Annotated in this window: 44 protein-coding genes, 1 tRNA gene and 1 pseudogene (1 of these 46 cut by a window edge); 18 read left to right on the top strand and 28 right to left on the bottom strand. The window is 70.9% G+C overall.

The window, feature by feature from the left end:
• Positions 1–141, top strand: partial view of a hypothetical protein gene (locus AB0D49_RS05180; RefSeq protein WP_362750978.1) — the final stretch only. The gene continues 714 nt to the left of window position 1, outside the view; only the last 141 of its 855 coding nucleotides appear in the window; its start codon lies beyond the left edge, outside the window; it ends in the stop codon at positions 139–141.
• Between the two features lie 21 nt (positions 142–162).
• Here AB0D49_RS05180 and AB0D49_RS05175 read toward each other — a convergent pair whose 3' ends face one another.
• On the bottom strand, positions 163–996 hold the full coding sequence (locus tag AB0D49_RS05175; protein WP_362750975.1) for a recombinase family protein: 834 nt from the start codon (positions 994–996) through the stop codon (positions 163–165).
• A gap of 616 nt (positions 997–1,612) precedes the next feature.
• Here AB0D49_RS05175 and AB0D49_RS05170 point away from each other — a divergent pair.
• A complete protein-coding gene (locus AB0D49_RS05170; protein ID WP_362750972.1) occupies positions 1,613–2,527 on the top strand; it encodes an IS982 family transposase in 915 nt (304 codons plus the stop codon).
• 545 nt (positions 2,528–3,072) lie between these two features.
• On the opposite strand, the gene AB0D49_RS05165 is transcribed toward AB0D49_RS05170, so the two are convergent.
• Positions 3,073–3,384: a hypothetical protein gene (locus AB0D49_RS05165; RefSeq protein ID WP_362750969.1), complete on the bottom strand. Its 312-nt coding sequence runs from the start codon at positions 3,382–3,384 to the stop codon at positions 3,073–3,075.
• A 177-nt stretch (positions 3,385–3,561) separates the two neighbouring features.
• On the bottom strand, positions 3,562–3,744 hold the full coding sequence (locus tag AB0D49_RS05160) for a helix-turn-helix domain-containing protein (protein WP_362750966.1): 183 nt from the start codon (positions 3,742–3,744) through the stop codon (positions 3,562–3,564).
• A 136-nt stretch (positions 3,745–3,880) separates the two neighbouring features.
• Here AB0D49_RS05160 and AB0D49_RS05155 point away from each other — a divergent pair, with 136 nt between their 5' ends.
• Together AB0D49_RS05155 and AB0D49_RS05150 are read left to right on the top strand one after the other, a co-directional pair.
• Positions 3,881–4,489, top strand: a complete 609-nt coding sequence (locus AB0D49_RS05155) for a hypothetical protein (RefSeq protein WP_362750963.1) — start codon at positions 3,881–3,883, stop codon at positions 4,487–4,489.
• Positions 4,490–4,522: 33 nt separating this feature from the next.
• Positions 4,523–5,800 (top strand): hypothetical protein, encoded by a 1,278-nt coding sequence (locus AB0D49_RS05150; RefSeq protein ID WP_362750960.1) that lies wholly within the window; start codon positions 4,523–4,525, stop codon positions 5,798–5,800.
• Positions 5,801–5,888: 88 nt separating this feature from the next.
• Here the strand turns inward: AB0D49_RS05150 and AB0D49_RS05145 are convergent.
• From AB0D49_RS05145 to sucC, 4 genes are all read right to left on the bottom strand, one after another.
• Positions 5,889–5,976 (bottom strand) — tRNA-Leu (locus AB0D49_RS05145).
• A gap of 163 nt (positions 5,977–6,139) precedes the next feature.
• Positions 6,140–7,717 carry an aldehyde dehydrogenase family protein gene (locus AB0D49_RS05140; protein WP_362750957.1) on the bottom strand — a complete coding sequence of 526 codons (1,578 nt, stop codon included), beginning with the start codon at positions 7,715–7,717 and terminating at the stop codon, positions 6,140–6,142.
• Positions 7,718–8,017: 300 nt separating this feature from the next.
• On the bottom strand, positions 8,018–8,902 hold the full coding sequence (sucD, locus tag AB0D49_RS05135) for a succinate--CoA ligase subunit alpha (protein ID WP_362750954.1): 885 nt from the start codon (positions 8,900–8,902) through the stop codon (positions 8,018–8,020).
• An 11-nt stretch (positions 8,903–8,913) separates the two neighbouring features.
• A complete protein-coding gene (gene sucC / locus AB0D49_RS05130) occupies positions 8,914–10,044 on the bottom strand; it encodes an ADP-forming succinate--CoA ligase subunit beta (RefSeq protein ID WP_362750951.1) in 1,131 nt (376 codons plus the stop codon).
• Positions 10,045–10,186: 142 nt separating this feature from the next.
• On the opposite strand from sucC, the gene AB0D49_RS05125 reads away from it, so the two are divergent.
• The 5 genes from AB0D49_RS05125 to AB0D49_RS05105 all read left to right on the top strand — a co-directional run bounded on the left by AB0D49_RS05125 (position 10,187) and on the right by AB0D49_RS05105 (position 18,015).
• A complete protein-coding gene (locus tag AB0D49_RS05125; RefSeq protein ID WP_362750948.1) occupies positions 10,187–11,881 on the top strand; it encodes a thiamine pyrophosphate-binding protein in 1,695 nt (564 codons plus the stop codon).
• 9 nt (positions 11,882–11,890) lie between these two features.
• Entirely contained in the window at positions 11,891–13,123 is a 1,233-nt protein-coding gene (gene frc / locus AB0D49_RS05120) for a formyl-CoA transferase (RefSeq protein WP_362750945.1), read from the top strand.
• A 4-nt stretch (positions 13,124–13,127) separates the two neighbouring features.
• Positions 13,128–15,272, top strand: a complete 2,145-nt coding sequence (locus tag AB0D49_RS05115; protein WP_362750942.1) for an acetate--CoA ligase family protein — start codon at positions 13,128–13,130, stop codon at positions 15,270–15,272.
• 141 nt (positions 15,273–15,413) lie between these two features.
• The gene (locus AB0D49_RS05110) at positions 15,414–16,799 is read left to right on the top strand and encodes an OFA family MFS transporter (protein WP_362750939.1); all 1,386 of its coding nucleotides are present in this window, start codon (positions 15,414–15,416) and stop codon (positions 16,797–16,799) included.
• Position 16,800: 1 nt separating this feature from the next.
• Positions 16,801–18,015: an OFA family MFS transporter gene (locus AB0D49_RS05105; RefSeq protein ID WP_362750936.1), complete on the top strand. Its 1,215-nt coding sequence runs from the start codon at positions 16,801–16,803 to the stop codon at positions 18,013–18,015.
• Positions 18,016–18,115: 100 nt separating this feature from the next.
• Here the strand turns inward: AB0D49_RS05105 and AB0D49_RS05100 are convergent, their stop codons facing one another.
• The 19 genes and pseudogenes from AB0D49_RS05100 to AB0D49_RS05010 all read right to left on the bottom strand — a co-directional run bounded on the left by AB0D49_RS05100 (position 18,116) and on the right by AB0D49_RS05010 (position 44,545).
• Positions 18,116–19,159, bottom strand: a complete 1,044-nt coding sequence (locus tag AB0D49_RS05100; protein WP_362750933.1) for a sugar phosphate isomerase/epimerase — start codon at positions 19,157–19,159, stop codon at positions 18,116–18,118.
• Between the two features lie 123 nt (positions 19,160–19,282).
• Entirely contained in the window at positions 19,283–20,689 is a 1,407-nt protein-coding gene (locus AB0D49_RS05095; RefSeq protein ID WP_362752037.1) for a nucleotide pyrophosphatase/phosphodiesterase family protein, read from the bottom strand.
• A 59-nt stretch (positions 20,690–20,748) separates the two neighbouring features.
• On the bottom strand, positions 20,749–21,918 hold the full coding sequence (gene eboE, locus AB0D49_RS05090; RefSeq protein ID WP_362750930.1) for a metabolite traffic protein EboE: 1,170 nt from the start codon (positions 21,916–21,918) through the stop codon (positions 20,749–20,751).
• A gap of 3 nt (positions 21,919–21,921) precedes the next feature.
• Positions 21,922–22,770: a TatD family hydrolase gene (locus tag AB0D49_RS05085; protein ID WP_362750927.1), complete on the bottom strand. Its 849-nt coding sequence runs from the start codon at positions 22,768–22,770 to the stop codon at positions 21,922–21,924.
• Positions 22,770–23,444 carry an EboA domain-containing protein gene (locus AB0D49_RS05080; RefSeq protein WP_362750924.1) on the bottom strand — a complete coding sequence of 225 codons (675 nt, stop codon included), beginning with the start codon at positions 23,442–23,444 and terminating at the stop codon, positions 22,770–22,772. Before AB0D49_RS05080 ends, AB0D49_RS05085 begins: the two co-directional genes overlap by 1 nt.
• Positions 23,441–24,295: pseudogene (locus tag AB0D49_RS05075) on the bottom strand (sugar phosphate isomerase/epimerase family protein); the annotation flags it as partial. The pseudogene AB0D49_RS05075 and the gene AB0D49_RS05080, both read right to left, overlap by 4 nt.
• 815 nt (positions 24,296–25,110) lie before the next feature.
• The gene (locus AB0D49_RS05070) at positions 25,111–26,088 is read right to left on the bottom strand and encodes an SCO3242 family prenyltransferase (protein WP_362752035.1); all 978 of its coding nucleotides are present in this window, start codon (positions 26,086–26,088) and stop codon (positions 25,111–25,113) included.
• Positions 26,089–26,648: 560 nt separating this feature from the next.
• On the bottom strand, positions 26,649–27,953 hold the full coding sequence (locus AB0D49_RS05065) for an inositol-3-phosphate synthase (RefSeq protein WP_362750921.1): 1,305 nt from the start codon (positions 27,951–27,953) through the stop codon (positions 26,649–26,651).
• A 741-nt stretch (positions 27,954–28,694) separates the two neighbouring features.
• Entirely contained in the window at positions 28,695–32,417 is a 3,723-nt protein-coding gene (locus tag AB0D49_RS05060) for a ThuA domain-containing protein (protein WP_362750918.1), read from the bottom strand.
• A 298-nt stretch (positions 32,418–32,715) separates the two neighbouring features.
• A complete protein-coding gene (locus AB0D49_RS05055) occupies positions 32,716–33,714 on the bottom strand; it encodes a sugar phosphate isomerase/epimerase family protein (RefSeq protein WP_362750915.1) in 999 nt (332 codons plus the stop codon).
• Positions 33,715–33,727: 13 nt separating this feature from the next.
• Complete coding sequence (locus AB0D49_RS05050) at positions 33,728–35,038, bottom strand: Gfo/Idh/MocA family oxidoreductase (RefSeq protein ID WP_362750912.1); 1,311 nt, start codon at positions 35,036–35,038, stop codon at positions 33,728–33,730.
• Between the two features lie 514 nt (positions 35,039–35,552).
• Positions 35,553–36,596 (bottom strand): substrate-binding domain-containing protein, encoded by a 1,044-nt coding sequence (locus AB0D49_RS05045; protein ID WP_362750909.1) that lies wholly within the window; start codon positions 36,594–36,596, stop codon positions 35,553–35,555.
• Between the two features lie 17 nt (positions 36,597–36,613).
• Positions 36,614–37,633 (bottom strand): ABC transporter permease, encoded by a 1,020-nt coding sequence (locus AB0D49_RS05040; protein ID WP_362750906.1) that lies wholly within the window; start codon positions 37,631–37,633, stop codon positions 36,614–36,616.
• The gene (locus tag AB0D49_RS05035; protein WP_362750903.1) at positions 37,630–39,147 is read right to left on the bottom strand and encodes a sugar ABC transporter ATP-binding protein; all 1,518 of its coding nucleotides are present in this window, start codon (positions 39,145–39,147) and stop codon (positions 37,630–37,632) included. The genes AB0D49_RS05040 and AB0D49_RS05035 overlap by 4 nt, the downstream gene beginning before the upstream one ends.
• A gap of 295 nt (positions 39,148–39,442) precedes the next feature.
• Positions 39,443–40,624, bottom strand: a complete 1,182-nt coding sequence (locus tag AB0D49_RS05030) for an ROK family transcriptional regulator (protein WP_362750900.1) — start codon at positions 40,622–40,624, stop codon at positions 39,443–39,445.
• A 330-nt stretch (positions 40,625–40,954) separates the two neighbouring features.
• Positions 40,955–41,632: a GntR family transcriptional regulator gene (locus AB0D49_RS05025; RefSeq protein WP_362752032.1), complete on the bottom strand. Its 678-nt coding sequence runs from the start codon at positions 41,630–41,632 to the stop codon at positions 40,955–40,957.
• Positions 41,633–41,844: 212 nt separating this feature from the next.
• Positions 41,845–42,798, bottom strand: coding sequence for a beta-ketoacyl-ACP synthase III (locus tag AB0D49_RS05020; RefSeq protein ID WP_362750898.1), 954 nt, complete (start codon positions 42,796–42,798; stop codon positions 41,845–41,847).
• A 195-nt stretch (positions 42,799–42,993) separates the two neighbouring features.
• Positions 42,994–43,128: a hypothetical protein gene (locus AB0D49_RS05015; RefSeq protein WP_362750895.1), complete on the bottom strand. Its 135-nt coding sequence runs from the start codon at positions 43,126–43,128 to the stop codon at positions 42,994–42,996.
• Positions 43,097–44,545, bottom strand: a complete 1,449-nt coding sequence (locus AB0D49_RS05010; RefSeq protein WP_362750892.1) for an OFA family MFS transporter — start codon at positions 44,543–44,545, stop codon at positions 43,097–43,099. Before AB0D49_RS05010 ends, AB0D49_RS05015 begins: the two co-directional genes overlap by 32 nt.
• 310 nt (positions 44,546–44,855) lie before the next feature.
• Between AB0D49_RS05010 and AB0D49_RS05005 the strand changes: the two genes are divergently transcribed.
• Genes AB0D49_RS05005 through fdhD form a run of 6 tightly spaced genes read left to right on the top strand, consistent with a single transcriptional unit; the run spans position 44,856 to position 51,450 of the window.
• Positions 44,856–45,827 carry a 2-dehydropantoate 2-reductase gene (locus AB0D49_RS05005; protein ID WP_362750890.1) on the top strand — a complete coding sequence of 324 codons (972 nt, stop codon included), beginning with the start codon at positions 44,856–44,858 and terminating at the stop codon, positions 45,825–45,827.
• Positions 45,824–45,973 (top strand): hypothetical protein, encoded by a 150-nt coding sequence (locus AB0D49_RS05000; RefSeq protein ID WP_362750887.1) that lies wholly within the window; start codon positions 45,824–45,826, stop codon positions 45,971–45,973. The genes AB0D49_RS05005 and AB0D49_RS05000 overlap by 4 nt, the downstream gene beginning before the upstream one ends.
• Positions 45,970–47,913 (top strand): molybdopterin-dependent oxidoreductase, encoded by a 1,944-nt coding sequence (locus AB0D49_RS04995; RefSeq protein WP_362750884.1) that lies wholly within the window; start codon positions 45,970–45,972, stop codon positions 47,911–47,913. Before AB0D49_RS05000 ends, AB0D49_RS04995 begins: the two co-directional genes overlap by 4 nt.
• A gap of 6 nt (positions 47,914–47,919) precedes the next feature.
• On the top strand, positions 47,920–49,737 hold the full coding sequence (locus tag AB0D49_RS04990) for an NADH-ubiquinone oxidoreductase-F iron-sulfur binding region domain-containing protein (RefSeq protein WP_362750881.1): 1,818 nt from the start codon (positions 47,920–47,922) through the stop codon (positions 49,735–49,737).
• A complete protein-coding gene (locus AB0D49_RS04985) occupies positions 49,734–50,594 on the top strand; it encodes a 2Fe-2S iron-sulfur cluster-binding protein (RefSeq protein ID WP_362750878.1) in 861 nt (286 codons plus the stop codon). The genes AB0D49_RS04990 and AB0D49_RS04985 overlap by 4 nt, the downstream gene beginning before the upstream one ends.
• A 7-nt stretch (positions 50,595–50,601) precedes the next feature.
• The gene (gene fdhD / locus AB0D49_RS04980) at positions 50,602–51,450 is read left to right on the top strand and encodes a formate dehydrogenase accessory sulfurtransferase FdhD (RefSeq protein WP_362750875.1); all 849 of its coding nucleotides are present in this window, start codon (positions 50,602–50,604) and stop codon (positions 51,448–51,450) included.
• A 73-nt stretch (positions 51,451–51,523) separates the two neighbouring features.
• Here fdhD and AB0D49_RS04975 read toward each other — a convergent pair whose 3' ends face one another.
• Complete coding sequence (locus AB0D49_RS04975; RefSeq protein ID WP_362750872.1) at positions 51,524–51,991, bottom strand: MarR family winged helix-turn-helix transcriptional regulator; 468 nt, start codon at positions 51,989–51,991, stop codon at positions 51,524–51,526.
• 108 nt (positions 51,992–52,099) lie between these two features.
• Between AB0D49_RS04975 and AB0D49_RS04970 the strand changes: the two genes are divergently transcribed.
• A complete protein-coding gene (locus tag AB0D49_RS04970) occupies positions 52,100–54,037 on the top strand; it encodes a sialidase family protein (protein WP_362750870.1) in 1,938 nt (645 codons plus the stop codon).
• A gap of 11 nt (positions 54,038–54,048) precedes the next feature.
• Positions 54,049–55,296, top strand: coding sequence for a DUF4185 domain-containing protein (locus AB0D49_RS04965; protein ID WP_362750867.1), 1,248 nt, complete (start codon positions 54,049–54,051; stop codon positions 55,294–55,296).
• On the opposite strand, the gene AB0D49_RS04960 is transcribed toward AB0D49_RS04965, so the two are convergent.
• Entirely contained in the window at positions 55,232–56,245 is a 1,014-nt protein-coding gene (locus AB0D49_RS04960) for a bile acid:sodium symporter family protein (RefSeq protein WP_362752029.1), read from the bottom strand. The genes AB0D49_RS04965 and AB0D49_RS04960 overlap by 65 nt on opposite strands.
• Positions 56,246–56,452: 207 nt before the next feature.
• Here AB0D49_RS04960 and AB0D49_RS04955 point away from each other — a divergent pair, with 207 nt between their 5' ends.
• The gene (locus tag AB0D49_RS04955; RefSeq protein ID WP_362750864.1) at positions 56,453–57,316 is read left to right on the top strand and encodes a LysR substrate-binding domain-containing protein; all 864 of its coding nucleotides are present in this window, start codon (positions 56,453–56,455) and stop codon (positions 57,314–57,316) included.
• The last annotated feature ends 355 nt before the right edge of the window (positions 57,317–57,671 follow it).

Below are 57,671 nucleotides of genomic sequence, written 5' to 3'. Positions count from 1 at the left end.
GAACTGGCAGCCCTGGCCGAGATGCTGCAAGCCGTAGCCCGTGGCTGGTACCCCGACCTTGCACCCCACCTCGTGGCCCGTGCAGAGGCGCTCACCGGAGTGCGCCCGCCCGTCCCGGTGCACTCCGAGGTGAGCGCCTGACTGCGCCCCTGTACGCCCTTCTCAGGCACTCTCACCGATGTGCCGGTACAAGGTCGCCCGGTGGACTCCGAGGGTCTTGGCAATGGCCGTGACGCTCTCGCCCTTGGCGTACCGGGCACGGGCTACAGCTAGCTTGTCCTCGTCCATCACGGACGGGCGTCCGCCGTGGTTGCCATTGCGGGCGGCGGTGTCGAGCCCTTCCAACGTCTTCTCCCGGATACCCTCCCGTTCGACTTCGGCGGCCACGGCCAGGACGGCGAACACGATCGCCCCTGCCCCGTTCGGGTCGTACACCCCCGTGAGGGGGCCGGAGAGGAGTTCCAGTTGGACGCCGTCCTTCTGGAGAGTGGATGACAGGGTCATGAGTTCAGCGGCGTTGCGGGCGAGACGCTTCATCTCCACCACGGTGAGGATGACCGGCTGGTTGGGTGCCGCCGTCTTGATCTCCCGGGCGAGGGTGAGCGCCTTCTCGAACTCTGGGCGTTCCTTGATCCGGCTGCTGATCTTCTCCGAGAAGACCCGGGTGCAGTCGGCGCGGGCAAGGGCGTCCAACTGGGACTGGAGTTCCTGGCCGACCGTGGAGCAGCGGGCGTACCCGATGCGTATGGCTGCGCCCGGGGCTACTTCGAGGGCCCGCACTACGGGTGCGCCCTGCACCCATGGCTTGCCGGGGTTGCGGTCGGCGGGAGTCTTCACCGTGAGTTCCGCTTTGAGCGCGGGTACGAGGGCGAAGCGACCCGTGTGGTAGCTGCTCGCCACCTTGCCCGCGCCCGTGCGGCAGGGGCTACCGGCGGGGGCCTGGCACTTCGGGCAGTCGTGGCGTTCGACATGTTCGGCCGGGGTGTTCGTGGTCATGATCAGACCGTCGCACAAATATGTCGCGTAACGCAAGATCCGGAGTGAAGTTCTGCGACGAGTTACGCGACAGCGAAGAGGGGGTGAACCGGACATCGGCCGGGATCGGCCGGGTAGTCGCGCAACCGACCGTTTACGCGACACCCTTCCCCGCCCGCTGCGCCGACGTGTGCTGGTCCTGGTGCTCACCCTCGGCAGGGCGCGACCGGCACCCCACCTGGGCTTACTTGCAGGGCTGTGCGCCTGCCTGAGCGCCTGCCGCTCCCCATCCGCCCCCGGCTCGACCGTGCCGGACTGTCGGCCGTCCACGGGGCGCACGGCCGTTCACCTGCCGGGCAAGCCTGCAACGGCGGAGGAGTGGGCGACGGCGAAGCGGGCGGAGCCAAGGGCCAGCCCCGAGCGCGACGGCGAAGGGGGGTGGGGTATGACCCCCTGAGCCCGACTTCGAGGACCGCCTTGTCTTAGCAGCTCAGATCCTGCGACGGTTCCAGACCTCGCCAGGGCAGCGGCGACCGTAGGTAGCGGCGGAGAAGTAGCAGGTGGGAGCGCTGCGCCTAGATGAATGAGTCCAAGGGTTCGCCTGCGGACAAGGCGCGAGGGCGCCCATGGTCAGTGTGTGAAGACAAACCTGGACACCCTCGCGACAGCACTCTATGCCCGGATCGACGACGAGTTGAAGGCTTCGCCGTGGCTGGCTCCATGGCGTCCGAAAGTGGGGATCGAGCCCACGCTCAGTGATGCGGAACTGCTCACGCTCGTGGTGATGTCGGCACTGCTCGGCTACACCTCCGAGCGGCGCTGGCTGCGTCGCGTCGACCGCGACTTCCGCGGCATGTTCCCCTATGTGCCCCGGCAGTCCGGCTACGGCAAGCGGTTGCGGGCCGCGTCGTCACTGCTCACCAGCATGATCCGGGTCCTCGCCCAGGACACCTCGCTGTGGAGCGACGACGTATGGCTGGTCGACTCCACCCCGGTGGGCTGCGGGTGCTCCCGGGAGACGGCCAGGCGCTCGGACCTGGCCGGCTGGGCCCAGTACGGCTACTGCGCGTCGCACTCGCGGTACTTCTGGGGCTTGCGTCTGCACCTGGTCTGCACGCCCGGCGGCCTGCCGGTCCTGTTCGCCCTGACCGGCGCGAAGGCCGACGAACGCGAGACCCTGCGCGACATGCTCGACACCGCCCCCGACGTGACCGCCGCCCACCCCGGACAGACGATCATCGGAGACAGGAACTACTACGGCCGGGAGTTCGAGAACGACCTCACCGAACGTGACCTGATGCTGCTGCGTCCGGCCCGCAAAGGCGAGCCCGGGCGGGCCGGCACACACCTGTTCAAGCCGCTGCGGCAGGTCATCGAGTCGATCAACCAGACCTTCAAAGGGCAGCTCGACCTGGAACGACACGGCGGCAAGACCCCGGCCGGAGTCACCGTCCGGGTCCTGTCCCGCATCCTCGCGCTGACCGCAGCGATCTGGCACAACGATCAGACGGACCAGCCGGTCAAGCGCTCGCTGATCGCCTACGACCACTAACCGTGACCCCACCCCTTGGACTCATTCATCTAGCCTGGCCGGCACTCGGAGCCTGCACGAGAATGACACCTTCGGGGCTTGCCGTAAGTGGCTTCGCTCTGTGGCCGCGTAAGCGGCCCATGTCCCTTGTTGCAAGTCGAAGAGGGTTCGAGCCTTGGGGCGCGGAGCGCCCCACCTGGCTAGCTTTGGTCTTCCTGATGTCGGCCCCTCCGGGGCCGCTCTGTCGAAGCGGCTTCCGGCTGTGCGGCCGGAGGCCGCCCCTGTCGCCTACCTCTTCGCCGTCGCACTTGCCGTTGGTGGGGGCGCTGCGCGCCCTACTTCTCTTCGCCGCTGCACGTAAGTGCGTACATGGCTTCCCGCTGTCGGCCCCGGGAGGGGCCCAGTCGTAAGGCTTTGAACCTACTGAGATAGATAAAGAGGAGGCGAACGTTTCACTTGGTCAAGGCATGTGCCACGACACGTGGGGTGTGTCCCTCCGCCACGCCTGACGTGTACGTTTCGGGAGTTTGTACACGTGGCGTGTGTCGGCCTGCGTGGGCGAGCGTTCAGGCCGCGCGTGCCCAAGGGGTGGCGTCGCCGTGCACGCTGCACCTACGACCCCCTCGACTGCCCTTCTGGAAGTGGTGATGGGGCAGGGTGAGGCATCGGGCGGTTGAGTCGTGCCCGATGAGGGTGAGCGCCTTGGCTCGGCCGACCGCGTTCGTGACGCTCTGCCTGGACGGGATGACCCCGTCATCGCCAGCGAGGATTCCGGCCAGCTCGCCCATACGGAACTCGGCGTGACCTATCTGGTTCGCCCTCCACAGGGCGGCGAAGTAGACGCGGTAGGTCAGTGGGTGCCGGTCGTCTCTGGCCATGCATTCGCACTGCGCTTGAGAGAGGCCGCCCCATTCGACGCCGGGTCCGAAGTCGATGCGCACTGAGTCGTGGTCCTTCCCGTGTGGCGCGGTGAGCGCCGGTAGTCGGTGGTTCGCATGTGCTCCCTTCTGGTAGGCACGGCCAGCCGTCCGGCTGGCTTGGGATTGGAGCTGAGGTCAGGCGGCTTCCCGGCAGTCCCGTTCGATCCAGCGGTCCACGTCGGTGGGCCGGAAGCGGAGGTGTCCGCCGATCTTGCGGGCGGGGATGTTGAGTGCTCGGTGGTTGTTGTAGACCCACGCGGGCGTCACGCCCAGGTACTCGGCCAGGTCGGTGACGCTCATCAGGCGGGCGTTCTGCAAAGGACGGCTCCTCGGTTAGCGGAGGGGATGGTTCCCCTCGGGCTGCTCATCCTGAACCATCAGTCCGGTTCGGTCAAACCCGGATGCGCCACGCCTGGGCTTGCCTAGTTCGGTTGCGTTCCGTAGGTTGTCGGCCATGACTGAGAAACCAGAGCACTCCGAAGATCAGAAGCACCTTCCCGGAGAGCACTTCACGGAGACGGTGCAGGAGATCGGGCCGTGGCGGGTCGCGATGCTGTGGCCGCTCGACACTGTCGGGGGCGCGGGCGGTCCGCGATCCATCTACATCGAGCCCCGTGATGGGGCCGACTCCCAGGAAGTTGCACGGGGCATCACGACCACGATCCTCCGCAGGGTGGACATCGCCGCAGCGGCGAAGGAAGCGGAGAGCTTCGCCCCGTGGGCACGGATCGCACGCGGGGCCGTGGAGGATCTGCAACAGCGCAAGGTCGAAGAGTTCCGGCAGGGGCTCGCCGCGCTTCCCAAAGGCGTGTCAGACGAGTACCTCGCCGTGATCTCCGATCTCTATGTCCACGTCGTTGAGGCGGGACACCGCGCCCCGCTCCAGGAACTGGAGACGTGGACAGGGACGAAGCAGGCCACGTTGAAGGGCCACCTCCGGGCGGCGCGTCAGCGCGGCTTCCTGACCAAGGTCGAAGCCAAGGCTGGCGGACGGCTCACGGACAAGGCGATCGAAGTCCTGGAGGGGATCAAGGATGCCGAAGAAGCGAAGCGACAGCCGTAGCGGACAGGACAGAGCGAGGGGGGAGCTAGCCGGGTGGCGAAGCGCGGCAACGGGCTCGGTGGGACTCCGGTGGAGATCCGGCGTACGGGCCGACCGAACACCTGGGGCGTGCGTACGCCCCTGCACTTCAACCCGGCGACGGGCAGGAAGGAGCGCTACTGGATAGGGCGCGAGTACAAGAACAAGACCGAGGCGGAACGGGCGCTGCGCAAGTGGCACAGCGACCACGAGGCGGGCACCCTCACGCCGCGCTCCGACATGACCATGGCCCAGCTCATGGACGGGTGGCTTGCCAAGCATCGGGGCGAGGACACCACCCGGGAGGGGTATGAGCCGAAGATCCGGCTGCACATCAAGCCGCACATAGGCAGGGTCAAGGTGGTGGAGGTGACGGACGAGCGGCTTGACGAGCTGTACCGGCTCTTGGAGAGCACGCCCATCGAGGCGAACGGGAACAAGCCGCTCGGTCCCAAGAGCGTCCGCCACATCCACAACATCATCTCGGCTGCGCTGGACTCGGTGACCGGACCGAGGAAGCTCCTCACGGTCAACCCGGCCCACACTGCCAACCCGCCCACGGAACGGCAGATCAAGGCGGCACAGCCGGACTTCCCCACGCTCAACGATCACGAGACGGGGCGGTTCCTGGCGGACATCTGGAAGCCGTGCGGCAACCGGGCCTGTGACGGCGGGCTGACTCACCACTGCCTCCGGGATGCCCCGCTGTGGACCTCGTACGCGGCGACCTCGTGTCGGCGCAGCGAGGTGCTGGGGTGGAAGTGGTCGCTCATCCACTGGGACGAGTGCGCCATCGAACTGGCCTGGGTCGTGGTCGAAGAGGGCAACACCTACCGGCTGCGCAAGCTCACCAAGGACGGAGACGACAACGCGATCATCTACGTGGACCAGGCCCTGATGAACGTCCTCAAGTGGCAGAAGGAACGCCAGGACGCGGAGCGGGAACGGCTTGGGGATCTCTGGGTGGACCATGACCTCGTGTTCGCCCGGGACGGCTTCAAGCTCTATCGGGGCGAGGCGGGCGGACCGCAGGACCCGGAGAAGGTGTCGGCCCGCTGGCGGACGGCACGCAACCGTCTGCACCTGCCGGAGAACTTCCGGCTGCACGACTGGCGGGCGTCGAAGATCACGAACGATCTGGACGCCCATGAGAACCCGGTAGAGGTCTCGGCCAACGCCCGGCACCACTCGCCGGGCTACACCATGGCGCGCTACGGCAGGCGTCGCGCCGAGGGAGCGAAGAAGCTGGCCGCTTCGAGCGCCAGCCGGATCGGCCTCTCATCCCTGGTCTGACCAGGCGATTCGCTCGGCTGTTGGTCACGTGGTTGGTCACGCCACAGTCGGAGAAACAGAAAAACCCCACGTGAAGTGAGGTCTCTGCTGGTGTCCGAGGGGGGACTTGAACCCCCACGCCCGATAAAGGGCACTAGCACCTCAAGCTAGCGCGTCTGCCATTCCGCCACCCGGACAAGGTGTCTGCCGCTTGGCGCGGGGGTTTCCCCGCAGCGACGTGGACAACCATACCAAGGTTTCAGAGCGGCTCTCACCTGCGTTTTCCGTGGCTCGGGCACCCCTCTGGGACAGGGGTGCCCGAGCCACAGTTCCGTCACCTTGGGCGACGGATCGGTCACCTCATGTCGTCGGCATGAGGTGGTACTCGGGGAAGTTCCCCGGCAGCCGCTCCCCCGCCGGGCCCCGGGTCACCGCGCGGACCAGCAGCTCGCCGCCGACGAAGGCACCGCGCCAGGACGCGCCGAAGCCGCCGAACAACTCGTCGCGGTCGCCGCGGGAGCGGGGCTTGCCGTGGCCGACCTTGAAGGCGCGGATCTGCGGGGCGAGCCGGTCGTAGGTGGCACGGTCGTCGGTGGACAGGGTGGCGACGAGCGCGCCGTTGGAAGCGTTCATCGCGGCGAGCAGTTCCGCCTCGGTGTCGACCAGGACGATGGTGTCGACCGGGCCGAAGGGCTCGGCGTGGTGGAGGGGGGAGGAGGGGGGCGGGTTGAGGAGGGTGACGGGCTGGACGTAGGCGGAGGTGTCCTGGCCGGGGAGGAGGCGGGCGTCGGAGAGGTGGCCGCGGTGCAGGGGGACGGCGCCGCGGTCGACGGCCTCGGCGACCTGGTCGGTGAGGTCCTTGGCCTTGGCCGCGTTGATCAGCGGGCCGAAGTCAAGGTCGGGGTAGGGGTCGTCGGGGTGGGCGACGGCGAGCGGGTGGCCGACCTTCAGGGTGCGGACGGCCGGGAGGTAGGCCGCGAGGAAGTCGTCGAACAGGGCACGCTGGACGACGAAGCGCGGGTACGCGGTGCAGCGCTGTTTGCCGTAGTCGAAGAGCTTGGGGACGATCGCGGTGAGCGCGTCCCAGTCCGAGTGGTTCCAGATGCCCCAGGTGTTGAGTCCCTCCTGTTCGAGGATGTGCCGCTTGCCGAGGTCGGCGACCGCGGTGGCGACGGCGGCGCCGGTGTCCCGACCGCCGACGAAGGAGACGCAGCCGATCTCGGGCGCCCGCACCAGCGCCTCCGACAGCTCGCCTCCGCTGCCGCTGACGAGGGTGACGGGAATGCCCTCGCGGGCGGCGAGCGCGGCGGCCAGAGTGAGACAGGCGACGCCGCCGTCGGTCGGGGTTTTGGCGATGACCGCATTGCCTGCCAGTGATTGCACCAACATTGCGTGAACGAGCACGCTCATCGGATAGTTCCAGCTCGCGATGTTGGACACCGGTCCGTCCAGCGGGGCGCGGCCTTCCAGCATGGGTTCGATGCCGTCGACGTACCAGCGGACCCCGTCGATGGCCCGGTCGACGTCGGCGGTGGCCAGCCGCCAGGGCTTGCCGATCTCCCAGACCAGCAGCAGGGCGAGCAGTTCCCGGTGCCCGGTGAGGGCGTCGAGGGTGGCGGCGACCCGGGCCCGGCGTTCGGCCAGCGGCAGGTGGCGCCAGGCGCGGTGCTGGTCGAGTGAGGCGCGTACGGCCTGCTGGGCGGTGGCGCGGTCGAGTCGGGGCGGGCCCGCGATGGGGCCGCCGTCGACGGGGGTGGTGGCGGGCAGGGCGCGGCCGTCGGGCTGCCAGGCGGTGTTCCAGAGGTTGAGGACGCGGTCGTCCCGGAAGGCTTCCGGGGCCACGGTCAGACAGCGCTGCCAGGCGTCGGACCAGGAGGTGCCGGATTTCAGGGTGAGGGTGGGGGTGGGGATGGGGGTGGATGTGGGCGTGGGTGGCATTGGTGGACTCCGCTCTCGGTGCACAGTCGGGGCGGGAGGGTGGGTGTCCGGGCGTCGGAGCCGGGGCCAGGGCCGGGGCCGGGGAGTGGTGGCCGGGAAGTCGGCCGGTTCCGGCGGGAACGGGCCCGTGCACGGCGCGCACCGCCGCGCACGGGGAGGGCTGGGCGGGTCACCCTTTGTATGGGGCACCCTTCACATGGGGCACCGTCTACATGGGGCACCCTTTGTGGGGGTCACCCTTTGTTCGACGCTGATGACCTCATGTGACGGGAGAGGGTCGTCCCGTACCTCCAGGGTGGGTCATCCCGTGTGCTCCAGCGCGGCGACGACCAGCCGCGCGGTCTCGGTCGGGGTGTTCCCGACCCGGACACCGACCGCTTCCAGGGCGTCCTTCTTGGCGCTCGCGGTGCCGGAGGAACCGGAGACGATCGCTCCGGCGTGGCCCATGGTCTTGCCCTCGGGGGCGGTGAACCCGGCGATGTAGCCGACGACGGGCTTGGTGACATGCTCGCGGATGTAGGCGGCGGCGCGTTCCTCGGCGTCGCCGCCGATCTCGCCGATGAGGACGATCAGCTCGGTGTCGGGGTCGTCCTGGAAGGCGGCGAGGCAGTCGATGTGGGTGGTGCCGACGACGGGGTCGCCACCGATGCCGACGCAGGTGGAGAAGCCGATGTCACGCAGCTCGTACATCAGCTGGTAGGTGAGGGTGCCGGACTTGGAGACCAGGCCGATCCGGCCGGGCTTGGTGATGTCGGCGGGGATGATCCCGGCGTTGGCCTGGCCGGGGGTGATCAGACCGGGGCAGTTGGGTCCGACGATCCGGGTGCCGCGCCGGCGGGCGTACGCGGTGAAGGCGACGGAGTCATGGACGGGGATGCCCTCGGTGATGACGACGGCGAGGGCGATCCCGGCGTCGGCGGCCTCGGTGACGGCGGCCTTGGCGAAGGCGGGCGGCACGAAGACGACGGTGACGTCGGCGCCGGTGGCCTCCATGCCGTCGTGGACGGTGCCGAAGACCGGGACCGCGCGGTCGTCGAAGTCGACGCTGCGACCGGCCTTGCGCGGGTTGACCCCGCCGACGACATCGGTGCCCGCGGCGAGCATCCGGCGGGTGTGCTTCATGCCCTCGCCGCCGGTCATGCCCTGGACGAGGACCTTGCTCTCCTTGGTGAGGTAGATGGCCATGTCCCGGCTCCTCAGGCGGCGTGGGCGAGTTCGGCGGCGGTGCGGGCGGCGTCGTCCATGGTGGACGACTGGCGGACCAACGGGTGTGCGTAGGTGTCGAGGATGGTGCGGCCCCGGACGGCGTTGTTGCCGTCGAGGCGGACGACGAGTGGTTTGGTGAGGGTGACGGTGTCCAGGGCCTGGACGATGCCGTCGGCGACGGCGTCGCAGGCGGTGATGCCGCCGAAGACATTGACGAAGACGGACGTGACGTCCGGGTCGGAGAGGATGACGGACAGTCCGTCGGCCATGATCTGCGCGGAGGCGCCGCCGCCGATGTCGAGGAAGTTGGCGGGCCTGGCGCCGCAGCCGGCGACCACGTCGAGGGTGGACATGACCAGTCCGGCGCCGTTGCCGATGATGCCGACCTGGCCGTCGAGCTTGACGTAGTTGAGGCCGCGTTCGGCGGCGACGGCCTCCAGCGGGTCGTCGTGCTCGGTGGCCTCCTCGCCCCAGCGGGCCTGGCGGAAGCTCGCGTTGTCGTCCAGGGTGACCTTGCCGTCGAGGGCGAGGATCTGGCCCTGCGCGGTGCGCACCAGCGGGTTGACCTCGACGAGCAGCGCGTCCTCGCGGATCAGCACCTCCCACAGGCGCACCAGGACGTCCACCGTCTGCGGTGGCAGTCCGGCGGCCTGGGCGATCTCGCCCGCCTTGGCGGAAGTGACCCCGGTGGAAGGGTCGATCGGAATGCGGGCCACCGCTTCCGGCCGAGTTGCGGCGACCTCCTCGATGTCCATCCCGCCCTCGGCCGAGGCGATGGCCAGGAACTGACCTGCGGCGCGATCAAGGACATAGGAGACGTAGTACTCGGTCTCGATGTCGACGGGTTGGGCCAGCATCACCTTGGCGACCGTGTGGCCCTTGATGTCCATACCGAGGATCTGACGGGCCGTCAGCTCTGTCGCGGCCGGGTCGGCGGCGAGTTTGACTCCGCCCGCTTTGCCGCGTCCACCCGTCTTGACCTGGGCCTTCACCACGACCCTGCCGCCGAGTCGGCGGGCGATCTCACGGGCTTCCTTGGCCGAGTCGGTGACCTCGGCCCGCGGCACCAAGATGCCGTACTCCTCGAAGAGTTCCCTTGCCTGGTGTTCGTACAGGTCCATCTCGGCTCCTGACTGAAAGTGCCGCACGCCCCCTGGACACCACCCACCGGATGCGGGATAACAACTTCATACAGTATTCGTCGACTGTATGCAATGTACCGCGAGACCGCTCCAACCCCCTACGAAGGGACAGGACTTCGCCATGCCTGACGACAGCCGCGACCAGAACGAGCAGCTCATCTCGGGTGGGCACCTCGTCGCCAAGGCCCTCAAGGCGGAAGGTGTGGAGGTCATCTACACCCTGTGCGGCGGCCACATCATCGACATCTACGACGGCTGCGTCGACGAAGGCATCGAGGTCGTCGACGTCCGCCATGAGCAGGTCGCCGCGCACGCCGCCGACGGCTACGCACGGATCACCGGCAAGCCCGGCTGTGCGGTGGTCACCGCGGGCCCCGGCACCACGGACGCCGTCACCGGTGTCGCCAACGCCTTCCGCGCCGAGTCCCCGATGCTGCTCATCGGCGGCCAGGGCGCGCTCACCCAGCACAAGATGGGGTCCCTCCAGGACCTTCCGCACGTCGACATGATGAACCCGATCACCAAGTTCGCGGCGACCGTGCCGGACACCGCCCGTGCCGCCGACATGGTGTCGATGGCGTTTCGCGAGTGCTACCACGGCGCCCCAGGACCCTCCTTCCTGGAGATCCCGCGCGATGTCCTGGACGCCAAGGTCCCGGCCGCCAAGGCACGCGTTCCGCAGGCCGGCGCCTACCGGGCCTCGACCCGCTCGGCCGGTGACCCCGAGGCCATCGAGAAGCTCGCCGATCTGCTGGTGCACGCCGAGAAGCCGGCCATCCTGCTCGGCAGCCAGGTGTGGACCACCCGGGGCACCGAGTCCGCCATCGAACTGGTCCGCTCCCTGAACATCCCCGCCTACATGAACGGCGCCGGCCGAGGCACCCTGCCGCCCGGCGACCCGCACCACTTCCAGCTCTCCCGCCGCTACGCCTTCTCCCACGCCGATGTCATCGTCATCGTCGGCACCCCCTTCGACTTCCGGATGGGCTACGGCAAGCGGCTCTCCGCCGAGGCCACCGTCGTCCAGATCGACCTGGACTACCGGACCGTCGGCAAGAACCGCGACATCGACCTCGGCATCGTCGGGGACGCCGGACTGGTGCTGAAGTCCGTCACCGAGGCCGCCACCGGGCGGGTCGACGGCGGTGCCTCCCGGCGCAAGGAGTGGCTGGACGAGCTGCGCGCCGCCGAGCAGACCGCCCTGGAGAAGCGGCTGCCCAGCCTGCGCTCGGACGCCTCACCCATCCACCCCTACCGGCTGGTCAGCGAGATCAACGACTTCCTCACCGAGGACTCCATCTACATCGGCGACGGCGGCGACATCGTCACCTTCTCCGGTCAGGTCGTCCAGCCCAAGTCACCCGGCCACTGGATGGACCCGGGCCCGCTCGGCACGCTCGGGGTCGGCATCCCCTTCGTCCTCGCCGCCAAGCAGGCCCGGCCTGACAAGGAGGTCGTCGCGCTCTTCGGCGACGGCGCCTTCTCCCTGACCGGCTGGGACTTCGAGACGCTGGTCCGCTACGACCTCCCCTTCGTCGGCATCGTCGGCAACAACTCCTCCATGAACCAGATCCGCTACGGCCAGGCCGCCAAGTACGGCAAGGAGCGCGAGCGGGTCGGCAACACCCTCGGCGACGTCCACTACGACAAGTTCGCCCAGCTGCTCGGCGGGTACGGCGAGGAGGTCCGCGACCCGGCCGACATCGGCCCGGCGCTGCGCCGCGCCCGTGAGTCCGGCAAGCCGTCGCTGATCAACGTCTGGGTCGACCCGGACGCGTACGCCCCCGGAACCATGAACCAGACCATGTACAAGTGAGGTGATCCGGTGACCGCCAAGGCACTCGAAGGCATCCGCGTCCTGGACATGACCCATGTCCAGTCCGGGCCCTCCGCGACCCAGCTGCTCGCCTGGCTCGGCGCGGACGTGGTCAAGCTGGAGGCCCCGTCGGGCGACATCACGCGCAAGCAGTTGCGTGATCTGCCCGATGTGGACTCGCTCTACTTCACCATGCTCAACAGCAACAAGCGCAGCATCACCCTCAACACCAAGACCGAACGCGGCAAGGAGATCCTCACCGAGCTGATCCGGCGCTCCGATGTCATGGTCGAGAACTTCGGACCGGGCGCGGTCGACCGGATGGGCTTCACCTGGGACCGCATCCAGGAGATCAATCCACGGATCGTCTATGCCTCCATCAAGGGGTTCGGCGAGGGCCCGTACACCAACTTCAAGGCGTACGAGGTCGTCGCTCAGGCGATGGGCGGGTCGATGTCGACCACCGGGTTCGAGGACGGGCCGCCGCTGGCGACGGGGGCCCAGATCGGGGACTCCGGGACCGGTGTGCACGCCGTGGCGGGCATCCTCGCGGCGCTCTACCAGCGGGAGCACACCGGGCGCGGACAGCGGGTCAATGTGGCCATGCAGCACGCTGTGCTCAACCTCTGCCGGGTGAAGCTGCGCGACCAGCAGCGCCTGGCCCATGGACCGCTCCGTGAATATCCCAACGAGGACTTCGGCGACGAGGTTCCCCGCTCCGGGAACGCGTCCGGCGGGGGCCAGCCCGGCTGGGCGGTCCGGTGCGCGCCCGGCGGCCCCAACGACTATGTGTATGTGATCGTCCAGCCGGTCGGCTGGGCGCCCATCACCGAGCTGATCGGGCGGCCCGAGCTGGCCGACGACCCCGAGTGGGCGACGCCGGAGGCCCGGCTGCCCAAGCTCGGCAAGATGTTCCAGCTGATCGAGGAGTGGACCTCCACGCTCCCCAAGTGGGACGTGTTGGAGCAGCTCAACGCGCGCAACGTGCCGTGCGGGCCGATCCTGTCCACCCGGGAGATCATCGAGGACGCCTCACTGGCCACCAACGAGATGGTGGTCAGGGTCCCGCACCCGGAGCGCGGCGAGTACATCACCGTCGGCAGCCCGCTGAAGCTGTCCGACTCCCCCGTCGACGTGGTCGGCTCCCCGCTGCTCGGCGAGCACAACGAGGCGGTCTACATCGGTGAACTGGGCCTCGGTGACGAGGAACTGCGCCTGCTCAAGTCGAACGGAGTGATCTGACGTGATGGCGGAAGACCGGGTGCTGAGGGTGCGCACGCTCCTCGACGCGGTGCGGGCCGAAGGACGGACCGCGCTGACGGCACCCGAGGGCAAGGTGATCGCCGACGCGTACGCCATCGCCGTACCGGGCGAGGAGTTGGCGACGGACGTCGACGAGGCCGTGGCGTACGCCGCGCGGTTCGACGGACCGGTCGTCATGAAGATCGTCTCCCCGGACATCCTGCACAAGACCGACGCCGGCGGTGTCGTCGTCGGCGTGGCGGGCGCGGCGGACGTCAGGGCCGCGTTCCACCGGATCGTGGACAACGCGCGCGCGTACGACGCGGACGCCCGGATCGAGGGCGTGCAGGTGCAGGAGCTGCTGCCGAAGGGGCAGGAGGTGATCGTCGGCGCGGTCACCGACCCGACGTTCGGCAAGGTCGTGGCGTTCGGGCTGGGCGGGGTCCTCGTCGAGGTCCTCAAGGACGTGACGTTCCGGCTGGCCCCGGTCAGTGGCGACGAGGCACTCTCGATGCTGGACTCGATCCGGTCGGCCGAGATCCTGCACGGGGTGCGCGGCGCCCCGGCCGTGGACCGGTGGGCCATGGCCGAGCAGATCCGCCGGGTCTCCGAACTGGTCACGGACTTCCCGGAGATCGCCGAGGTGGACCTCAACCCGGTGATCGCCACTCCGGAGGGGGCCGTCGCCGCGGACATCCGGGTCATCCTCAGCGACACGCCGGTCACAGCGCGGAGGCGGTACACGCGCGAGGAGATCCTCACGTCGATGCGGCGCCTCATGCAGCCGTCCTCGGTGGCCGTCATCGGCGCGTCGAACGAGCGGGGCAAGATCGGCAACTCGGTCATGCGCAACCTGGTCGACGGCGGTTTCGCGGGCGAGATCCACCCGGTGAACCCCAAGTCCGATGACATCCTCGGCCGCAAGGCGTACAAGAGTGTGACGGACGTTCCCGGTGAGGTGGATGTGGCCGTGTTCGCCATTCCCGCCAAGTTCGTGGCGGCGGCGCTGGAGGAGGTCGGGCGCAAGAAGATCCCCAACGCCGTACTGATCCCCTCCGGGTTCGCCGAGACCGGGGAGCACGCGCTCCAGGACGAGATCGTGGCCATCGCCGAGCGGCACGGCGTCCGGCTGCTGGGGCCGAACATCTACGGCTACTACTCGACCTGGCAGGACCTGTGCGCCACCTTCTGCACGCCCTACGACGTCAAGGGCGGGGTCGCGCTGACCTCGCAGTCGGGCGGCATCGGCATGGCCATCCTGGGCTTCGCCCGCACCACCAAGACCGGCGTGTCGGCGATCGTGGGCCTGGGCAACAAGTCGGACCTGGACGAGGACGACCTGCTGACCTGGTTCGGTGAGGACCCCCACACCGAGTGCATCGCCATGCACCTGGAGGACCTCAAGGACGGCCGCGCCTTCGTGCAGGCCGCGCGGGAGACCGTCCCCAAGAAGCCGGTCGTGGTCCTCAAGGCGGGCCGTACGGCGGCCGGTGCCAAGGCGGCCGGTTCACACACCGGGGCCCTCGCGGGCGACGACGCCGTGTACGACGACATCCTGCGCCAGGCCGGGGTCATCAGGGCGCCCGGTCTGCACGACATGCTGGAGTACGCCCGTGCGCTGCCGGTGCTTCCGGCGCCCCGGGGCGACAACGTCGTGATCATCACCGGGGCGGGCGGCAGCGGTGTGCTGCTCTCCGACGCGGTGACTGACAACGGGCTGACCCTGATGGAGATCCCGGAGGACCTGGACGCGGCCTTCCGGACGTTCATCCCGCCCTTCGGGGCGGCGGGCAACCCGGTGGACATCACCGGGGGCGAGCCGCCGTCGACGTACGAGGCGACGATCCGGCTCGGTCTTGAGGACCCGCGGATCCACGCGCTGGTGCTCGGCTACTGGCACACCATCGTGACCCCGCCCATGGTCTTCGCGGAACTCACCGCCCGTGTGGTGGCCGACTTCCGGGAGCGGGGCATAGAGAAGCCCGTCGTGGCCTCCCTGGCGGGCGATGTCGAGGTCGAGGAGGCGTGCCAGTACCTCTTCGAGCGGGGTGTCGTGGCGTATCCGTACACGACCGAGCGGCCGGTTGCCGTGCTGGGCGCCAAGTACCGCTGGGCGCGGGCGGCGGGTCTGTTGGGGGGCGGTTCATGAGGTGAGGGAGCGGGGGCCGGCCGGGTCGTAGGCGCCGGCCGGCCCCAGGGCCCGTGAGCGCACGGGCAGGCACGCGAAAGGCCGAAAGGCATGGACAGGGGGCGCTGGCCAGAACTTTCGACGCTAGGGGTGCAAACCATTGTGACTACCACCGACGTGCCACAGGTGGCCTCGTACCGCGAGGTGACCGACCGGAACGGACGCGTCTACCGGGTCGGCGAGTCCGACATCGACATCATGGGACGCAAGCGCAAGTGGATGGTCATCCTGCCGTGGATCGGCATGATGGGCATCTCCTCGGCCGAGTACGCGTTCGCGTCGGCCGAGGACACGCTGCACATCGCGCACCACTGGAACAGCCTGCACATCTTCTGGATGATGACCGTCTGGATCTTCTTCCAGGCGGCGGTGGCCTTCCCCGCGGGCAAGCTGCGGGAGAGCGGCAGACTGCCGGCCCGCTGGGCGATGATGCTCGGCGCCACCGGCACGCTGCTCGGTTATCTCTCACTGGCCTTCGCGCCACATGTGATCGTCGCCTATATCGGATTCGGCATGTTCAGCGGCATGGGCGCGGGCATGGTGTACGCCACCTGCGTCAACATGGTGGGCAAGTGGTATCCGGAGCGGAAGGGCGGCAAGACGGGATTCGTCAACGGCGGTTTCGCCTATGGTTCGGTGCCCTTCGTGTTCCTCTTCACCGGCTATATGGATCTGACGAACTTCCGCTGGGTGCTGGTCAGTGTGGGGGTCTTCCTCGCCGGTGTGGTCGCCTTCTCGGGCTATTTCTTCCGGGACCCGCCGAAGAACTGGTGGCCCGCCGACATCGACCCGCTGAACCCGCCGAAGGACCCCCGCGCGGCCCGTTCCCTGCGGATGAACCCGCCCGCGGTGCACCAGTACTCCCCGAAGGAGGCGTGGAAGACCGGCCGGGTCGCCCTGATGTGGTTCTGTCTGGCCTGCACATCCGGGGTGAACATCTTCGGTATCGCCTTCCAGGTCGACATCGGTGAGGAAGCCGGATTCGCGGGCGGCATCGTGGCCACGGCCATGTCGCTGAAGGCGATCGTCAACGGCACCGGCCGCGGTGTCATCGGCTGGCTGTCCGACCTGTACGGCCGCAAGCGCTGCCTGCTGGTCGTCTGCGTCATCCTGGGCCTGTCCCAGTACGGAATCCTCTGGTCGGCCGAGATCAAGAACCTTCCGCTGTTCCTGGTCTTCTCCTCGATCTCCGGATTCGGCGGCGGCGCCATCTTCCCCATGTTCGCCGCGCTCACCGCGGACTACTTCGGTGAGAACAACAACGCGTCCAACTACGGCATGGTCTACAGCGCCAAGCTGGTCTCCGGTCTCGGCGCGGGCATGGGTGCCGTGGTCGTCGGCGCCTGGGGCCACTCCGGTGCCTTCATCCTGGCCGGTTCCATCTCACTGTTCGCCGGATGCATGGCCCTGTTCCTGAAACCACCGGGGCGCGACCACGAGAAGCGCATCACTCCCAACCCGCAACCGCTCGGCGAGGAAACCGCGTGACATGACGGCAGATCCGTACGCAGCAAGGAACAGCACGTCCGCACCGTCCGACGCCGCACACCGTCCCTATCGCGAGGTGACCGACTCGTGTGGCCGGCTCTACCGCATCGGTGAGACCGACCGTGACATCCTCGGCCATTCCCGCCAGGCCATGTATGTCGGTTCCGGTATGTGTCTGCTCGGATTTCTGGCCCTGTCCCACCTCAGTGATGTCCTGCTGGCGATCCTCGGTTTCGGGGTCGTCGGTGGAATCGGCGCCGGCCTGATCTACGCCACCTGCATCAACATGGTCGGCACATGGTTCCCCGAACGACGCGGCGCCCGCACCGGGTTCGTCAACGGAGGATTCGCGTACGGATCACTGCCGTTCATCTTCATCTTCAACTACGGGTTCGACACCGCGAACTATCACCGGGTCCTCGATCTGATCGGGCTCTACATCATGATCGTGGTCGCGGGCTGCGCATTCTTCTTCAAGGACCCGCCGAAGAACTGGTGGCCCGCGGAGGTCGCCGTCCCCGACCCGGCCGCCGCCCGGACGTCCGGCACGGCGTTCGCCAGGAATCCCCCGGCGGTCCGGCAGTACACGCCGATGGAGGCGATCCGCACCGGGATGCTGCCCCTGATGTGGATCTCCGTGGTGCTGACGGCCGGGGTGTCGATCTTCGGGATCTCCTTCCAGGTCGACTTCGCCAAGGAGGTCGGTTTCGGCCCCCTGGTGGCCGCCTCCTCCATGGGGGTCATGGCGGTCGTCAACGGCGTCGGCCGGGGCGTGGTGGGCTGGCTCTCCGACCGCTGGGGCCGCAAGTCCACCCTGGTGTTCGTGGTCGTCGTCCTGGGCCTGGCCCAGTTCGGTGTGATCTGGGCCGGTCATCTGCGCAGCGAGTGGCTGTTCCTGGCGTTCGCCTTCCTGTCCGGGTTCGGCGGCGGCGCGTTCTATCCGCTGTTCGCCGCGCTCACCCCGGATTACTTCGGTGAGAACTACAACGCCACGAACTACGGCCTGGTGTACAGCGGCAAGCTGATCAGCGGCCTGTTCGGCGGCGGCCTCGGCTCCATGGCCGTCGCCGCGTGGGGCTACTACGGCGCGTACGCGCTGGCCGGGGGGCTGTCGATGGTCGCCGCGGCCATCGCGCTGCTGCTGCGCCAGCCGGGGCACGGCACACCCGGTGGCCGGGGCGCGCCGGGCGGACCGCAGCCGCAGCCGACGGGCTGAAGCCGGCCGGTCCCGCCGCCTGATGGAAGGAGGCCCTCCCCTTGACCGGGGAGGGCCTCCTTCCTGTGCGGCTTGTGCCGTGCGGGCTAGGCCGTGGGGGTCAGCACTTCTCGCGCAGCGAGTGCAGGTGCTCGCTGGAGCGGCGGGCGAAGCGGAACGAGTCGCCCGGGTTGTCGTGCTCGGCCTGCCAGTGGTGGTAGGGGCGCTGGCCGCGCAGGCGGGTGACGGCGGAGATGAACTTCTGGTAGTCGATGTCGCCGTCGCCGACGTCGGTCATGCTGTAGCCGTAGGCGGTCGACGGGTCGTAGTCGCCGTCCTTGACGTGGAACAGCGGGTAGCGGTCGGGCTGCTTGAGGACGTACCGCACCGGGTCGAACGGGGCCGGGGTGCCGTCGGGGCGCTTGGAGAAGCGGTGCTGGCCGACGAACGCCCAGTAGATGTCCATCTCCAGGTAGACGAGGTCGGGGTCGGTCTCGGCGAGCAGCACGTCGTAGAGCCGGACCTTGGGGTTGTCGCTGGCGAAGGAGAACTCCTCGGAATGGTTGTGCTGGTAGAACTTCATGCCGCGCTTGCGGGCGGCGGCGCCGTAGGTGTTGAACTCGGCGGCGGCGCGCTTCCAGGCGTCGACGGTGTTGCCGTAGCGGAACGGGCCGGAGGCGGTGCCGATGTGCTTGAGGCCGAGGGCCTGGGCGTCGTCCAGGACCTTGGTGAGGTTCTGGGCGAAGGTGTAGGCGTTGGGGTCGTTGGAGTAGTAGCCGACGTGGCTGCCGATCGGGTTGAGGCCGTGGTCCTTCGCCAGCCGCTTGAGCTGGGCGAGGGTGATCGGGCCCGCCGCGCCCTGGGAGTAGCCGGCCAGCTCGATCTCGTCGTAGCCGTAGCGCTCCAGCTCGGCGAAGACGGGGGCGAAGCCGAGGGTGGAGATCTTGTCGCGGAGGCTGTAGAGCTGGATGCCGAGTCGGCCGGGGGGCAGCACGGGACGGCCTCGGCCGCCGCGCTGGTCGGGGGCGGCCAGCGCCGGGGTGGCGCTGGCGCCGACGAGAGCGGCGGCGGTGGCGCCCGCGGCCACACCGAGCATGCCTCTTCTGCTGAGACGGTGGGACAGTTCGGGGTCGTGCGCCTTGCTGGTGCGAGGCGTGCGGCTCATGGGAACTCCTTGTGATCGCAGGGCGTTGTCAGTGGTGAGTGCTTCACTGATGACCAGTGAGAAGCTGTGAGGATCAGTGAGAACCAGTGATGAGCGCTGATGCGCACTGATGACTCGTGGTCGTCAGGGAGAAGAACTCACTACTGAGGGAAGAGTCGGATCGCCGGGTCCGACGGGCCGGCCGAGGCCGGCGAGATGGAGCAGGAGTGACTTGACATCGGTGGCCGCTACGCGGTCTCCGACAGCGCGGGGGGTGGAGCAGATGATGAGCGGACCGTCGTCGTCGCTCAGGGGCAGGCGGCCATGGCTGCCGCGAATAGGTGAGGGATCCAGAGGCACGACCGCCATGCGGTAGCGCATGCCGAGCTTCTTGCGGGCCAGCGCGGTCGCGGCCTTGACCTTGACATAGGGGTCGAGGGGGTCCATGAACAGCTCGACCGGGTCGTAGCCGGGTTTGCGGTGGATCTCCACGAGCTGCGCGAAGTCGGGCGCGCGGGCGTCGTCGAGCCAGTAGTAGTACGTGAACCAGGCGTCGGGTTCCGCGACGGCCACGAGTTCTCCGGCGCGCGGATGGTCCAGCTGGTGGGTCTTCTTGCCCTCGTCGTCCAGGAGCTGCTCGATGCCGGGCAGCCCGGCGAGGGCGGCGCGGGTCGCGTCGAGGTCCTCGGGGCGGCGGACATAGACATGGGCGATCTGGTGGTCGGCGACCGCGAAGGCGCGGGAGGCCATCGTGTCCAGGTACTCCATGCCGTCCTGGGTGTGCACTTCCAGCAGTCCGGCGCGGCGCAGGGCGCGGTTGATGTCCACGGGCCGGCTGACGGGAGTGATGCCGTACTCGGACAGGACGACGACGGTTCGGCCTTCGGCGCGGGCGTCGTCCAGGAGGGGGGCCAGGGCCGTGTCGAGGTCGGCGGCGGCCTTGAGGGAGCGGGGGTCGTCGGGGCCGTAGCGCTGGAGGTCGTAGTCGAGGTGCGGGAGGTAGCACAGGGTGAGGTCGGGGTGGCGGGTGGCCATGATGTGGCGGGTGGCGTCGATGATCCAGCGGCTGGAGACCAGATCGGCGCCGGGGCCCCAGAAGTTGAACAGGGGGAAGGTGCCCAGTTTCGCGGTGAGTTCGTCGTGCAGGGCGGGGGGCCGGGTGTAGCAGTCGGGTTCCTTGCGGCCGTCGGCGTAGTAGACGGGACGGGGGGTCACGGTGAAGTCGGTGTCCGCGCCCATGGCGTACCACCAGCAGATGTTGGCGACGGTGTAGCCGGGGTGGGCGCGGCGGGCGGCGTCCCAGAGTTTGTCGCCGGAGACCAGACCGTTGTGCTGGCGCCAGAGCAGGACGTCGCCGAGTTCGCGGAAGTACCAGCCGTTGCCGACGATGCCGTGCTCGGACGGCATGGTGCCGGTGAGGAAGGTGGACTGGGCGGCGCAGGTGACGGCGGGCAGGACGGTGCCGAGCGGGGCGTGGGAGCCGGACCGGCCGAGGGCCTTGAGGTGGGGCATGTGGTCGAGCAGCCGGGGGGTGAGACCGACGACGTCCATGACGAGGAGCGGGGTGGGGCCGCTGTCCCCGGTGGTGGCCGGGGGTTCCGGGGGCGGGGTCACGGCAGCTCCTTGAGTCCGAGGTCGGTCAGCAGGTCGCGGGCGAGGGTGAGTTCGGCGGCGATGCCGTCGGCGAGCTGGTTGCGGGCGCGGGGCCGCAGCTCGGGCGGGAGGGCCTGCCAGGTGTAGGTCTCGACCTCCAGATGGCGGGTGAGCGGGACGGGCCCGCCGACCAGCCGGGCCAGCGTGGTGCGCAGGACGGGGAGAGTGGAGGTGAGGGGCGCCGCGGGGGCGGCGTGCAGGGGGACGTGGAAGTGGGAGCGCCAGGGGGCGGCGTCGGGAAGGTGGTCGCCGCTCAGGGCTTCGCCGAGGTCGTCGGTACCGCGCAGTCCGGCGGCGGTGGCGGTGCGGGTCTGGTGCAGGAAGCGGGGTTCGTCGAAGGCGGCGAGCGCCTCGCGGACCTCGGGGAGGTGGGGCTGTTCGGCGTGCAGGGCGGCGGACAGCTGGGATTTGACGACGGGGACGCCATGGGCGGTGAGGGCGTCCAGGGCGGTGTGCGGATCTTCGAAGGAGGTGGCGAGATGGCAGGTGTCGACACAGACGCCGACACGGGGGTGGCCGATGGCGGTGAGCGGGGCGAGGGCGTCGGCGGTGGTCTCGACGACACAGCCGGGTTCCGGTTCCAGGCCGATGCGCAGGGAGCGGCCGGTGAGTTCCTCAAGGGCGTCGAGGCGTTCGGCGAGGGTGAGCAGGGCGGTGCGGGCGGTGTCGAGGCGGTGCGGGTCGGCGGCGGTGCGCCAGGCCAGCGGCAGGGTGGAGATGCTGCCCTCGGTGACGTCGTCGGGCAGCAGTCCGGCGAGGAGCCGGGCGAGGGCGGTGGTGTACTCCAGCCGCTCGGGGTCGGCCCAGTCGGGCTGGTAGACGCGGTACTTGACCTCCTCGGCGCCGAAGCCCTCATAGGGGAAGCCGTTGAGGGTGACGACCTCCAGGCCGCGCTGGTCGAGTTCGGTGCGCAGGGTGCGCAGCGCGGAGGGGTCGGAGACGAGGGTTCCGGCGGCGTCCTTGGCGAGCCACAGTCCGATGCCGAGGCGGTCGCGGCCGAGGCGGCGGCGGACGGGTTCACAGTGGTCACGGAGCTGGGCGAGGACACCGTCGAAGGTCTCGGCGGGGTGGACATTGGTGCAGTAGGCGAGGTGCACGGTGGAGCCGTCGGGGTGGCGGAAGCGCATCGCTCACTCCCCGCCGCGCAGGATGGAGTTGCCCTCGTGGGTGGCGTCGGTGGCGGTGACGTCGAGGCTCAGCCGGCCGCTCAGTCCGTAGAAGGCGACCGGGTTGCGCCACAGCACCAGGTCGACATCGTCGTCGGAGAAGCCCTCGGCCAGCATCAGGTCGGCGACCTTGCGGGTCTTCAGGGGGTCGCTGCGGCCCCAGTCGGCGGCGGAGTTGACGAGCACCTGCTCGGGGCCGTACTCGCGCAGGACGGCGACCATCCGGGCCTCGTCCATCTTGGTGTCGGGATAGACGGAGAAACCGAGCCAGCAGCCGCTGTCCTTGGCCTCCTTGACGGTGGTCTCGTTGAGGTGGTCGATCAGGACCCGCTCCAGGGGCAGCGCGGACTCGCGGACCACGTCGATGGTGCGGCGCAGCCCGGTGAGCTTGTCGCGGTGCGGGGTGTGCACCAGGGCGGGCAGGCCGTGGTCGGCGGCGAGCTGGAGCTGGGTGGACAGGGCGGTGTCCTCGGCGGGGGTCATGGAGTCGTAGCCGATCTCACCGACGGCGACGACCTGGTCCTTGACGAGATAGCGGGGCAGCGCGTCCAGGACGGGCAGGCAGCGGGGGTCGTTGGCCTCCTTGGGATTGAGGGCGATGGTGCAGTGGTGGGCGATGCCGTACTGGGCGGCGCGGAAGGGTTCCCAGCCGAGGAGGGAGTCGAAGTAGTCGAGGAAGCTGGCGGGCGAGGTGCGGGGCTGGCCGAGCCAGAAGGCGGGTTCTACGACGGCGCGTACGCCCGCCGCGTACATGGCCTCGTAGTCGTCGGTGGTCCTGGAGGTCATGTGGATGTGGGGATCGAAGATGCGCATCAGGACTCCTTGCCGTGGGGGTCGGCCGTGCTCCGCCGGCTGGTCGTGGTCAGGGCCAGCACCCGGTGCAGGTCCTTGGGGACGTCCCGGCCGGCCGCGGTGCGTTCGGCGGCGAAATCGGCGAGCATCCGGGCCAGTTCGTCGTCCCCGGCGGCGCGCGGGGCGAGGTCCGTGATGTCGGCGACGGGCACACCGGTGAACAGGCACTTCAGTACCGCGTGGCGCCAGGCGTGGGCGGTGAGATGGGTCGCCCCGTAGGGGCCGAGAGCGGCGGCCACGAGGGTGGTGTCGTTGGTGCGCAGGGCGTCCTCGACCAAGGGGAGGGCTTCCGGGCCCGGGACGAGATGGGTGAGGGCGTGCAGCACGGCGCGGCGTTCGGCGCCGGTGCCCTGGGAGTAGACCCGGGTGAGGGCGGCGGCGTCGGCGCGGGCGGCGTGCAGGATCAGTACCCGGGCGGCGTCGGCGTGGTCGGGGCCGCAGCGGCGGCCGGCCTCGGCGAGGCGCAGTTCCCAGACGGAGATCGGGCCATGACTGCCGGGGTGGGCGGCGGCCTCCTCCAGGGCGTGGTCCAGCCAGGCGGCGGCGTCCTCGTCGAGCCGGGTGGTCAGACGGGTGCGCAGGTCGCCCAGGGGGATGCCGGTGGGTGCGGTGTCCAGGCTGCTGCGGTGGTTCATCGGGGGCTCCCTTGTGGGGAAGGCGCGGCATGGCGGAGGAACGGGAGGGAGAGTTCGGCGTAGTGGGGGCCCGCGTGGGAGTGGCGGGGCAGTTCCACGACGGTCAGTCCCTGGTAGCCGGTGGCGGCGAGGGCGGTGAGGACCTCGGGGAAGTCGATCTCGCCCTCGCCCAGCGGAAGGTGCTCATGGACGCCGCGGCACATGTCCTCGATCTGCACATGGCGCAGCCAGGGTCCGGCGGCACGGACGCAGTCGGCGGGCGGGAGCGGCTCCAGGCACTGGCAGTGGCCGATGTCCAGGGTGAGGCCGAGGTGCTCGGGGTCGCCGAGCGCGCGGCGCAGCCGGTGGAAGTCGGCGAGGGTGGCGAGGAGGTGACCTGGTTCGGGTTCGACGGCGAGGGGGATGCCGGCGGTGGTCGCGGCGTCCAGGACGGGGGTGAGGGTGTCGGCGAGCCGCGCCCAGGCGGTGTCGGGGTCGGTGCCGGACGGGAGGGTGCCGCTGAAGCAGTGCACGGCGTGGGCGCCGAGTTCGGCGGCGATGGACACCGCCCGCAGCAGCAGGTCCACCCGGCGGGCGCGGTCCTCGGAGTCCGGGTCGAGCAGGGACGGGCCGTGCTTGCGGCGCGGGTCGAGGACATAGCGGGCACCGGTCTCGACGGTGACCTCCAGGCCCAGTTTGTCCAGGAGTTCGGCGGTGCGGCGAGTGCGGGCGGCGATGTCCGGGGCGAACGGGTCGAGGTGCATGTGGTCGAGGGTGAGGCCGAGTCCGTCGTAGCCGAGGTCGGCGAGCAGGTGCAGGGCGTCGTCCAGGCGGAGGTCGGCGAGGCCGTTGGTGCCGTAGCCGAAGCGGAGGCCGCCTTCGGCGGGGGTGGGGGTGGGGGTGGGATGGGGTGCGGGGGCGGGCGAGGGGGGGCGGTGGGGCTCGGGGCGGTTCTTTGGCTGGGGGTTGTTGTGGGGCTCGGGGGTGCGCTGCGGCTCAGGGCGTGTCTGCGGCTCGGTGCTGGCCCGCCGCGCAGGGCGGTTCCCCGGCTCGGAGTGACCGTGGGGCTCAGGGCGAGGCTGCGGCTGGGGACGGCCCTGCGGCTGGGGGCGGACGTGTCGCTCAGGACGGCGCTGCGGCCCGGGGCGGCCCTGCGGCTCAGATCGGCCCTGCGGCCCGGGGCGACCCTGCGGCTCAAGGCCACCCCGCAGCACCGAGCGACTCCCCGGCTCCGAGTGACCGTGCGGCTCAAGGAGACCCTGCCGCTCAGAACGGCCCTCAGGCTGAGAGCGGACGCGCAGCTCAGAACGACCTCGCAGCTCAGAGCCTGCCCTCGACTCAGAGCGGCCCTGCGGCTCGGGGCGGCCCTGCGACTCAGATCGGCCCTGTGGCCCGGGGCGGCCCTGCGACTCAAGGCCACCCCGCAGCACCGAGCGACTCCCCGGCTCCGAGTGACCGTGCGGCTCAAGGAGACCCTGCCGCTCAGAACGGCCCTCAGGCTGAGGGCGGACGTGCAGCTCAGAACGACCTTGCAGCTCAGAGCCTGCCCTCGACTCAGAGCGGCCCTGCGGCTCAGAGCGGCGCTGCTGCTCGGGGCGGCCCTGCGGCTCAAGGTCACCCCGCAGCAGCGAGCGGTTCCCCGGCTCGGAGTGACCGTGGGGCTCAGCGCGATTCCGCGGCTCGGGGGTCATGTGACGCTCACCTTCTTCGCGAAGCGGGCCGCGAGGGGGCCCAGCGCGGCGATGGCCAGCGCGGTGACGGGGGCGCCGGAGCGGGCGCACAGGGCGGCCTGGAGCGGGACGGTGGCGCGGATGCCACCGCCGACGGCCCGTTGGGTGAGCGGGGGTGAGGGGTTGAGGGCGGCGTGGAAGTAGGGGCGGGCGGCCGTGGCGGCGTAGAGGAGGGCGAGGGCGGTGCGCAGGGTGGTGCCGGGCGGCAGGGCGCGGGGTGAGCCCGTCGGCCCGGTGGATGCCAGGGCACCGAGTGGGCCCGTAGGCCCGGTGCTGGCGCCGGAGGCCAGGGCGCCGAGTGGGACCGTACGCCCGGTGGTGGTGCCCGGCAGGCCCCGGGTGGCTGCTACGCCGGGACCTGCCGGGGGTCGGGTGGTGAGGTGGGTCAGCAGGGCGGTGGTCGCGAGGGCGGTGAGGGGGACGAGGGGGGCACCGCCCTGGGTCTCGTTGCGGGAGACGGTGGTGACGGCGAGGGTGTGGGTGCCGAGGAGCGCGGCGGAGGGGAGGGCCGCGCGGGGGCGGCCGGTGGTGGCCGCCGCGCCGAGCAGCAGGTCCAGGGCGCGGGCGGCGGCCATGGCTACGGGGCCGGCCGGGGTGCGTTTCAGACCGAGGTCGTAGGCCCAGACGGTGGCCGCGAGCGGGGCGGCGACGGTGAGGGCGGGGCGTCCGGCGCGGGCGGCGAGGGCGAGTCCGGCCGCGGTGAGGACACCGGCCGCGGTGAGCGCGGCGGCGGGGCGGATGCGTCCGGAGGGCAGGGGGCGGTGGGGGCGTTCGGCGGCGTCCTCGGCGTGGTCGGCCCAGTCGTTGAGGGCCATTCCGGCCTCGTAGAGACAGAGGGAGGAGCCGATGGCGAGGAGGGTGCGTGAGGTGGGCCGGGCCCCGGTGGCGGCGACACCGGCGAGGGCGTCGCCGGGGACGGTGAACAGGGCGGGCAGCCGGAGGAGTTCGGCCCAGGCGTGGAGGCGTTCCCCTAGCGGGAGGGCGGGTGCGGGGGCGTCGGGGACGTCCCCGGCGAACGGGGCGTCGAGTCCCGTGCCGGGCTCGTCGAGGTCGTCGTCCTGCCCCCAGCCGCCCTTGTCCGGGACGCGGCGCCGCAGTCCGGCGAGACCGTCGCCGCCGGGCGCCTTCCGGGACGGACGCGAGCGGGGCGCACGGGTCGGCGGCGCGGAGGGGGTTGTGGGTGGGGTTGTGGGTGGGGATGCGAGAGGGGACGCAGGCGGGGATGCGGGCGGGGACATGGACGGCGACGTCCGTGGTGCCGTGTCCGGCGCGTCGGCCGGACCTGCCGGACCAGCCTCACGGGACGTGTCCGACGTACCCGGCGCACCGGGCACACTCAACGCACCCGACGTACCCGGCTCACCCGGCGTACCCGCCGGACGCTCCGGCCCCGCAGCCCCCCCGTCCCCCTTCCCGGGCCCCAGCCGCGCGGCGGCCAGCACACCCAGCCCCACCGGCACCAGCACGGCGAGCCCGGCGGTCAGCGCCCGCAGCCTCATGAGGACTCCCCGGCGCCGACGACCCCACGGGACACACTCGACTCACCGGACGCCGTGGACGCCTCGGACGTGCCGGACGCCCTCGAGACACCGGCCTCGCCAGCCACCCCGGACGTGTCGGCCACCCCGGGCGTCTCGGGCGCTCCACCCCCTCCCGTCACCCCGGACGAACCGCCCGCCCCGGCGACGCCCCGCAACCGCGCCGCCAACCCCACCAGCGCCCCGTACTGGTCGCCGAGGGCCGCCGGGCCGTCGCCCACCGGGTCCTTGAAGTAGAAGCCCAGTTCGGACAGCGGACCGGTGAGGCCCGCCTCGTGGGCGCGGGCGGTCAGCCGGGCCAGGTCCAGCACCAGCGGAGCGGCCAGCGCCGAGTCGCAGCCCTGCCAGATGGTCTGCATGACCATCCGGGTGCCGAGGAAGCCGTCGAAGGCGATGTGGTCCCAGGCGGTCTTCCAGTCGCCGAGCGCGGGGACGTCGTCGATGTGGACCTCGCCCTCGGGGGCGGTGCCGAGCGTGTCGGCGAGGACGCGTTCCTTGCCGGCGTTCTTGGCCGCGGCGGCGGCCGGGTCGGCGAGGGCAGCGCCGTCCCCGCCGCCGAGCAGATTCGCCCCGGACCAGGCGCGCACATGCAGCGCGCGCTGGGCGAACATCGGGCCGAGGACGGAGCGGAGCAGGGTCTGGCCGGTCTTGCCGTCCCGCCCGGCGTACGGCAGCCCGCTCTCGATCGCCGCTCGCAGCGCGACCGGGTGGTGCAGTCCCTCGGAGGGGGTGAAGTTGATGTAGGGGCAGCCCGCGCGCAGGGCGGCGAGGGCGTACAGCGTGCTGGGGGCGAGGGAGCCGTCGGTGGACGCGGGTTCGGTGGAGGCCACGTTCACCACGACCGCCCGCGCCAGCTCATGGCGGCGTACGAAGTCGCGGATGTCCCCGGCGAAGGCGGCGATCAGCTCGGCCTCGGTGCGGGTGTCGCCGGGGGTGGGGCCGCCGGGGCGGATCTCGGCGTCGGCGGCGGCGAGTTCCGCGGCGACCGCGGTGGTCAGGCCGGGGGGCAGGACACCGCCCGCGGTGAGGGTCTCGGCGCGTTTGGGGAGGGGGCAGTCGATGGTGTCATGGCCGCCGAAGACCAGGTCGGACAGGGCGGGCAGGCCGCTCTCGGTGAAGGCGGGGGTCTCGGTCACCATGCCGGTCGGCGGGTGCAGTCCCGCGGTGATCGCGGCGCACCCCGTGACGACGGTGGTGGCGACGGAGCCCCGGGCTCCGATCAGCCAGACTCCGACACGCGGTCGGGAGAGGGACGCGGACATGGGCAGCCTCCTTGTCGTACGCGAACCCCGTGGGGCCCGATAGAGCCCGTGGGACCTGATGGAGCCATGGGACCTGACAGAGCCTTGGGGCTCAAGAGACCCTTTAGGACTCGGGAGACCCTTTGGGCCCCGATGGACCCTTTGGACCTCGATGAACTTTGGGGCTCGATGGACCCTCAGGGATCGAGGGACCCTCAGGGCTGAAGAGAACATCAGGGCTGAAAACACCCTCGGGACCCGGAGAACCCCTGGGGCCCGGAGAACCCCTGGGGCCGGTGAGCCCGTGAGGACCGGTGGGCCCGTGAGGACCGGTGAGCCCGTGAGGCCCGGTGGGCCCCCGTGGCCGGTGAGCCCTTGGGCCCGGTCAACCCCTGGGGACCTTATGGACCCTTGGGACCCGGTGAACCCCTAGGGCCTCATGGACCCTTGTGACCCGATGACCCCTGGGGCCCGATGGCCCGTGGGACCCGGTGAACCCCTGGGATCCGACGGACCCCTGGGATCCGACGGACCCCTGAGGCCCGATGGCCCCTGGGACCCCGTGAACCCCTAGGACCCGACGGACCCCTAGGACCCGATCGACCGAGGACCCGGTGAACCCCTGGGACCCGGTGAACCCCCGAGGCCCGATGGCCCCTAGGGACCACTGGACCCCCCGGGAGCCCCCCGGCGCCCCCCGGCGCGGAAGGAGAGGGGGACGGTGGGCGGGGGTCCGGCGTCCCCCGCCCACCGCCGTATCGGTTACCCGCCCGCGGGCAGTTCCTTCAGCTGGATGTTGCGGAAGGAGACCTGGTCGGCGGCGCCATGGTTCTGGAGGCCGATGTAGCCGTCGGTCAGGCTGCGCTGCGGGTCCTTGTTGGTGAAGTCATTGATCTTGACTCCGTTGAGGAACACCTGGAGGCGTTCGCCCTGGACCTTGATCTCGTAGGAGTTCCACTGCCCGGGGGGCCGCAGAACCTGGTCGCGGGCCTTGATGTTGGCCGACTTGAAGGAGTAGACCGAGCCGGTGGTGCGGTCGGGCGCGTCCGTCGCGTCGATCTGGATCTCGTAGCCCTTGGTCACGGCGGACCAGGGGTCGTCGGAGGCCGGGAAGCCCACGAAGATCCCGGAGTTGTCGTCGCCCCGCATCTTCCAGTCCAGCTTGAGGGAGTACGACTTCAGCTCCTTGGCCTGGTACCAGAGCAGACCCATGCCGCCCTCGGAGACCAGCGTGCCGTTGCTGACGGTGAACTTGCCGGGACCGGCCTGCTTCCACCCGTTCAGGGTCTGGCCGTTGAAGATCTTCCGGTAGTCCGTGCTGGGCTTGCAGTCGGCCTTGACCTGACCGGTGGCGTACTGCATCCCGCCCAGCAGATGTGCGCGGAAGGCTTCCTCGGCGTACGACTCCTTGGTGTGGCCGCCGCCCGTGTAGAAGGACCGGCCGCCGCCGTAGCTCTGGCACCAGGCGATCGGGTGGTCGCCCTTCATGTTGCCGCCCTGGTAGGTGGTCTCGTCCAGGGTGGCGAGGACCTTGGCCTGCTCGCGCGGGTTGGTCCGGTAGTTGTACCACTCGTCGGTGCGCTCCCAGGTCTCGCCCAGGTGCCCGGTGGCCGGGTGGTCGTGGTCCTCGACGCGGACGGTGGCCTTCTGGATGGCCGGGTGCGAGTCGAAGTAGGCGCCGACGAGGCCGCCGTAGAACTCCCAGCTGTACTCGGTGTCGGCGGCGGCGTGGATGCCCATGTAGCCGCCGCCGTTCTTGACGAAGTTCTCGAACGCCGCCTGCTGCTCGGCGTTGAGGACGTCACCGGTGGTGGACAGGAAGGCCACGGCGTCGTACTTGGCGAGGTTGGCCGTGGTGAACTGCCTGGCCTCCTCGGTGGCGGTGACCGTGATGCCGGCCGGGGCGCCCAGTTCCTTCAGGGCCGCGATGCCCGCCGGGATGGAGTCATGGCGGAAACCGGCGGTCTTGGAGAAGACCAGGACCTTCTTGCCGCCCTTGAACGGCTCCTTGGAGAACTCGAAGTCGTCCACGTCGTACAGCGCGCCCGCGCCGCCGCGGAAGACGAGGAAGATCTCCGAGGTGGCCTTGGGCAGCGCCCGCAGCGGTACGTCGACGTTCTGGAAGGTCTCCCAGCTGCCGGTCGGCGGGATGTACGCCGAGCCGTGCAGCGGACCCTCGGGCGAACCGGTGCGCAGCTCGATGAAGCCGCCGGCGCCGCCGGAGGAGGCCCGTACGGTCAGCTTCTTCTGGCCGTCGAACCGGTAGGGGGAGAAGGAGATCCAGTCGCCGTCGTCGATGTCGCCGACGGTCTTGCCGCCGTTGGCGGTCGGCTTGTCGTAGGTGCGGATGCCGGACTGGGCGGTGAAGTGCTCGGCCTGGCGGTGCAGCGGCTGGAGCACGGTCCGGGCGGTGCCGGTCAGCGCCTCCTGGCCGTTCGCGCCGCCGTCGGTGTAGCTGGCGCCGACCACGCCGTAGATGTTGGCGTTGGGGTCGTGGCCGCCGTCACCGGGGGGCGGCTTGAGGGTTCCGGTGCAGCCCATCTCGCTGGTCAGCTCGTGGGCGTGGGAGTCGTGGCCGAGGCTGTAGACGACCTTGACCTTGGAGCAGTCGACGGTCTCCTCGGGGTCGGTGACCGTCACCTTGAAGGGGACGGGCTTGCCGAACTCGGCGAGGGTGCCGTTGCCCGGGATGTCGATGCGGACCTTGGGTTCGGTGTTGCCGACCACGATCCGGACGCTGGCGTTGCCGGTGTTGCCCTCGGGGTCGGTGGCGGTGAAGGTCGCGGTGTAGGTGCCGACCTTCTTGTACTTGTGGGTGGGGTTGAGGCCCTCGCCCTTGGTGCCGTCGCCGAAGTCCCAGCCGTAGGTGAGGTCGGGCGAGTCGGCGTCGGTGGCGGAGCCGGTGAAGGAGACCTTGAGTCCGGCGGCGCCGGAGGTCTTGTCGGCGCGCGCCTCGGCGAGCGGCGAGAAGCCGTCCTGGGCGTACTCGATGCGGTAGAGGGCGGAGTGCTCGTCGCCCTGGAACCAGGAGACACCGTAGTCGAGGACGTAGAGGGCACCGTCGGGACCGAAGTCCATGTCCATGATCTGGGTGCCGGTCCACGGGAAGCTGTTGATCGAGGCGACGGAGCCGTCGGTGTTCTGCTCGATCCGCTTGATCCAGCGGCGGCCGAACTCACCGGCGAAGAAGTCGCCGTCGTACGCCTCGGGGAACTTCACGCTGGATTCGAGGTTCGGGTCGTAGCGGTAGACCGGTCCGGCCATCGGGGACTCGGAGCCGCTGCCGAACTCGGGCACGGACCCGCCGTCGTACGGGATCCAGGCGGCCTGCGCGGGCGGCAGGTCGACCAGGCCGGTGTTGTGCGGCGAGTCGTTCTTCGGGGCCGCGCAGTCGAACTTGGCGCCGGAGGTGCCGGTGCCGAAGTCGTAGTCGACGTAGGGCTCGTTGTTGCCGACGCAGAACGGCCAGCCGAAGTTGGCGGCCTTGGTGACCTTGGCGAACTCGACCATGCCGGCCGGGCCGCGGTTCGGGTTGGCGGAGCCCGCGTCGGGGCCGTAGTCACCGACGTAGACGATGCCGGTCTGCTCGTCGACGCTCATCCGGAACGGGTTGCGGAAGCCCATCGCGTAGATCTCGGGACGGGTCTTGTCCGTGCCGGGCGCGAAGAGGTTGCCCTCGGGGACGGTGTACGAGCCGTCCGCGGCGACCTTGATGCGCAGGATCTTGCCGCGCAGATCGTTGGTGTTGCCGGAGCTGCGGCGGGCGTCGAAGGCCGGGTTGCGGTTGGCCCGGTCGTCGATCGGGGTGTAGCCGTCGGAGGCGAAGGGGTTGGTGTCGTCGCCGGTCGACAGGTACAGGTTGCCGTCCGCGTCGAAGTCGATGTCGCCGCCGACGTGGCAGCAGATGCCGCGGGACGCCTTGACGTCGAGGACCTTCTTCTCGCTGGCGAGGTCCAGGGTGCCGTTGCCGTTCAGGACGAACCGGGAGAGCCGGTTGACGCCGTCGAACTTGGCGAAGTCGGCGGCGGTGCCGGTCTCCGGGGCGTCCCCGGCGGGGGTGTCCAGGGGCGGGGCGTAGTACAGGTAGATCGCCCGGTTGGTGGCGAAGTCGGGGTCGATGCCGACGCCCTGGAGGCCCTCCTCGTCATGGGTGTAGACGGGGATCTTGCCGGCCACCTTGGTGACGCCGGACTGGTCGGTCAGGCGCAGGGTGCCGTCCCGCGAGGTGTGCAGGACACTGCGGTCCGGGAGGACGGCGAGCGACATCGGCTCGCCCATCTCCGGCTCGCCCTTGGCGAGCGGGACCTGCTGGAACTGGTCCTGGGAGACGGCCGCGTCGTCCTCGTGCTCCGGGTGCCCGGGATGGGCGCCGGCCACGGTCGCCGGGGTGCCCACGGCCAGCAGCAGGCCGGTGAACAGGGCGACGGCGGTGCGGAGTCGGGGGCGTCTGGGGGTGTCGGTACTTCTGAGTCTGGTTCTGTGCACGAAGTCCCTCCGGGAACGGGGGTGGGCCGTACGGGGTGTGCGTAGGTGGTGCGGTGCGGGCGCCGGGGTGCGCCGTCACCCCGGAGGTCTGTGTGTCCTGAACACTTCAGGGACGGTAACCGCCTCTGTGCGGGCCGAACAGCCCTTGCGTCAGGATCGGTCCAACTTTTTCCCATCACAGGACAAAGCGGGATTCGGGCAGGTCGGAGAGGGGACCGGCGGATTCTCCGGTCCCCGTCCCCGTCATCGGGTCAGGAGGTGGGTACGGCCATGGGTGGGCCGTGGATCAGAGGGCGGGTCAGCTGTTGAACGCGGCGTCGAAGGACGCGGTCGGCGGTTCGAAGTCGAACGCCTTGAGCCGGGTGAGCGCCTCGGGCGCGCCCTGGAGCCGGTCCATCCCGGCGTCCTCCCACTCCACCGAGATCGGACCCTGGTAGTCGATCGAGCGGAGCATCCGGAAGACGTCCTCCCAGGGCACATCGCCGTGTCCGGCGGAGACGAAGTCCCAGCCGCGGCGCGGATCGCCCCAGGGCAGATGGGACCCGAGCCGTCCATTGCGCCCGTCGAGGCGTTTACGGGCCTCCTTGCAGTCGACGTGGTAGATCCGCTCGCGGAAGTCCCACAGGAACCCGACCGGGTCGAGGTCCTGCCAGACGAAGTGTGAGGGGTCGAAGTTGAGGCCGAAGGCGGGGCGGTGGTCCACCGCCTCCAGGGCCCGCTGGGTGGTCCAGTAGTCGTAGGCGATCTCGCTGGGGTGGACCTCGTGGGCGAAGCGCACGCCCTCGGCGTCGAAGACGTCCAGGATCGGGTTCCAGCGGTCGGCGAAGTCCTGGTAGCCCCGTTCGATCATGGTGTCGGGGGCGGGCGGGAACATCGCGACCAGGTGCCAGATCGCGGAGCCGGTGAAGCCGATGACGGTGTCCACGCCGAACGCCGCCGCGGCGCGCGCGGTGTCGGCGATCTCGGCGGCGGCCCGTCGCCGGACGCCCTCGGCGTCGCCGTCGCCCCAGATCCGGGCGGGCAGGATGCCCTGGTGGCGTTCGTCGATGATGGCGTCGCAGACCGCCTGGCCGACCAGATGGTTGGAGATGGCCCAGCACTTCAGGCCGTACTTCTCCAGCAGCTGGTGGCGGCCCTTGACATAGCCGGGGTCGGCGAGGGCCTTGTCGACCTCGAAATGGTCGCCCCAGCAGGCGAGTTCCAGTCCGTCGTAGCCGAAGTCACGGGCGAGCCGGCAGACCTCCTCAAGAGGGAGGTCGGCCCACTGGCCGGTGAAGAGGGTGAAGGTGCGCGGCATCTGGCGTGGCCTCCTAGACCGCGATCGGGGTGTAGACGGAGTTCTTCTCGGCGCTCTCCTCGACGGCGGCCAGGACCCGCTGGACCTGGAGCCCGTCGGCGAAGGAGGGCGAGGGGCCGCGGCCCTCGGCGATGGCGTGCACGAGGTCACGGGCCTGGTGGACGAAGGTGTGCTCGTAGCCGAGCCCGTGGCCCGGCGGCCACCATGCCTCCAGGTATGGATGGCCGGGCTCGGTGACGAGGATGCGGCGGAAGCCGTTGTGCTCGTCGGGCTGGGTGGCGTCGTGGAACCACAGCTCGTTGAGCCGCTCCAGGTCGAAGGAGAGCGAGCCGCGCTCGCCGTTCAGCTCCAGCCGCAGGGCGTTCTTGCGGCCGGTGGCGTACCGGGTCGCCTCGAAGGAGGCGAGGGCCCCGGACGGGAAGCGGGCGGTGAACAGGGCGGCGTCGTCGACGGTGACCTCTCCGGTGCCGTCGGCCGCCGTGGCGGACAGCCCGCTGGCCGCGCCGGGCAGCGGACGGTGCCGTACGAAGGTCTCGGTGAGCGCGGAGACCCCGGCCAGCTTCTCCCCCGCCAGATACTGGGCCAGGTCGATGATGTGGGCGCCCAGGTCGCCGAGCGAGCCGGAGCCCGCCTGGTCCTTGCGCAGCCGCCAGGTCAGCGGGGCCGCGGGATCGGCCAGCCAGTCCTGGAGGTAGGTGACCCGGACATGGCGCAGGGTGCCGATCCGGCCCTCGGCGACCATCTTGCGGGCCAGCGCGGTGGCGGGCACCCGGCGGTAGTTGAAGCCGACCATGGCCAGTTGGCCCCGGGCCGCCGCGGCTTCGGCGGCCTCGGTCATCGCCATGGCCTCCTCCACGGTGTTGGCCAGCGGCTTCTCGCACAGCACATGCTTGCCCGCGGCCAGCGCGGCGAGGGCGATCTCGGCGTGCGAGTCGCCGGGGGTGCAGATGTCGACGAGGTCGACGTCGTCGCGGGCGATCAGCGCGCGCCAGTCGGTCTCGGCGGCGGCCCAGCCGTGCCGGTCGGCGGCGGCGCGCACGGCCTGTGCGTCCCGGCCGCAGATCGCGGACATCACGGGGCGCAGGGGCAGGTCGAAGACGCGGCCCACGGTACGCCAGCCCTGGGAGTGGGCGGCGCCCATGAAGGCGTAGCCCACCATGCCGATCCGCAGCGCCGGCCTCCCGGCCGGGCTCGCGGTGCCGGTACCGGAGACGGCGGTCCGGTCCGACTCCGCCGCGGGGGCGTCGTCCGCTCCGTGCGCGCCGGCGTCACTCGTTCCCGGCGTCTCGGCCGCTGCCCCTGCGGGCTGCTGCGGCTGTCCCATGGATCAGTCCTCTCGTCGTGGTGGCGCGGTGGGGGGTTGGGTCCGGTGTTCCGTTCCGGCGGGCGACGGCCACGGAGTCACCGCCCGGGGATCTCCCGGTGGCGTCTCCCGTACGGCCGTGGCGGCGCCGTCGGAGCCGGGCTCCGTCGGCCGGGGTGACCGGCGGGGTGTCCGCCGGGCGGAATCCACTTTGGAAACAGCGTTTCCAAAAGCCCGTGGACACGTGTCCGACCTGCGGGGTCCGCCGACGGCCACCCGGCCCCGGAGATCCGGATTTCGCGGTTCCGAATCTCCGGGTCCCGGCCGGCCCGAAACGGACCGAACCAGACCGAACCGAACAGGACCGAACCGGACTGAGCCGGACCGGACCGAACCGGACCAGGAGAACTCCCAGACCCCTGCCCCGCCCCGCCCTGCCTGCCCGCCGCACCCTGCACCCCTCACCGCCCGCCCGGAACACCGGACCCTGGGCCCGCCCACCCCTCGTGTGCGGGCGGGCCCGGTCTCGGTGCCCCTACTTGAACCCGGTGGGCATGTACTGGTCGACATTGGTCTTGTCGACCACCGCCGAGTAGAGGGTCACGGACGCCGGGATCTCGAACTCCGCCATACCGCCGATCCCCTTGCCCTGGCCGAGCGCGCGGGCGAGGTCGATGGCGGAGGCGGCCATGGTCGGCGGGTACAGGACCGTCGCCTTGAGCACCCCGTTGTCCTGCTTGATGGCCTGGAACGCGGAGAGCGCCCCGGCGCCGCCGACCATCAGGAACTCGTCCCGGCCGGCCTGCTCGATGGCGCGCAGCGCGCCCACGCCCTGGTCGTCGTCGTGGTTCCACAGCGCGTCGAACTGCGACTGCGCCTGGAGCATCTGCGCCATCTTGGCCTGCCCCGACTCCACCGTGAAGTCGGCCGCCTGCCGGGCCACCTTCTCGATGTTCGGGTAGTTCTTCAGGGCGTCGTCGAAGCCCTGGGTGCGCTGCCGGGTCAGCTCCAGGCTGTCCACCCCGGCCAGCTCGATGACCTTGGCGTTCTGCTTGTCCTTGAGCCGCTCGCCGATGTAGTGCCCGGCGTTCAGGCCCATGCCGTAGTTGTCGCCGCCGATCCAGCAGCGGTACGCCTGCGGCGAGTTGAAGACCCGGTCCAGGTTGACCACCGGGATACCGGCCCGCATGGCCTTCAGCCCGACCTGGGTGAGCGCCTTGCCGTCGGCCGGCAGGATCACCAGGACGTCGACCTTCTTGTTGATCAGCGTCTCGATCTGGCCGATCTGGGCGGCGGTGTCGTTGGAGCCCTCGGTGATCTCCAGCGTCACATCCTCGTACTTCCCGGCGCGGCTCTTGGCGTTCTCGTTGATCGCGTTGAGCCAGCCGTGGTCGGCCTGCGGACCGGCGAAGCCGATGGTGACCGGCTTGCCGGGGGCGTCCGAGGCGGCCGGCTGCTCATTGGTGGCCGGCTCGTCGTCGGCGGACGACTCGTTGCTGGTGCATCCGGAGAGGAGGACGCCCGCCCCGACGGCGGCGGTCCCGAAGAGCATTCCTCTACGGCTGGTGAGCTGTGACATGGCGGGGAACCCTTTCCTCAAGTCGTGCTCGCGGTACGGCGCTGGACCAGCACGGCGGCGACGATGATCGCGCCCTTGGCGATCTGCTGGACGTCGCTCTGCAGGTTGTTCAGGGCGAAGATGTTGGTGATCGTGGTGAAGATCAGGACACCGAGCACCGAGCCGACGATCGTGCCCCGGCCGCCGCTGAGCAGCGTGCCGCCGATGATCGCCGCGGCGATGGCGTCGAGTTCATAGAGGTTGCCGTTGGTGTTCTGGCCCGAGCCGGACAGGATGATCAGCAGGAAGGCCGCGATACCGCAGCACAGCCCGGAGAGCAGATACAGGTACAGCCGCTGGCGGCGGACGTCGATCCCGGCGAGCCGGGCGGCCTCGGCGTTGCCGCCGACGGCGACCGAACGGCGGCCGAAGGTGGTGCGGTTGAGCAGCAGCCAGCCGAGGACGGTGACCGCCGCGAAGACCAGGACCAGCGGCGGGATGCCCAGGATGTAGGCGTCGCGCTCACCGAGGTCCAGGACGCTGGGCACGGTGACGATCTGGGTCTTGCCGTCGGTGATCTGGAGGGCGAGCCCACGGGCCGAGGCCAGCATGGCGAGGGTGGCGATGAACGGCACCATCGCGCCGTAGGCGATCAGCACCCCGTTGACCAGACCGCAGCCCACACCGACGATCACCGCGGTGAACAGGATGCCGAAGAACCCGTACTCCTGGGTCGCCACCGTCGTCGCCCACACCGAGGCCAGGGCCACGATCGCGCCGACGGAGAGATCGATGCCGCCGGAGATGATGACGAACGTCATCCCGACGACCACGACCCCGATGATCGACGCCTGGGTGAGGACGAGTTGCAGATTGCGGGTGTCCAGGAACTGGTCGGGCTTGGTGATGCCGCCGATCACGATCAGCGCGGCGAGCACACCGAGCAGCGACAGGGTGCGCACATCCACACGGAACAGCGAGGCGCGCCAGGCGGGCGGTCCGCTCACCGGCGGCGCCTTGTCGGTGCTGTCCCGCGGCGGGGAGACGGGCTGCGTCATGACGCCGGGCTTCCTTCCATCACAAGGTCGAGTACGCGGTGTTCGTCCAGCTCTTCGGCGGGCGCGGTGTGCACGACCCGGCCCTCGCGCAGGACCAGGACGCGGTCGGCGAGGCCGAGCACCTCGGGCACCTCGCTGGAGACCAGCAGAACGGCGAGGCCCTCGTCGGCGAGGCGCCGGACGACGGCGTACAGCTCGGCGCGGGCGCCGACGTCCACCCCGCGGGTGGGTTCGTCGAGCAGCAGCACCCGGCAGCCGCGCAGCAGCCAGCGCGCCAGTACGGCCTTCTGCTGGTTGCCGCCGGACAGGGTGCGGATCGGTACGGCGGGGTTGTCGGGCCGCAGCGACAGTTCACGGACGGCGGCGCGGGCCGCCTTCAGTTCGGCGCCCCGGTCGATCCAGCCGAGCCGGGCGAACCGGGACATGGAGGAGACCGACACATTGTTGGTGACGGACTCCAGCATCAGCAGGCCCTGCGCCTTGCGCTCCTCGGGGGCGAGCCCGAGCCCGGCGCGCACGGCGGCACGGACACTGCCCGGCCGCAACGGCACACCGTCCATCAGGACCTGACCGGCCGTCGGCTTGCGGGCGCCGTAGATGGTCTCCAGGATCTCGGAGCGGCCGGAGCCGACCAGTCCGGCGAACCCCACGATCTCCCCGGGCCGCAGGCTCAGGTCGAACGGCTCGAACTCGCCGTCCCGGGCCAGCCCGCGCACTTCGAGCACCGGATCGCGCTGCTGCGGGACGGCGGGCCGCTCGGGGAAGACGTACTCCACGTTGCGCCCGGTCATCAGCGCCACGACGTCCTTGGTGGGGGTGGACTCGGCGGGCAGTCCGCCGGCCACCGCGCGGCCGTCCTTGAGGACGGTGACCCGGTCGCCGATGCGGCGGATCTCCTCCAGACGGTGCGAGATATAGACGACGGCGACACCGTCGGCGGTCAGATCGGCCACGGTCCGAAAGAGGTTGTCGACCTCGTCCGGGTCGAGCGCGGCGGACGGCTCGTCCATCACGATCAGCCGTACGTCGTGGGAGAGCGCCCGTGCCATCGACACGATCTGCTGCTGGGCCGCCGACAACTCCCCCACCAGCCGGGCCGGATCGATCTCCGGATGCCCGAGCCGCTTGAGCAGCGCGGCGGTCGAGGCCCGCGCGGTGCCGCGCTTGACGACGAATCCGCCGGTGGTGGGTTCATGGCCGAGGTGGACGTTCTCGGCCACCGAAAGATGCTCCACCAGGTCGAGTTCCTGGTAGATGGTGGCGATACCGAGGCGCATGGCGGCGATCGGGGAGCGCAGGACGACATCCTCGCCACGCCAGCGGATGGTGCCGCCGTCGGGCTGGTGGGCACCGGCCAGCACCTTGATCAGGGTGGACTTCCCGGCTCCGTTCTGGCCGAGCAGACAGTGCACTTCACCGGCCTGCACATCGAGGTCGACGCCGTCGAGGGCCCGGACGCCGGGGAACGACTTGGTGATGCCGGACATGCTGAGCAGCGGTGGTTCTGGTGCCATGTGGGTTCCCCTCGGCGGGCATACGGGCCGGTTCAGGGCAGATCGGGGCAGGATGGGGCGAGGTGAATGGTGATAAAGAGTTCAAGGCATACCTGGGTAGGGCAAGGTGCGTAAAAGACATGGGACGGCGCGTGGTCCACCGCCGGACGCGATCGGCTTACACGAGTGACCGCAGGAACGACGCTGCGAGTGACGGCACGGATGAGGTGCGGACGAGGTGACGCACAGGGCGACTTGGACGCGTACGGGGGTGACGTACGGGCGGTGACGTACGGGGGTGACCTACGGGGCTGACTTACGCGGGTGAGTAAAGGTGATCGCTGATCAGCCGGGCCGCGCCGATGACCCCGGCGGTGGGGCCGAGTTCACCGAGCACGATGGGCAGATTGCCGGTCGCCAGAGGCAGCGACTGACGGTAGACCTGGGTGCGGATCGCGGCCAGCAGATTGTGACCGAGGCCGGTCACTCCCCCGCCGATCACCACGAGTCCCGGGTTGAAGAAGCTGACCAGACCGGCGATGACCTGGCCGACATGGTTGCCGCCCTCACGGATCAGATCGAGGGCGGTGGCGTCCCCCGCGGAGGCCGCGGCGGCGACATCGATCGCGCTGAGCATTCCGGCCGCCTCCAGCCGGGCCGCCAGCTCCGGGGAACGGCCCTGCTGGACCGCCTCCAGCGCGTCCCGCGCGAGCGCGGCACCGCTGAAGTGGGCCTCCAGGCATCCCCGGTTGCCACAGGCGCACGGCCGCCCGTCGGGCACGGCCTGGATGTGCCCGATGTCGCCCGCGCTGCCCGTCGTCCCGCGGTGGACCTCTCCGCCGACGACGATCCCGCAGCCGATACCGGTACCGATCTTGACGCAGAGGAAGTCGCCCACGGAGCGGGCGACGCCCGCGTGCTGCTCCCCCATCGCCATCAGGTTCACATCGTTGTCGACCATCACCGGACAGCCGAGTTCCTGGCTGAGCGCCTCCCGTACGGGGAAGCCGTCCCAGCCCGGCATGATCGGCGGCGCCACGGGGACGCCCTCCGGGAAGCGGACCGGTCCGGGTACACCGATGCCCGCTCCGTCGAACCCCTCGACCAGTCCGGACGCCTTGAGTTTGGCGGCCATGGCGAGGGCCTGCTCGAAGACCGCGACGGGTCCTTCGCGGACCTCCATGGGCTGGTTGATGTGCCCGAGGATCTCCAGTTCGGCGTTGGTGACGGCGACGTCTATCGAGGTGGCGCCGATGTCGACGCCGAGAAAGCGCAGCCCCGGATTGAGCCGGATGTTGTGCGAACGGCGACCGCCGCGCGAGGCGGCGAGTCCGTCGGCCACCACCAGACCCGTCTCCAGCAACCGGTCCACCTCGACCGCCAGCTTCGACCGGGAGAGGTCGATCTGATCGCCGAGCTGGGCACGGGAGTTGGGGCCGCCGTCGCGCAAGAGCTTCAGCAGCCGGGCCTGATGGGCGTTCGCGGGTCGCGCGGTCATACGTCTCACGAGCCCCTCCCCGCCTCTGATCGGCTGTCTCCGTGTGGCTTTCGAGGGGAACGTAGCAGTGGCTGCCGGGGTTGGGAATAACTTGCGCAGAGATTGCCGTCGACTTTTTCCACTGACAGGACAAAGACGGACCGAGAGTAGGGCTGAACGCCCGGAATGATCCAGCTATGCCCCGATCATTCGCCCCTTACCCCGGAGGCATACGACACGGGCGGGACAGAAAAGAAGAAGGCGGGACAGAAGAGAAAAGAGGGGCGGCGCTCACGCCACCCCTCTCCATCCCTCCCCACCCCACCGCACCCCCGCCCCGCCCCGCCGCCCCTACCCGCGCGGACGCGCGTGGTACGACTCGCGGGTGTGCTCCGTGTGGGCCCGCATGATCTGGGTCGCGCGAGGCTCGTCACGGGCGGTGATCGCGGCGATGAGTTCACGGTGCTCGATCCAGGACTGACTGCCGCGCTGCCGGGCGACCGGCGCGTAGTACCAGCGCACCCGGCGGTCCACCTGGCGGGCGAGTTCGGCCAGCACGGTGTTGCCCGCCAGCTCCATCACCTTGGCGTGGAAACGGGCGTTGAGCAGCACCGCAGCGTCCACGTCGTCGGCGGTGACGGCCCGCTCGCCCTCGGCGCACAGCTCCTCCAGCGCGGCGACCCCGGCGCTGGTGGCGTTGGCGGCGGCGAGCCGGGCGGCCTCGGCCTCCAGCAGCGTACGGACCGTGAGCAGCTGGTCGGCCTCCTCCTCGGTGGGCTCATGGACGAACGCGCCCTGGGCCGGGCGCAGATCGACCCACCCCTCGGTGTTCAGCCGCTGGAGCGCCTCGCGCACCGGCTGGCGGGAGACCCCGAGGTGCCCGGCGAGTTCGCTCTCCACCAGGTGCTGGCCGGGCTGGAGCGCGCGGGTGGTGATCAGTTCGAGCAGCGCCTCATAGACGCGGTCCCGCAGGGGCCCGGGGCGCTCCAGCTTGGGCACGGCCCCCTGCGGCAGTCCGGTCGACAGCATCACGGTCCCCCTCCTCGGCAGGCACTGCTCCATGACCACCGTAATGACCTTGCACGATCGGTATCGGTCAGTATCGATTGTCTTTCGTCTACAGTCTACGGCGCACCGGTACCAGGACATCGGTGAGTTGGGCACGTCACACCGGGCTCCGCCGCCTGTCGCGCGGGACGTCGCCCTGACGTCCCCCGCGTCACCTCACCCGCCTCCGCCGCTCAGGGGCAGCGGACGACCTGGCCCGCGTAGGAGAGGTTGCCGCCGAAGCCGAACAGCAGCACCGGGTCCCCGGAGCTGATCTCGCCCCGCTCGACCAGCTTGGACAGGGCCATGGGGATGCTCGCGGCGGAGGTGTTGCCGGAGACGGTGACATCGCGGGCGACGACCGCGTTGACCGCGCCGATCTTCTCGGCGAGCGGCTCGATGATCCGCAGATTCGCCTGGTGCAGGACGACGGCGGCCAGGTCGGCGGGGGTGAGCCCGGCGCGTTCGCAGGCGGCGCGGGCGAGCGGCGGGAGCTGGGTGGTGGCCCAGCGGTAGACGGCCTGTCCCTCCTGGGCGAACCGGGAGGGCGTGCCCTCGATCCGTACGGCGTGGCCCATCTCCGGGAGGGAGCCCCACAGCACCGGCGAGATACCGGGCACCGCCCCGTCCGGTACGTCCATGGCCTCGACCACCGCCGCGCCGGCGCCGTCGCCGACCAGGACGCAGGTGGTGCGGTCGGTCCAGTCCGTGATGTCGGACATCTTGTCGGCGCCGATCACCAGGGCGCGGGTGGCGGCCCCGGCGCGCACGGTGTGGTCGGCGGTGGCGAGGGCGTGCGTGAAGCCCGCGCAGACCACGTTGACGTCCATCGCGGCGGGCGACGGGATGCCGAGCCGGGCGGCGACCCGGGCGGCCATGTTGGGCGAGCGGTCGACGGCGGTGGAGGTCGCGACCAGCACCAGATCGATGGCGTCGGGGCCGAGCCCGGCCGCGGCGAGCGCCTTGGCGGCGGCGTGCGCGGCGAGTTCGTCCACCGGCTCGTCGGGTCCCGCGATGTGCCGGGTGCGGATGCCGACCCGGGAGCGAATCCATTCGTCACTGGTGTCGACCAGGCCCGCGAGATCCTCGTTGGTGAGCACGCGGGCGGGCTGGTAGTGGCCGACGGCGGCGATACGCGAACCGTTCATGCTGGTGGGCCCCCTAGGGTTCCGGGTCCGGGACCCACCAGTCTGATCAGTGACTCACGGGTACGGCGGCACGGGATGCCACAGGAAACCCGCGCCCGAGTTGTCGGTTTCCCTCAGCACCGGAGGGGCCCGGAACGCGTCCTTCCATAGTGGCCCCGGCAGGTCCCCGCCGTGGGGCCGCCGGGGGCCGCGCGCTCAGCCGGAGAACAGCTGGCTGGCCTTGCGTACCAGCTCATAGAGACCGTAGGCGAGCGGGACGCCGACCCACAGCCAGGCGAACACAGTCAGCGCGCGGCGGTCAGGCGGACTCTGGCTGCTGTCGCTGGGCATGGGCGGCCTCCTTCGCGGGGGGAGCGGCGGACACGGCGGGGTCGTGGTGGTGCCGTGGGTGCACGGGGCGGACCAGCTCATTGGCGGCGAAGCCGACCACCAGCAGGCCGATCATGATGAGGAACGACAGTCCGTACAGGTCGGCGCCGGTCTTCCCGGCGGCCTCCTGCCGGTCGGCGATCCAGTTGACGATCAGCGGTCCGAGCACCCCGGCGGTGGACCAGGCGGTGAGCAGCCGCCCGTGGATGGCGCCGACCTGGTGGGTGCCGAACAGGTCCTTCAGATAGGCGGGGACGGTGGCGAAGCCGCCACCGTAGAAGGAGAGGATCACCAGCGCGCAGAGCACGAAGAGCGGCTTGGAGGAGTCGCCGTACAGCGCGATGAGGCCGTACATCACCGCCCCGGCGCCCAGGTAGAGCCGGTAGACGTTCTTCCGGCCGATCAGGTCGGAGGTGGAGGACCAGCCGATGCGTCCGGCCATGTTCGCGGCGGACAGCAGGGCGACGAAGCCCGCGGCTGCCGCCGTCGAGACCGGGGTGGAGGTGTCGGCGAAGAAGCCGGTGATCATGGGGGCGGCCTTCTCCAGGATGCCGATGCCCGCGGTCACGTTCATGCACAGGACGACCCACAGACACCAGAACTGGGGGGTGCGCAGGGCCTGGCGGGCGGTGACCTGGGGGCCGGTGGGGGCGGGCGGGGCGGCCCCTTCCACCGCCGGGGTCCCATCGGTCGCCGGGGTCCCCCCAGGCGCGGCGGTCCCTTCGGGCGCCGGGGCCCCTTCCCTCGCCGCGCCCCCTTCCACCGCCCCGCTCCGACTGGCCGGCACCCGTACCAGCGCGACACCCAGTGTCATGAAGACCGCGTAGGCCAGTCCATGGACGAGGAAGGCCAGGGCGATGCCGTGACTGTCCGTGCCGAAGGACTCCAGCATCTGGGCGGACCACGGGGAGGCGATCAGCGCGCCGCCGCCGAAGCCCATGATGGCGATGCCGGTGGCCATGCCGGGGCGGTCCGGGAACCACTTGATCAGGGTGGAGACCGGCGAGATGTAGCCGATGCCGAGACCGACGCCGCCGACGAAGCCATAGCCGAACACGATCAGCCAGTACTGCTCGGTGGCCGCGCCGAGGGCGGAGAGCAGGAAGCCGGAGGAGAAGCAGACCAGGGCGACGGTCATCGCCCAGCGCGGACCCCTGCGTTCGACGAGGGTGCCGCCGAACGCGGCGGACAGGCCCAGCATGACGATGCCCAGTTGGAAGGGGAGCGCGCTCTGGGTGCCGGTGAGCCCGAGCGCGGATTCGAGCGGTGGCTTGAACACGCTCCAGGCGTATGCCTGGCCGATGGAGAGATGGACGGACAGTGCTGCGGGGGGAACGAGCCAGCGGCTCCAGCCGGGGGGAGCGATGGGGGGACTCATGATCGGGACCGTAGGCAGGCCCCGGGGCGTTGAGAAGGCGGGCGTCGACCGTATGCGATGAGCGGTATGCACCGGGCGCTGAACGGTCGCCGGGACCGCCGTCCCAACGCACGCTGCGCGGACCCTTGTCGACCCAACCTCCATACTGTAGACAATATTCCGTCGACATGCCTGACATGCCTGTCGGCATGGCTGCCCCTGGGGCACGCCACCGAAGAAGCCCCAGCTCCCTCCCTTCGACCCACTTCGACCACCTTCGACGCCCTTCGACCACCTCCGCGGTATCCCTCAAACCGAACGGAGTTGTCCCGTGAAAGTCGCAGTTCTCGGCGCCGGTGCGATCGGCGCCTATGTGGGTGCCGCGCTCCACCGCGCGGGCGCCGACGTCCATCTCGTCGCCCGTGGACCGCATCTCGCGGCCATGAGGCAGCACGGCGTCCGGGTGCTCAGCCGGCGCGGTGACTTCGTCGCACGGCCCCACGCCACCGACGACCCGGCCGAGATCGGCCCGGTCGACTTCGTCTTCCTCGGCCTGAAGGCCCACTCGTACGCGGCGTGCGGGCCGCTGATCGAACCCCTGCTGCACGACCGGACGGCGGTGATCGCCGCCCAGAACGGCATCCCGTGGTGGTACTTCCACGGCCACGGCGGACCCCACGACGGCCGGCGCGTCGAGAGCGTCGACCCCGGTGGCGCGGTCAGTGCCGTACTCGCCCCGGAGCGGGCCATCGGCTGTGTGGTGTACGCGGCCACCGAACTCGAAGGCCCCGGTGTCGTCCGCCATCTCGAAGGCACCCGGTTCTCCATCGGCGAGCCGGACCGCGGTGTGTCGCCGCGCTGCACGGAGTTCGGCGAGGCGATGCGGACCGGCGGGCTGAAGTGCCCGGTCGAGCCGGATCTGCGCAACGACATCTGGCTCAAGCTGCTCGGCAACATCTCGTTCAACCCGATCAGCGCGCTGGCGCGGGCCACCATGCGGCAGATGTGTCTGCACGGCGGCACCCGCAAGGTCATCGAGATCATGATGACCGAGACGCTCTCGGTCGCCGAGGCCCTCGGCTGCGAGGTCGGGGTGTCCATCGAGCGGCGGCTCGCGGGCGCGGAGAAGGTCGGCGACCACCGCACCTCCACACTCCAGGACCTGGAGCGCGGCAAGCCGCTGGAACTGGACGTGCTGCTCGCGGCCGTCGTGGAGCTGGCGGAGATCACCGGTGTGCCGGTGCCCACCCTGCGGACCGTGCACGCCATCTCGGACCTGCTCGCGCTGAGGAGCGCCGCATGAGCGAACCACGTGAGGAGCGCCGCGTGAGCGACCCGCGTAAGGACCGCCGCATGAGCGACCCGCTGAAGAGCGAGCGCCGCATGAGCGAACCACCTGAGCGAACCGCCGAGGACCGCCGCACGAGCGACCTGAGGAGCGCCGTATGAGGAAAGCGCAGCCCGGCTCCCGCAAGGGCCGGACGCCCACGACCTACACCCGGCTCACCCACCCCCTCGTCCGCGACGCCCGCGACCAGCCGTTCCGGCGGGCCACCTGGGAGGAGGCGCTGGAGCGCGCCGCGCAAGGCATCGACCGCAACCGGGGCGCCTTCGGGATGTTCTCCTGCGCCCGCGCCACCAACGAGATGAACTACGTGGCGCAGAAGTTCACCCGGGTGGTGATGGGCACCAACAACGTCGACTCCTGCAACCGGACCTGCCACGCCCCGAGCGTGGCCGGGCTCTCGGCGGCGTTCGGCTCCGGCGGCGGGACCTCCTCGTACGAGGAGATCGAGCACACGGACGTCATCCTGATGTGGGGGTCCAACGCCCGTTTCGCGCATCCGATCTTCTTCCAGCATGTGCTGCGGGGGATCAGGAACGGCGCCCGGATGTACGCGGTCGATCCGCGCCGCACCTCCACCGCCGAGTGGGCGGAGAGCTGGCTCGGGCTGAACGTCGGGACGGACATCCCGCTGGCGCACGCGATCGGGCGGGAGATCATCCACGCGGGCCTGGCCAACGAGGCGTTCATCGCACGGGCGACCAGCGGCTTCGAGGAGTACCGGGCGCTGGTCGAGCCCTGGACGCTGTCGCTGGCGGAGAAGGTCACCGGGGTGCCCGCCCCGGCGATCCGGGAGCTGGCGCACGCCTACGCCCGCGCCGAGCGGGCCCAGTTGTGCTGGACGCTGGGCATCACCGAGCACCACAACGGCACCGACAACGTACGGGCGCTGATCAATCTGTCGCTGCTGACCGGGCATGTGGGCCGGTTCGGCTCGGGGCTCCAGCCGCTGCGCGGGCAGAACAACGTGCAGGGCGGCGGGGACATGGGGGCGATCCCCAACCGGCTGCCCGGCTTCCAGGACATCCTGGACCCGGACACCCGGCTGAAGTTCGAGAGCGCCTGGGACACGGTGATCCAGCCGCACTACGGGCTGAACCTCACCGAGATGTTCGAGGCGATGGAGGAGGGCTCGCTGCGGGCGGTCTACTGCATCGGCGAGAACCCGGCGCAGTCGGAGGCGGACAGCGAACAGGCCGTGCGCCGGCTCGGGATGCTGGACTTCCTGGTGGTCCAGGACATCTTCCTCACCAAGACCGCCCAGCTCGCCGATGTGGTGCTGCCCGCGACCGCCGGGTGGGCGGAGACCGACGGCACCACCACCAACAGCGAGCGCCGGGTGCAGCGGGTACGGCGGGCGGTCACCCCGCCCGGTGAGGCCCGTGAGGACATCGACATCCTGTGCGACCTGGCGTCCCGGCTGGGCCACGACTGGAAGTACGCGGACGCGGAGGCGGTCTGGAACGAGCTGCGCTCGGTGTCCCCGGACCACTACGGGATGACGTACGCGCGGCTGGCCGAGCAGCAGGGCATCCAGTGGCCCTGTCCGTCCACGGACCGGATCGAGCCGAGCTATCTGCACGGCAGGCTGTGGGCCGAGGACCCGGCCAAGCGGGGGCTGCGGGCGCCCTTCGGGCTGGTGCTGCACGATCCGCCGGTCGATCTCACCGACGAGGACTTCCCGATCCGGCTGACCACCGGGCGGCGCCTCGACTCCTACAACACCGGGGTGCAGAGCGGCGGTTTCGCCTCACCGCTGCGGCGCGGCGAGTACATCGAGCTGTGCCCGGAGGACGCCGAGCGGTACGGGGTCGTGGTGGGCGAGGAGGTCCAGGTGTCCTCACGGCGCGGCGCGGTGGTCGCGCCGGTCTGGGTGGACCCGGCGCTGCGGCCGGGTCTGGCGTTCATGACCATGCACTTTCCCGACGAGGTGGACACCAATCAGCTGACGATCGAGGCCAACTGCCCGATCGCGGGGACGGCGGAGTTCAAGGCGTCGGCGATCCGGATCGAGAAGCTCCCCGTCGCGACCATCGTGAGGTGACATTCCGTGGATCTGCACTTCGGTGACAGCAAGCCGACGGACGACGAGCGGGCGGCGGTCGACGCCCTGCTCGGTCCGCCGGAGTCCTCCTGGGAGGGCGCCGACCGCTCCGATGCCGATCTGCGGTGGGCGCGCGGCGGGCGGGAGGCCCGGGACCGCCGCGATCTGCTGTTGCCGGGGCTGCACGCGCTCAACGACCGGGTCGGCTGGATCAGCGACGGCGCCCTGGACTATCTGTGCCGCCGCCTGACCGTGCCCCCGGCGGAGGCGTACGGGGTCGCCACCTTCTACGCCATGTTCTCGGTGCAGCCGCGTCCGGCGACCGTGCTGCATGTCTGCACGGACCTGGCGTGCGCGGCGGCCGGAGCGCCGGAGCTGTGCGCGGGGATCGAGTCCCGGCTCGGACCCGGCGTCCATCTGGAGCGCAGCCCCTGTCTGGGGCTGTGCGAACGCGCCCCGGCCGCGCTCGCGATCCGCGCGGGCGATCCGGTCCGTACGGCCGTCTCCGCCCCGGCCACCGTGGAGACGGCCGTACTCGCCGCGACGGCGCCGGACTCGGCGCCCGAGGAGCCGCCCGCGGCGCTGGCGGTGCCGCAGGCGGGTGCGCCGGAGCTGGTGCTGCTGCGCCGGGTGGGGGTGGTGGACCCGGCGTCGCTGGACGAGTACCGGGCGCACGGCGGGTACCGGGCGCTGCGGGAGGCGTTCCGGCTGGGTCCAGCCGGGGTGATCCGGGAGGTGACCGACTCGGGGCTGGTGGGGCGCGGCGGCGCGGCGTTCCCGACCGGCCGCAAGTGGCAGGCCACCGCGTCCCAGCCGGACCATCCGCACTATGTGGTGTGCAACGCCGACGAATCGGAGCCCGGCACCTTCAAGGACCGGGTGATCATGGAGGGCGATCCGTACGCGCTGATCGAGGCGATGACGATCGCCGGGTACGCGACCGGCGCCCACCGGGGCTATCTGTATCTGCGCGGGGAGTATCCGCGGGCGCTGGCCCGGATGGAGCACGCGATCGGGCAGTGCCGGGCGCGCGGGCTGCTGGGCGGTGACGTCCTGGGGCAGGGCTATGGCTTCGACATCGAGATCCGGCGGGGCGCGGGCGCGTACATCTGCGGTGAGGAGACCGCGCTGTTCAACTCCATCGAGGGCTACCGGGGCGAGCCGCGCTCCAAGCCGCCGTTCCCGGTGGAGAAGGGCCTGTTCGGCAAGCCGACGGTGGAGAACAACGTCGAGACGCTGGTCAACGTCCTGCCGATCCTGACCATGGGCGCCCCCGCGTACGCGGCGATCGGGACCGCCCGCTCCACCGGGCCCAAGCTGTTCTGTGTGTCGGGCGGTGTGGACCGGCCGGGGATCTACGAGCTGCCGTTCGGGGCGACGCTGGGCGAGCTGCTGACGCTGGCCGGGGTGCGGGACGGGCTGCGTGCGGTGCTGCTGGGCGGTGCGGCGGGCGGGTTCGTGCGGCCGGACGAGACGGACATCCCGCTGACCTTCGAGGGCACCCGGGAGGCCGGGACGACGCTCGGTTCGGGGGTGGTGATGGCCTTCGACGGGTCGGTGCCGCTGCCCCGGCTGCTGCTGCGGATCGCGGAGTTCTTCCGGGACGAGTCGTGCGGACAGTGTGTGCCGTGCCGGGTGGGGACGGTCCGCCAGGAGGAGGCGCTGCACCGGATCGTGGCGCGGACCGGCGCGGAGGCCGCCGGGGACATCGCGCTGCTGCGCGAGGTGGGCCGCGCGATGCGGGACGCCTCGATCTGCGGTCTGGGCCAGACCGCGTGGAACGCCGTGGAATCCGCCATCGACCGTCTGGGGGCGTACGAATGACCATGACCGAGCTGGGGATTCCGCGCAGGCTGCTGGAGTTCACCCTGGACGGGGAGCCGGTGCGGGTGCCGGAGGGGGCGACGATCCTGGACGCCTGCCGGGCGGCCGGTACGGACGTGCCGACGCTGTGCCACGGTGACACGCTCACCCCGAAGAACGCCTGCCGGGTGTGTGTGGTGGAGGTGGAGGGCGCGCGGACGCTGGTCCCGGCGTGCTCACGGAAGGCGGAGCCGGGGATGGAGGTCCGCACCGGCACCGAACGGGCCCGGCACAGCCGCAAGGTGGTGATCGAGCTGCTGGCGTCGTCGGTGGATCTGTCGACCACGCCCGAGGTGGCCGGCTGGATCAAGGAGTACGGGGCGGAGCCGGACCGGTTCGGCCCGGACGCGGCCCGCCTCGGCGAGGACCCCCGGGTCGACAACGACCTTTATATCCGGGATTACGACAAATGCATCCTGTGCTACAAGTGCGTCGACGCCTGCGGGGACCAGTGGCAGAACACCTTCGCGATCTCGGTCGCGGGCCGGGGTTTCGGCGCCCGGATCGCGGTGGAGCACGACGCTCCGCTGACCGACTCGGCGTGTGTGTACTGCGGCAACTGCATCGAGGTGTGTCCGACGGGGGCGCTGTCCTTCAAGTCGGAGTTCGACATGCGGGCGGCCGGGACCTGGGACGAGGAACGGCAGTCGGAGACGACCACGGTGTGCGCGTACTGCGGAGTGGGCTGCAACCTCACCCTCCATGTGCAGGACAATGAGATCGTGAAAGTCACTTCGCCGCACGACAATCCGGTGACCCACGGCAATCTCTGCATCAAGGGCCGCTTCGGCTACCAGCACGTACAGAACCGGGACTGATCAGACCATGGGACGAGTCACGGAACGACGCAAGGTACTCCGCATCCGGGACGGGGCCGTCTCGTCCCGCCCGGACACGCTGGTCGCCGAGGAACCACTGGAGATCCGCCTCAACGGCAAGCCGCTGGCCATCACCATGCGCACGCCCGGCGACGACTTCGCGCTGGCCGCCGGGTTCCTGGTCAGCGAGGGCGTCCTCGCGCACAAGGCGGACCTCCAGAACATCGTCTACTGCGCGGGCGCCACGGCCGACGGTTCCAACACCTACAACGTGGTGGATGTGCGGACCGCGCCCGAGGTGGTGATCCCGGACATCACGCTGGAGCGGAACGTCTACACCACCTCGTCCTGCGGGCTGTGCGGCAAGGCCAGCCTGGACGCCGTACGGACCACCGCGCGGTGGCCGATCTCCGACACTCCCCCGGTCCGGGTCGAGCCCGGACTGCTCGCGAGCCTCCCCGACCGGCTGCGGGCGGCCCAGCGGGTCTTCGACCGGACCGGGGGCCTGCACGCGGCGGCGCTGTTCAGCGAGGCGGGCGAGCTGCTGGACGTCCGGGAGGACGTGGGGCGGCACAACGCGGTCGACAAGCTGGTCGGGCGGGCCGTGCAGAGCGGGCAGCTGCCGCTGTCCCGGGCGGTGCTGCTGGTGTCGGGGCGGGCCTCCTTCGAGCTGGCGCAGAAGGCGGTGATGGCCGGGATACCGGTGCTGGCGGCGGTGTCGGCGCCGTCGTCCCTCGCGGTGGACCTGGCGGCGGAGACCGGGCTGACACTGGTGGGATTCCTGCGGGGCAGTTCCATGAACGTGTACGCGGGTGAGGAGCGGATCGCCCTGGGGGCCACGGCCGCCCGGGGCTGAGGCCGGTCCACCGCGACACGGCGGCGGGGCCCCGACCGGCGGGGAGCGCCCCCTGCGCCGCAGGGGCCCCGCCTCAGTCCCGCCGGAGGTCGGACGCGGGCCCAGGTCGGCCGGTGTCGGCGACGCGGCCGAGCAGGTCCACGAACTGGGCGCGCTCGGCGGGGCTCAGCGGGGCGAGCAGCACCTCGTTGGCGTCGCGGGCGAGCCGCTCGCAGCGGCTCAGCAGCAGATCGCCCTTGTCGGTGAGCGACACGGCGTTCTTACGGCGGTCGCGGGGGTCGGGCTCGCGGACGACGAGACCCGCGGACTGGAGTTCGTTGAGTATCCCGACGACGTCCTTGGGGTCGAGGCCGACGCCCCGGCCCACGTCCGCCTGGGCGACCGGGCCCAGGTCGCGCACGGCGGAGAGCACCAGATGGTGCCAGGTGCGCATACCCTCGGCGGCGAGGGCCTCGGCGACCAGCGCCCGGCCGCGCGCGGCGGCCCGGCCCAGCAGCCAGCTGGGCAGGGAGCGGATCGCGGGCGCGGATGCATCGGCCATGGCCTCAGACTAACCTGAAGTTGTTGGACTTCCCTATGATTGTGTGTTAATCATTGGAACCTCCCACGATCTTGGTGGGAATCCCAACGACTACGGAGGACGGTGTCCATGCCCCGTGGCCCTCACGCACCTCTGCGACCGACACCTCTGAGAACCGTCCTCGTCACGGCCGCCGCCGCGCTGCTGGCGGCCCTGACCCCGGCGCCGGGCACGGCGTCCGAGTCGGGCCCCACCGGCCCCGCCCCCTCCCGGTCCGTCCCGTCCGGGCCCGCGACCGCGACCGGGTTCGAGCAGAGCGTGCTGTTCAAGGCCGCCCAGGACCCCGGCTACGCCTGCTTCCGCATCCCGGCGATCGTCCGCTCCACCCAGGGCACCCTGCTGGCGTTCGCCGAGGCCCGGGTCCTGAACTGCGGCGACGCCACGGACATCGACATCGTCGTCAAGCGCTCCACGGACGGTGGCCGGACCTGGGGCCCGCTCCAGGTGGTCAGCGAGGGCGGCGGCGACACCCACGGCAACCCGTCCCCGCTGGTGGACCGGAAGACCGGGCGCGTCCTGCTGGTCCAGACCCGCAACCCGGGCCGCACCGACAGCGCCAGCTGCGAGATCCCCTGTCCGCGCACGCCCTACCTCCAGTACAGCGACGACGACGGGCGCACCTGGTCAGCGCCGCGCGACCTGAGCGCCCAGATCCGGCCCGCGCACTGGAACTCCTGGTACGCCACCGGCCCGGTGCACGGGGTGCAGATCGCGCGCGGGCCGCACGCCGGACGGCTGGTGTTCGGGGTGAACGCCGAGACCTGGGACGGCTCCCGGGTCACCGCCAACGACGTCGGTCTGGTCGTCAGCGACGACGGGGGCGCCACCTGGCGGGTCGGCGCCACCGACTCCTGGCCGATCGCCGCCGACGGCTCGTTCCGCCAGAAGCCCTCCGAGGTCACCGTGGAGGAGCAGGGCGACGGCAGTCTGCTGGTCAGCGCCCGGGAGCAGGACGGCACCGACCTCGGCCACCGCAGCCAGGCGGTCAGCAGCGACGGCGGCACCAGCTTCGACACGCCGTTCCAGCAGGTCCCCGACCTGTACGCGCCGCAGGTGCAGGGCGCCCTGCTGCGGCTCGGCGACCGGATGCTGCTCTCCGCCCCGGCCGACCCGGACCGCCGCCGCACGATGATGGTCCGCTCCTCCTACGACGGCGGACGCACCTGGGACAGCGTCGACCGGGGCACCGTCGTCAGCCGCGACTGGGCCGGCTACTCGGACATGGCCGACCTCGGCTCGTCCACGGTCGGCCTGCTCTACGAGGGCGGCGCGGTGGACGCCCGGGACGAGATCCGCTTCGCCCGCTTCACCGAGGACTGGCTCGCCCCGCGCCGCGGCCCCGACCCGGTCACCGCCGACCTCGCCCCCGCCGCGCCGCCCGCCGCGGTCCTCGGCGGCGCCGCCACCACCCCCGGCGTCAGCGGCAACGCGCTCGCCTTCGACGGGGTGGACGACGCGGTACGGCTGCCCTACGACGCCCGGCTCCCGCTCGGCACCAAGGACTTCACCGCCTCCCTGTGGTTCCGCTACACGGCGACCAGCGGTGAGCAGCCCATGCTGTGGATGGGCGGCACCGGCGTCAGCCAGCCGCAGGTGTGGCTGCGCGGCGAACCGGACAGCGGCCGGGTGCGCGGCATGATCACCACCCGGACCGGCGCCACCGCCTGGCACTCCGCGTCCCTGAACACCACGGGCGCCCACAACGACGGCGTCTGGCACCATCTCGCGCTGCGCCGCGGCGGCGGCGAACTCGCCCTGTTCCTGGACGGCACCCGGGTCAGCACCACCGACATCACCGGCTCGGTCAGCCGCAACTCGCCGTTCGGGGTGCACATCGGCCAGCGCATGGACAGCCGCGCCTACTTCACCGGCGCCCTGGACGACGTCCGGGTGTACGGGAAGGCGCTCTCCGACGGGGAGCTGACCGCGCTGCGGCTGACCGGGGTGGCGCCGTACGCCACGCCCGTGCTGCATCTGCCCATGGACCGGATCACCGCGGGCGGCTAACGTCCCGGAGCGTGCCCGACGACGACACCCGACGACGAGCACGACGGCGTACCGGCACCCTGGCCGGGGTGGCGCTGCTGGCCCTGGTGCTCGCCGCCGTCCTGCTCACCGCCCGGCCCGACGGCGGCGGACCGCGCCCCGACACCGGGGCGTGCGTCCCCCGTACGGTCGCCGACTGGTCCCACGACGACCGGCTCACCGGCGAGTTCGCCCGCTACGGCGACGACCCGGCCCGTATCGACGACTGGACGGGCGGCGACGGCACCCACTCGGTGCGGCTGCCCGACGGACGGCTGCTGTGGCTGTTCTCCGACACCTTCCTCGGCCGGGTGTACGGCCCGCCCAACCCGGCCGGCGAGTCGCACACCTGGCGGGACTCGGCCGCGCCGATGGTCCGCAACTCGGCGGTGGTGATGGACGGCGGACAACTGGCCGCCACCCTGCCCGCCCCGCTCTTCCCCGACCCGGCCCCGGACCGCTGGCGCTGGCCGGTCGCCGCCCGGGTCGAACCCCGCGCGCCCGGCTCCGCCGAACAGGTCGTCCGGGTCCTGCTCTGGGTCCGCTCGGCCGGACCACCGCCCTGGATCTACGGGGTGCCCACCGCCACCGAGGTCGCCACGCTCACCCTGCCCGACCTGCGGGTCGAGTCGGTCACCACGGTCTTCGACCAGAGCCTCATGCCGGACCCGTCCCGCCGCGTCCTGTTCGGCACCACCCTGATCACCGAGGACGGCTGGACGTACGTCTACGGCGGCGACGACGGACAGGCGGTGGCCCGTCCGGTGTCCTCGGCGTATGTGGCGCGGGTGCCCGAGGGGCGGCTCGCGGACCCGGCGGCGTGGCGGTTCTGGACCGGCTCCGCCTGGAGCGCGCGGGACGGACCGCGCCCGGTGCTGGGGGACGAGCGGGCCGAGGGCGTGGGCAGCGCGTTCTCGGTGGTGCGCGCGGGCGGCACGTATGTGCTGTTCACCATGGCGGCGGGGGCCGCGGGCCTGTCGACGGTGACCTCGTACTGGTCCTGCTCCCCCACCGGGCCCTGGCACGGACCCGGCGAGGTCCTGCGCCCACCGCTGCCCCGGCCCGGGGTCGGCGCGTACAACCCGCAGGTCCATCCGCAGATCAGCGGCGCGGACGGGGCACTGGTGCTCAGCTACGACGTCAACTGGCTGGAGCAGACGGGCGCGGCGGCGCAGCTCAGCGGGAACGTGTCGCTGTACCGACCGCGGTTCGTGTCGCTGCGGCTGGCGGCTGCGGGGTGAGCGGGGGCAGCGGATCGCGTGAGCGGCGCTTGGCGATGACCGCGCAGACCATCAGCTGCATCTGGTGGAACAGCATCAGCGGCACCACGGCGAGCGCGGCCTGCGGGCCGAACAGCACACTCGCCATGGGCAGTCCGGCGGCCAGCGACTTCTTGGACCCGGCGAACTGGATCGCGATGCGGTCCTCGCGGTCGAACCGCAGCGCCTTGGCGCCGTACCAGGTGACCGAGAGCAGGACGGCCAGCAGCACCGCCTCGACCACCAGCAGTCCGGCGAGTTCGGCGGGGCTGATCCGGCTCCAGATGCCGTGCGCCATGCCCTCGCTGAAGGCGGCGTAGACGACCAGCAGGATGGAGCCCCGGTCGAGCAGCCCGAGCGCTTTCTTGTGCCGGGTGACGAAGCCGCCGATCCAGCGGCGCAGCAGTTGTCCGGCGACGAACGGCACCAGCAGTTGGAGCACGATCTCCAGCACCGACCCGGCCGCGAAGCCGCCGGTGTCCCCGCCGAGCAGGGAGGCGGCCAGCAGCGGGGTGATCACGATGCCCAGCAGGGAGGAGAAGGAGCCCGCGCAGATCGCCGCGGGGACATTGCCGCGGGCGATCGAGGTGAAGGCGATGGAGGACTGGATGGTGGACGGCACCAGGGTGAGGAACAGCAGGCCCTGGTAGAGCGGGTCGGTCAGCAGCACCGGGACCAGGCCCCGGGCGGCCAGCCCGAGCAGCGGGAACAGCACGAAGGTGCACACCAGGACGGTGAGGTGGAGCCGCCAGTGCTTGAGGCCGTCGACCGCCTCCCGGGTGGACAGCCGGGTGCCGTAGAGGAAGAACAGCAGGGCGATGGCGCCGGTGGAGGCGCCCTCCACGGTGCTCGCGGCCACCCCGCGGGCGGGCAGCAGGGCGGCGAACCCCACCGTGGCCAGCATCAGCAGGATGTAGGGGTCGACCGGCATCCAGCCGGGCGGGCGCAGGCGTCTCACGGTGCTCCACAGGGTCGTGCTGGTCGCTCTCGTACCGGTCGCCGACGGGCTTGTCGCTGTCGTGCCGGTCGTCCGGCGCGGAGGCCGTGGGCCCCCGCCCGATTGTGCTCCTCCGCTTCTTGATCGGGAATCCCGTACACCACACTCACTGCCATCACGTTCCGCGATAACCTCGGGCGTATGTACGACCCGACCCAGTTGCGCACCTTCCTCGCGGTGTCCCAGACGCTGAGCTTCACGCAGGCCGCGCGGCGGCTCGGGCTGCGCCAGTCCACGGTGAGCCAGCATGTACGGCGGCTGGAGGACGCGGCCGGGCGTCCGCTGTTCACCCGGGACACCCACTCGGTGGAGCTGACCGAGGACGGCGAGGCCATGCTCGGCTTCGCCCGGCGGCTGCTGGAGGTGCACGAGCAGGCGACCGCGTTCTTCACCGGCACCCGGGTGCGCGGCAGGCTGCGGTTCGGCGCGTCGGAGGACTTCGTGCTGACCCGGCTGCCGGAAATACTGGAGGGCTTCCGGCACGACCATCCCGAGGTCGACCTCGAACTGACCGTCGAGCTGTCCGGCACCCTGCACGCCATGCTGGCCGCCGGGAAGCTGGACCTGGTGCTCGCCAAGCGGCGCCGCGGCGACACCCAGGGCGAGCTGGTCTGGCACGACCGGCTGGTGTGGATCGGCGGGGAGCGGCTGCGCCTTGACCCGGAGCGGGCCGTACCGCTGATCGTGTATCCGCCGCCCGGCATCACCCGGGCGCTGGCCCTGGAGGCGCTGGAGCGGCAGGGCCGGGAGTGGCGGATCGTCTGCACCAGCGGCAGCCTCAACGGGCTGATCGCGGCGGCCCGCGCGGGTCTCGGGGTGATGGCCCACTCCCGCGGCTTCGTCCCGCCGGGGCTGGTCCGGGTGCCGGACCGGGCCGGGCTGCCGGAGCTGGGCCCGGTGGACTTCGTGGTGGTGCACGGCCGCCGCCGCCCGGCCTCGGCGGGCCCGGCGGACGCCCTGGCGGCAGCGATCCTGGCAGCGGGCGCGGGCCTGCACGGCCGCTGAACGGCACCGGGAAGCCGGGGGCGGTGCGGGGGAGCCAGGCAGCGGCGCCAAGAAGCCGGGAAGCAGCGCCGGGAAGCCAGGGCGCGGCGCCCGGAAGCCCGGGAGCAGCGCCGAGAAGCCGGGGGCAGCGCCGGGAAGCCAGGCAGCGGCGCCGGGGAGCCAGGCAGCGGCGCCAAGAAGCCGGGGAGCAGCGCCCGGAAGCCAGACAGCAGCGCCGGGAAGCCAGGCAGCGGCGCCGAGAAGCCGGGAAGCAGCACCGAGAAGCCGGGGAGCAGCGCCCGGAAGCCAGACAGCAGCGCCGGGAAGCCAGGCAGCGGCGCCGAGAAGCCGGGAAGCAGCACCGAGAAGCCGGGGA

The organism is Streptomyces sp. NPDC048290, from assembly GCF_040652095.1.
Taxonomy (GTDB): Bacteria; Actinomycetota; Actinomycetes; order Streptomycetales; family Streptomycetaceae; genus Streptomyces.
The sequence above is the reverse complement of the archived record's forward strand: the minus strand, read 5'-3'. Positions and strand labels throughout refer to the sequence as shown.

Excerpts from the sequence above, each read along its gene's own strand:
- AB0D49_RS05030 (WP_362750900.1), bottom strand. The coding sequence starts at position 40,624 with ATGACCGCGCGACCCGCGAACGCCCATCAGGCCCGGCTGCTGAAGCTC.
- fdhD (WP_362750875.1), top strand. The coding sequence starts at position 50,602 with ATGGGACGAGTCACGGAACGACGCAAGGTACTCCGCATCCGGGACGGG.
- AB0D49_RS04995 (WP_362750884.1), top strand. The coding sequence starts at position 45,970 with ATGAGGAAAGCGCAGCCCGGCTCCCGCAAGGGCCGGACGCCCACGACC.
- AB0D49_RS05165 (WP_362750969.1), bottom strand. The coding sequence starts at position 3,384 with ATGGCCAGAGACGACCGGCACCCACTGACCTACCGCGTCTACTTCGCC.
- AB0D49_RS05140 (WP_362750957.1), bottom strand. The coding sequence starts at position 7,717 with ATGCCACCCACGCCCACATCCACCCCCATCCCCACCCCCACCCTCACC.
- AB0D49_RS05050 (WP_362750912.1), bottom strand. The coding sequence starts at position 35,038 with ATGGGACAGCCGCAGCAGCCCGCAGGGGCAGCGGCCGAGACGCCGGGA.
- AB0D49_RS05000 (WP_362750887.1), top strand. The coding sequence starts at position 45,824 with ATGAGCGAACCACGTGAGGAGCGCCGCGTGAGCGACCCGCGTAAGGAC.
- AB0D49_RS05025 (WP_362752032.1), bottom strand. The coding sequence starts at position 41,632 with ATGCTGTCGACCGGACTGCCGCAGGGGGCCGTGCCCAAGCTGGAGCGC.
- AB0D49_RS05155 (WP_362750963.1), top strand. The coding sequence starts at position 3,881 with ATGACTGAGAAACCAGAGCACTCCGAAGATCAGAAGCACCTTCCCGGA.
- sucD (WP_362750954.1), bottom strand. The coding sequence starts at position 8,902 with ATGGCCATCTACCTCACCAAGGAGAGCAAGGTCCTCGTCCAGGGCATG.
- sucC (WP_362750951.1), bottom strand. The coding sequence starts at position 10,044 with ATGGACCTGTACGAACACCAGGCAAGGGAACTCTTCGAGGAGTACGGC.
- AB0D49_RS05080 (WP_362750924.1), bottom strand. The coding sequence starts at position 23,444 with ATGAACCACCGCAGCAGCCTGGACACCGCACCCACCGGCATCCCCCTG.
- AB0D49_RS04975 (WP_362750872.1), bottom strand. The coding sequence starts at position 51,991 with ATGGCCGATGCATCCGCGCCCGCGATCCGCTCCCTGCCCAGCTGGCTG.
- AB0D49_RS05105 (WP_362750936.1), top strand. The coding sequence starts at position 16,801 with ATGACGGCAGATCCGTACGCAGCAAGGAACAGCACGTCCGCACCGTCC.
- AB0D49_RS05045 (WP_362750909.1), bottom strand. The coding sequence starts at position 36,596 with ATGTCACAGCTCACCAGCCGTAGAGGAATGCTCTTCGGGACCGCCGCC.
- AB0D49_RS05040 (WP_362750906.1), bottom strand. The coding sequence starts at position 37,633 with ATGACGCAGCCCGTCTCCCCGCCGCGGGACAGCACCGACAAGGCGCCG.
- AB0D49_RS05055 (WP_362750915.1), bottom strand. The coding sequence starts at position 33,714 with ATGCCGCGCACCTTCACCCTCTTCACCGGCCAGTGGGCCGACCTCCCT.
- AB0D49_RS05125 (WP_362750948.1), top strand. The coding sequence starts at position 10,187 with ATGCCTGACGACAGCCGCGACCAGAACGAGCAGCTCATCTCGGGTGGG.
- AB0D49_RS04985 (WP_362750878.1), top strand. The coding sequence starts at position 49,734 with ATGACCATGACCGAGCTGGGGATTCCGCGCAGGCTGCTGGAGTTCACC.
- AB0D49_RS05115 (WP_362750942.1), top strand. The coding sequence starts at position 13,128 with ATGGCGGAAGACCGGGTGCTGAGGGTGCGCACGCTCCTCGACGCGGTG.
- AB0D49_RS05065 (WP_362750921.1), bottom strand. The coding sequence starts at position 27,953 with ATGTCCGCGTCCCTCTCCCGACCGCGTGTCGGAGTCTGGCTGATCGGA.
- AB0D49_RS05085 (WP_362750927.1), bottom strand. The coding sequence starts at position 22,770 with ATGCGCATCTTCGATCCCCACATCCACATGACCTCCAGGACCACCGAC.
- AB0D49_RS04955 (WP_362750864.1), top strand. The coding sequence starts at position 56,453 with ATGTACGACCCGACCCAGTTGCGCACCTTCCTCGCGGTGTCCCAGACG.
- AB0D49_RS05010 (WP_362750892.1), bottom strand. The coding sequence starts at position 44,545 with ATGAGTCCCCCCATCGCTCCCCCCGGCTGGAGCCGCTGGCTCGTTCCC.
- AB0D49_RS05100 (WP_362750933.1), bottom strand. The coding sequence starts at position 19,159 with ATGAGCCGCACGCCTCGCACCAGCAAGGCGCACGACCCCGAACTGTCC.
- AB0D49_RS04970 (WP_362750870.1), top strand. The coding sequence starts at position 52,100 with ATGCCCCGTGGCCCTCACGCACCTCTGCGACCGACACCTCTGAGAACC.
- AB0D49_RS05175 (WP_362750975.1), bottom strand. The coding sequence starts at position 996 with ATGACCACGAACACCCCGGCCGAACATGTCGAACGCCACGACTGCCCG.
- AB0D49_RS05020 (WP_362750898.1), bottom strand. The coding sequence starts at position 42,798 with ATGAACGGTTCGCGTATCGCCGCCGTCGGCCACTACCAGCCCGCCCGC.
- AB0D49_RS05095 (WP_362752037.1), bottom strand. The coding sequence starts at position 20,689 with ATGGACGTCGTCGGTCTCACCCCCCGGCTGCTCGACCACATGCCCCAC.
- AB0D49_RS05035 (WP_362750903.1), bottom strand. The coding sequence starts at position 39,147 with ATGGCACCAGAACCACCGCTGCTCAGCATGTCCGGCATCACCAAGTCG.
- AB0D49_RS04960 (WP_362752029.1), bottom strand. The coding sequence starts at position 56,245 with ATGCCGGTCGACCCCTACATCCTGCTGATGCTGGCCACGGTGGGGTTC.
- eboE (WP_362750930.1), bottom strand. The coding sequence starts at position 21,918 with ATGCGCTTCCGCCACCCCGACGGCTCCACCGTGCACCTCGCCTACTGC.
- AB0D49_RS05015 (WP_362750895.1), bottom strand. The coding sequence starts at position 43,128 with ATGCCCAGCGACAGCAGCCAGAGTCCGCCTGACCGCCGCGCGCTGACT.